Origin of the sequence: Microbacterium sp. 69-7 (genome assembly GCF_001897985.1) — a bacterium.
Classification (GTDB): Bacteria; Actinomycetota; Actinomycetes; order Actinomycetales; family Microbacteriaceae; genus Microbacterium; species Microbacterium laevaniformans.
The window spans coordinates 1-51,006 of record NZ_MKRU01000113.1; the positions used below are offsets into that span (position 1 = coordinate 1).

Genomic DNA, 51,006 nt, shown 5'->3' on the forward strand with positions numbered 1-51,006 from the left:
CGGCATCAACGGCTCCATCACGGCCCACACCTCGTCAGAGATCTCCTGTCGCGTCACCGTTCAAGACTCACCCACCGAGGAGCGGAACCTCTTGATCAACACGCCCTAGGCGACGAGCGCACTGCCGATCGTGGTGCAGGCTCCGCCGGATAGGCTGGAGCGCATGCCCGTGACCCTGCTCGGAGCCGCCGAGATCCGCGCGCTCGCCGCCGACCTCGACGTGACACCGACGAAGAAGCTCGGTCAGAACTTCGTCGTCGATGCCAACACCGTGCGAAAGATCGTGCACGTCGCGGAGGTGACGGCCGCCGACCGGGTCGTCGAGGTGGGCCCCGGGCTGGGCTCTCTCACACTCGCGATTCTGGAGACCGGCGCTGCGGTCACCGCCGTGGAGATCGATCATCGCCTCGCCGAGCGTCTGCCGGCCACGGCCGCGTCGCACGGCGTCGCCTCCGGTGCGCTGACGGTCGTGGATGCCGACGCCCTTCGCGTCACCGCGCTTCCGGGTGATCCGAACGTGCTCGTCGCCAACCTGCCGTACAACGTCAGCGTGCCGGTGCTGCTGCACTTCATGGAGACCTTCCCGGGCCTTGAGCGCGGTGTCGTGATGGTGCAGGCGGAGGTGGGGGAGCGGCTCGCCGCTCCGCCGGGATCCAAGGTCTACGGAGCGCCCAGCGTCAAGGCCGCCTGGTACGGCCCGTGGCGGCTGGCCGGCACCGTCTCTCGGCAGGTCTTCTGGCCGGTGCCCAACGTCGACAGCGTGCTCGTCGGGTTCCGTCGCGACCTCGAGCCGCGCGGCGACGAGGCGCTTCGTCGCGCGACGTTCCAGGTGGTGGATGCCGCCTTCCAGCAGCGCCGCAAGATGCTGCGGCAGGCGCTGGCACCGGTGCTCGGCGGATCGTCGAGCACCGCGTCGGCGGTGTTGGAGGCTGCAGGCGTCGACCCGACGGCGCGTGGCGAGCAGCTCACGATCGCGGACTTCGTCGCGATCGCCCGCACGCTTCGGTAAGCGCCGGTGCGCGCGCCGCGCCTCGCCGTGACCCGCTGACCGTCGGTCGGCGACATGTCGCATCCTGTTCACCGCGCGGTCACGAAACATGCTTGTAACATTGCGCCCATGCGTATGGCCGAGCATCCTGCTCCCGAACGGGTCCTGCTCCATCTCAGCGACACCCATCTGCGCGCCGCCGGCTCGCGCATCTGGGACCGCGTCTCGGGGGAAGAACACCTCGCTCGTGCGTTGTCCGGAATCGAAGCGTCGGGCGTGCGTCCCGACGCGATCGTGGTGACGGGTGACCTCGTCGACCTCGGCGAACGTGCCGCCTATGCCACGCTGCGCGCGATGGTGGAACCCGTGGCCGCACGCCTCGAGGCGCCGGTGGTGTGGGTGATGGGAAACCACGACGATCGCGCCGCGTTCCGCAGCGAGCTCTGGGACGACGAGGATGCGGACCTTCGCCCCGTCGATCGCGTCGACGAGTTCGACGGCCTGCGCATCGTCACGCTAGACACCTCCGTGCCGGGGCATCACTACGGCGAGATCAGCGACGCGCAGCTGGCCTGGCTCGCCGCCGTGCTCGTCACGCCCGCGCCGCTGGGCACGATCCTCGCCATGCATCACCCGCCCGTGCCGAGCGTGCTCGCGCTCGCGGCGAGCGTGGAGCTGCGCGATCAGGCGCGGCTCGCCCGAGTGGTGCGCGGCACCGACGTCCGCGCGATCATCGCCGGGCATCTCCACTACTCGACGTTCGCGACGTTTGCCGGCATCCCCGTCTCGGTCGCCTCATCGACCTGCTACGCGCAGGATCTCACCGTGCCGGTCGGCGGCACCCGTCCGCAGGACGGCGCGCAGTCCTACAACCTCGTCCACGTGTACGACGACACCGTCGTCCACTCCGTGGTCCCGGTCGACGTATCGCGCGTCATGGAGTACACCGACCCCGAGGCGGCTCAGCGACTCCTCGCCGACGCGGGGATCACCGGCGTCGGCGTGCAGCGGCCGTCGGCGCCGCCGACACGCCCGGTGTCCGTGCTGCACTGACCGGCGTCTCCCACGGGGCACGCACCGGGAACATCCGCTCGAGCGTCTCGCGGAGCATCCGCACGCGCAGCTCCTCCGGCACCTCCGTCTCGCCGCCGTCGTTCAGGCAGAACATGTCGGCGTCGCGGCGTTGCTCCAAACGGCGCATCTTCTTCAGTGACGAGGCCATCGTGGTCTGCACGTACTGCACGCGCGGCTCGTTCGTCGCGATCGCGCGTCCGGTCATCAGTGCGTAGTAGTGATAGAGGCTGTTGGTCACCGAGACGTCGGTCGCGCTGCGGAAGCGGGATGCCGCCGTGCGCGCGATGTCGTCGGCGAACTCGCGCTCCACCTCCGCGGCCACGCTTCGCCGCATCGGGGCCGCGCAGTGCTCGAGGTCGCGCAGGATCACCCGCCCGAAGCGCTCCCGCAGGAGCTCTCGATTGACGCGCAGCGCGTTGTCGTGGCCGGATCGTTCCGTGCGTGTGGGGCCGGCCCCGATGCGGACGTCGCACTCGACGAACTTGGTGAGACCGCCCGCGGTGAAGAACATCTCCGCCGTCACGGGGCGGCCGAAGAACATGTCGTCGTTCGAGTAGAGGAAGTGCTCGGCCAGCCCGTCGATGCGGTGCAGTTGCGCCTCGACGGCGTGGGAGTTGTGCGTGGGGAGTACGGACGGGTCGGCGAAGAACTCCTCGCTGCGCACGACCGTCACCCGCGGGTGCTCCGCCAGCCAGGCGGGATGCGGCGAGTCGGTGGCGATGAAGATGCGTCGCACCCAGGGTGCGTACATGTGGACGCTGCGCAGCGCATACCGCAGCTCGTCGACGTGACGGTAGCGGGCGGGCCCGTCGTCGCCCTTGCCGACGACGTACTCCTCTTGCTGCGCGGCGCGCTGTCGCTGGAACTCGCTGGCCGATCCGTCGACCCAGGAGAAGACCATGTCGATGTCGACGCTGACCTGGTGGGGGCGTGCGTCGAACATGCCCACCACGGTGCGCCACGACCTGCCGTAGCGCCAGACCGTCGTGGGAACGAGGTCGGATGCCGGGAAGACCCGCCGCGTGAGCGCGTTCGGTCGTGGCGTGTGGACCAGCTCGCCGGCCGTCCGCCACGTCTCCAGACGCACCCCCTGCGCGCTGCCGTAGCGCAGTGATCCGCTCTGCGTGATCCGCGGGCGAAACAGCCGCAGAGCCCACACGGCGTCGGCGTCGGGGAGGGGTAGATCGACGGCGAGGCGGGCGGGACCGCCCGGCGTCTTCGCGTACAGCGGCTCTTGCGCTCCGGCGGCGGCGAGGGCGCGCAGGGCCGCGCGTCCCTCCGCGGCATCGACCACGATCACCACGGCGCCGTGGTCGTCTTGGGCGAGCAGCGGATCGATGCCGGCGGCGACCAGGGCGTCGGCGACCAGTCCGATGTCCGCGATGCGCGCCATCTCGGGCGTGAGGTCGTCGTGGACGACGTGGAGGATGCCGTCCACCCAGCGCAGGTCGTCGCGGGCGAGCAGGCTCGACCAGGGATGCGGGTGCGGCGAGAGTGCCTCCAGTGCTGCCATTACGCGGACCGCCCTTCATCGTCGGAGAGCCTCAGCGTACGTTGCCGGCGTTTCCCGCGCGTTTCGGGAGCGACAGGCCCGGTGAGCGGTCGCGGTCGATAGCCTGGACGGGTGACCGACACCTCCGAGCGTTTCCCCGCCTCGCGCGGCGGCGACCTGCACCGTCCGTACGCCGCGGCATCCGACCGCTACTCCGCCTCCACGTTTCGTCAGGTGGGCTCGAGCGGGCTGTATCTGCCGGCGATCTCGCTGGGGCTGTGGTGGAACTTCGGCGACAACGTGCCCTTCGACAACCAGCGCGCGCTGCTGCGCCACGCCTTCGACCGCGGCATCACCCATTTCGATCTCGCGAACAACTACGGTCCGCCCTACGGCAGCGCCGAGACGAACTTCGGGCGCATGATGCGAGAGGACTTCCGGCCCTACCGGGACGAGCTGATCATCTCGTCGAAGGCCGGGTACGACATGTGGGACGGGCCCTACGGCCAGTGGGGTTCGCGCAAGTACCTGCTCGCCAGCGCCGAGCAGTCGCTGACGCGCATGTCGCTCGACTACGTCGACATCTTCTACTCACACCGCTTCGATCCGGTCACCCCGATCGAGGAGACGGTCGCGGCGCTGGACACTCTCGTGCGTCAGGGCAAGGCGCTCTACGTCGGCATCTCGTCGTACGAGCCCGAGCAGACGGCGAAGGCGGCTGCGGTGGCGCGTGAGCTCGGCACACCGCTGATCATCCATCAGCCGTCCTACTCGATCCTCGGGCGATGGATCGAAGACGGCTTGACCGGCGTGCTCCGGGAGGAGGGGATGGGGGCGATCGCCTTCGTGCCGCTCGCGCAGGGCCTGCTCACCGATCGCTATCTCGGCGACGGCACCTCGACCCGGTCGCAGGAGCGCTCGTCGCTGCCCGGGCGCCGTCTGACCGATACGGCGCTGGAGGGCCTGCGCGCGCTGAACGTGATCGCCCGTGAGCGCGGACAGAGCCTCGCGCAGCTCGCGCTGCAGTGGGTGCTGCGCGACGGCGTGGTGGCCTCGGCGCTCATCGGCGCTTCGCGCCCGCAGCAGCTCGACGAGAACCTCGCGGCCGTGCACGGTCCCGCCTTCGACGCGGAAGAGCTCGAGCGCATCGACGTCATCTCCGCCGGTATCGGCGAGGTGTGGGCGGACGCTTCGTGACGACCGCTGCGGCGGCCGGTCGCCGGGTGCACGTGCGTGCGCCCGGCAAGATCAACATCGCCTTCGACGTCGGTGACGTCCAGCCCGACGGCTACCACGACGTGGCCTCGGTGTATCAGGCGGTGTCCGCGTACGAAGACGTGTGGGCGCGGGTCGCGGACGACTTCACGCTCACGGTGACCGGCGATCTGGACGTGTCTGGTGTGCCGCTCGACGAGTCCAATCTCGCCGTGCGCGCCGCGCGGCGCGTCGCGGAGCGGCTGGGGTGGCGCGGCGGCATCCACCTCGACATCCACAAGGGCGTACCCGTCGCCGGCGGCATGGGCGGCGGCTCGGCGGATGCCGCGGCGGCTCTCGTGGCCGTCAACGAGCTGCTCGGCGGAGCTCTCACGACTCTCGAACTGCAAGAACTCGCGGCGCCCCTGGGCGCGGACGTGCCGTTCGCGGTGCTCGGGGGGACGGCCATCGGCACGGGGCGCGGCGACGAGCTCGCTCCGGCGCTGGCACGGGGCCGCTTCGACTGGGTGCTCGTGACGAGTGAGGACGGACTGTCGACCCCCGCCGTGTACCGGGAACTGGACCGGTTGAGAGAGCTGCCCGACATCGCGCCCGCCCACGGTGTACCCGCCGCCGACCCTGTCGTGATGCAGGCGCTGCGTGCGGGCGATCCCGCCGCACTCGCCGTGGCCGTGCGCAACGACCTGCAGGACGCCGCCCTCTCGCTGCGGCCGTCGCTGGCCGAGACGCTGCGCGCAGGTCATCGCGCGGGCGCGCTGGCCGGGCTCGTCTCGGGGTCCGGACCGACCGTCGCCTTCCTCGCCGCCGATGAGCGCGGGGCGTCGGCGCTGGCGTCCGAACTCGCCGCTTCGGCGGCGCCGGGATCGCGTGTGCTGCACGTGCACGGACCCGTCCCCGGCGCGCGCGTGATCACCTCCTGACCATTGCGCGTCTGCCGCATCGGGCAGACACCGACCGAAGAGCGTCCTCACGAACGGAGACCGCATGTCCGATCGCCACCCTCACCACGATGCGTCGCTGGATCGCACCATGACAGACGATCTCGCCGGCCGCGGGCTCGTCGTGCGTCGGGTCGACGATGCGCTGCGCACCGAGACCGACCCCTGGTTGGAGGCCGTCTCCCGCGGCTTCCTGGGCGGTGAGCGCAACGACGTGCAGCGTGATGCGTTCTTCGCGCACACGGCGTACCGGCGCAAGATCGGCGTGTTCGATGAGACCGCGCCCCAGCCGGACGTGCCGGTGGCGACCTTCGCCTCGTGGGCGGCGGAGCTGACCCTTCCCGGAGGGACCGTTGCGGCCTGTGCGATCAGCTCGGTGACCGTCGCCCCCACCCATCGCCGCCGCGGCATCCTGCGCTCGGTGATGACGGGGGAGCTGCGTACCGCCGTGGAGCGCGGGCTTCCCGTCGCGATCCTCACCGTGAGCGAGTCGAAGATCTACGGCCGCTTCGGCTTCGCGCCGGCCGCGCTCGCCGCGCAGTGGACGATCGACGCCCGTCGGGCGCGGTGGGTGGGCCCCGACGCGCCGGGACGCATCGACTTCGTCACTCGCGCGCAGGGGCGTGAGGTCGCCGCGGCGCTGCACGAGCGCGTGCGCGCGCAGACGCCGGGTGAGATCGACATGCCCGGTGGGCACTGGGACCGCTTCTTCGGCACCCGAGCCGACGTCGAGAAAGCCGAGGAGCTGCGGGTGGTCCAGTACCGCTCCGCAACGGGAGACGTCGACGGCGTCGCCCTGTACAAGGTCACGGAGAACGAGCACGACTTCGCGGCGTCCACTGTCGATGTCCTGCTGCTGGTCGCGGCGACCGACGAGGCGTACGCGGGGCTGTGGCGCTTCCTGCTGACGATGGACCTCATCGCCACGGTGCGCGCCGGCGAACTGTCGGTCGACGAGCCGCTGTGGTGGATGATCGCCGACCAGCGGGCCGCGACCGTCACCGTGCGCGACCACCACTACACGCGGATCCTCGATGTACCGGCCGCCCTGTCGGCGCGCACCTACGACGTCGCCGACACGGTCGTGCTCGACGTCGCCGATCCGCTGGGCATCGCCTCCGGGGTGTTCCTGCTGACGACGGATGCCGACGGCACCGCCGCGGTGGAGCTGGTCGACGAGCCGCCGGTCGGCGTGCCGACGGTCACGCTCGGGGTGGCCGAGCTGTCCGCGCTGCTGCTGGGCGGCGTGTCGCCCGTGACGCTGGCGCGCGCGGGCCGTCTGGTCGCCGACGACGCCCCCGCGCTCGCACGGCTGTTCGCCTCCACGGTGCCGCCGCGGCTGAGCTTCTGGTACTGAGCGCCGGGACCTCTCGCGTAGCCTGGAGCGGATATGGCGCATCTGCTCGGGGCTGAAGGCCTCCACCTGGAATTCCCCACGAAGGTCGTGTTCGACCGCGTCTCGCTCGGCGTCGACGAGGGCGACCGCATCGGCATCGTCGGTCGTAACGGCGACGGCAAGTCATCCCTCATGGCCATGCTGGCCGGCCGCCTCGCGCCGGATGCCGGGCGCGTGACGGTGCGCGGCGGCGTGCGCGTGGGCGTGCTCGACCAGGGCGACACGCTCGATGACACGTTGACCATCGCGCAGAGCGTCGTCGGCGACCGTGCCGAGCACGACTGGGCCGGGGATGCCGGGGTGCGCGACGTGATCGCGGGCCTCGTGGGTGATCTCGACTGGGACGGCCCGGTCGCCGGACTCTCCGGAGGGCAGCGGCGACGGGTCGCGCTCGCGCACCTGCTCGTCGGAGACTGGGACGTGCTGGCGCTCGACGAGCCCACGAACCACCTCGATGTCGAAGCGGTGGCCTGGCTCGCCGCGCACCTCACGCGGCGCTGGTCGGCATCCCAGGGTGCGCTCCTGGTCGTCACCCACGATCGATGGTTCCTGGACGAGGTCTGCACCAAGACGTGGGAGGTGCACGACCGCATCGTCGAGCCGTTCGAGGGCGGCTACGCGGCCTACGTGCTGCAGCGCGTCGAGCGCGACCGCCAGTCGGCCGTGATCGAGCAGCGTCGACAGAACCTCGCTCGCACAGAGCTCGCGTGGCTGCGCCGCGGCGCGCCGGCGCGCACCAGCAAGCCGCGGTTCCGCATCGAGGCGGCCAATGAACTCATCGCTGACGTCCCCGAGATCCGCGACAAGGTGCAGTTGCAGTCGCTCGCCGTGTCCCGGTTGGGCAAGGACGTCGTCGACCTGCTCGACGCCGGCGTGACTTACGGCGATCGACTGGTGCTGCAAGACGTCGAGTGGCGCATCGCGCCGGGGGAGCGCACCGGCATCCTCGGCGTCAACGGCGCCGGCAAGTCCACGCTCCTCGGTCTCATCGCCGGCACGGTCGAGCCCACCCACGGTCGGGTCAAGCGCGGAAAGACCGTGAAGGTCGCGACGCTCACGCAGCGGATGGACGAGCTCGACCAATACCTGGACGATCCGGTGCGCGTGGTCATCTCGGGGCTGCGCACGAGCTACACCATCGGAACGGGCTCCAAGGCATCCGAGCTCACGCCGGGCCAGCTGCTGGAGCGCATGGGCTTCAGCTCGGCGCAGCTGTCGACGCCCGTGAAGGATCTGTCCGGTGGCCAGCAGCGTCGCCTGCAGCTGCTGCTGATCCTGCTCGATCAGCCCAACGTGCTGATCCTCGACGAGCCGACCAACGACCTCGACACCGACATGCTCGCTGCCATCGAGGACCTCCTCGACTCGTGGGCCGGAACGCTGCTGGTCGTCTCCCACGATCGCTACTTCCTCGAGCGTGTCACGGACCAGCAGTACGCGGTCATGGGCGGACGGCTACGGCACTTGCCGGGAGGCATCGACGAATACCTGAGGCTCCGCGCCGTTCAGCGCGACCAGCCGGCTGCGCCCGTCGTGGCCGGCTCGGAGGGCGACACTGCTCCGGCGCTGGCCGGCGCCGACCTCCGCGCCGCGCAGAAGGAGCTCGCCGCGGCGGAGCGGCGCATCCAGAAACTGACGGCCCAGGTGGATGCCGCCCGCACCGCCCTTGCCGACCACGACCAGTCCGACTATGCGGGGCTGGGCGAGAAGATGCGCGCGATCGGCGAGCTCGAGGCAGAGATCGCTGCGCTGGAGGAGCGCTGGTTCGAGCTCTCCGAGCTCATCGGCTGAGCCGGCTGTCAGGAGTCGAAGCCCAGCGACAGCTTTCGCAGCAGGCCCGCGAGTCGCTCGCGATCGGAGCGTGACAGCACGCTGAGCAGCAGGGCTTCGGCGTCGACGAGGCGTGTGATCGCGGCATCCACGCGGGTCTTGCCCTCGTCGGTGATCGTCACCAGAACGCTGCGTCCGTCACCGGGATCGGCCTCGCGGCGCACCAGGCGGCGTCCGACGAGGCGATCGATGCGGTTCGTCATCGTGCCGCTGGAGACCAGCGTCTGCTGCAGCAGCTGCTTGGGACTGAGCTGGTAGGGCTCGCCGGCCCGTCGCAGTGCCGACAGCACGTCCCACTCCCAGGGTTCGAGGTCGCTGCGACGAAACGCCTCGCGTCGCGCCCGGTCGAGATGACGCGACAGGCGATCCACCCGCGAGAGCACCTCCAGCGGCGAGAAGTCGAGATCCGGTCGCTGGGCGCCCCACGCGCCGACGATGCGGTCGACTTCGTCGTGCTCGGTGGACATGCCTCCATTATCGTCACGGCGGCGCTCGGAGTTGCGTCAAAATACCCCTAGGGGTATCGTGTGAATACGCGTTCGAGAAGGAGAACAGATGCGCATCGTGATCGTCGGGGGAGTGGCCGGAGGCATGAGCTGTGCCGCGCGTGCGCGCAGGCTCGATGAGGCGGCCGAGATCATCGTCCTCGAGCGGGGCGCGCACGTCTCGTTCGCGAACTGCGGCCTGCCCTACTACGTCGGCGGAGAGATCGCCGATGAGTCCGCTCTGCTCGTGCAGACCCCGGCCTCGCTGAAAGCGTCTCTCGCGCTCGACGTGCGCCCCGGTCACGAGGTGACGGCGGTGGATGCCGCGGCCAAGACCGTGACCGTGATGAGCGCAGACGGTGTCGACACCCTGCACTACGACGCCCTCGTGCTGGCTCCGGGCGCCGCCGCGGCGACGCCGCCCATCACCGGACTGGACTCGCCGCGGGTGCGGACGCTGCGCAGCGTCGAAGACGCGGTCGCGTTGCGTGATCGCGTCCAGGCCGGTGCGCGCCGTGCCGTCGTGCTCGGAGCGGGCTTCATCGGCATCGAGGCCGCCGAAGCGCTCGCCCAGCGTGGGCTGCACACCACCGTCGTCGAGTTCGCGCCGCACGTGCTGCCCCCGCTCGAGGACGAGCTGGCCGCCCTCGTGACCGCGGAACTGCGGACGCTCGGCATCGAGGTGCGCGCCGGCACCGCGGCCACCGCGGTCGAATCCGGTGAGGACGGCGACGTCGTCGTCCTCGACGACGGCACCCGCCTGGACGCCGACATCGTCGTGCTCTCGGTGGGTGTTCGTCCCGACACGGCGGTCTTCGAGGCCGCGGGCGTCGCATGCGTGCGTGGGGCGATGATCATCGACGAGCACGGACGTACCTCGCTGCCCGACGTCTACGCGGTCGGTGATGCGACGGCATCCGTCGACGCCGTCACCGGGGCCGTGCGTCCCGTCGCGCTCGCCGGACCCGCCAACCGCGCCGGACGGCTCGTCGCCGACGCGATTCTCCGTCCGGAGCACGCTCGTCCGCTTCCGCGCCCCGTCGGGACGGCGATCGTCCGTGTCGGTGCGCAGACGGTGGCGATGACCGGCGCGAACCGCGCCGCGCTCGCCGCCGCCGGGATCGACGCGGACACGCTGCACCTTCATCCGGGCCAGCACGCCGGCTACTTTCCCGGCGCTTCGCAGATCCATCTGGTCGTCCACATCCGTCGGAGTGACGGGTTGCTGCTGGGAGCGCAGGCCGTCGGCGCCGACGGGGTCGACAAGAGGATCGACGTGCTCGCGACGGCCATCCGTGCGGGCTGGGCGGTGGATGAGCTGATCGACCTCGACCTGGCCTACGCACCGCCGTACGGCTCTGCGAAGGACCCCGTCAACATGGTGGGGATGGTCGGCGAGAACGTCCGGGGCGGGGCCCTCCGCCTCTGGTACGCGCAGGACGTCGACGCGGTCGCCGAGACCGCGCTGATCCTCGACGTGCGTACACCCGCAGAACTGTCCACCGGGCACCTTCCCGGCGTGCTCGCCATCCCGCACACCGCGCTGCGCGGCCGGCTCGACGAGGTGCGAGAGGCTGCCGCCGGGCGACCCGTGCGCGTCATGTGCCAGTCGGGCGTGCGCTCCGCGATCGCGCACCGCGTGCTCGCGCAGGCCGGGTTCGACTCGGCGTCCCTGTCCGGCGGCATGCTGACGCTGCGCGCCGTTCTCGGTGAGCGGGCGGATGCCGTGCTCGTCTCCGACCGCACACGCGTCTGAGGCGCGCGGACTCTTCCCCTCCCTGGCACGACCGACGAACAACGAACAGGAGAACTCCCATGTGCTCAGCAGTGACCTGCCGAACCTGCGGCAAGACGACGTGGGCCGGCTGCGGCCAGCACGTCGACCAGGTGATGAAGAACGTGCCGGCATCCCAGCGCTGCCCCGGCCACGAGCAGGCAGCCGGCGGCGGCTTCCTCGCCCGCGTGTTCGGGCGGTGACGACGAACGTGTCCGCATCCGACGCGGCGACGGCGCACGACGGCGCCGCGCAGCGCAAGATCGCCAACCGTCTGCGCCGTGCGCGGGGCCAGCTCGATGCGGTCATCGCCGCCGTTGAGGAGGGAAAGCCCTGTCGCGACGTCGTGACGCAGTTGGCTGCCGTCTCCAGCGCGCTGGACCGCGCCGGCTTCGCCATCGTGTCCACGGCGCTGCGGGAGTGTCTTTCCGATCCGGAGGGTGCAGCCGCGGAAGACGGCGTCACCGCCGACGAGCTGGAGAAGCTCTTCCTCATGCTCGCCTGAGCACGGCGATGCGGTCATCCGGGGTCGGGACTGGCAGACTGGAGCGGCACACCCGCCGTCTCGTGGGGTGCGGTCCGCCGTAGTGTAACGGCAGCACGACAGCCTTTGGAGCTGTGAGGTTCAGGTTCGAATCCTGGCGGCGGAGCATGACAGAGAACAGGTTGGATGCGTCCCTCGCCGTCGTGATCCTCGCCGCGGGGCAGGGTACGCGCATGCGCTCGTCGCTGCCGAAGGTGCTGCACCGCATCGGGGGCCGCCCCCTCGTCGGGCACGTTCTCGACACGGCGCGCGACCTGTCGCCCGCCCACGTTCTCGTCGTCGTCCGGCACGAAAGGGATCTCGTCGCCGATGCGGTGACCGGTATCTCGCCCGAGGTCGTCGTGGTCGACCAGGACGAGATCCCGGGCACGGGTCGCGCCGTCGAAGTCGCCCTGGACGCCGTCCCCGATTTCGACGGCGACGTGCTGGTGCTTTCCGGTGACGTCCCCCTGCTCGATGCCGAGACGCTGAGCGCCCTCATCCGAGACCACCGCTCGTCCCGGGCTGCGATCACACTGCTGTCGGCCGTGCTCGACGACGCGACCGGCTACGGCCGTGTCGTGCGCGCCACCAACGGCGGCGTGGAGCGCATCGTCGAGCAGAAGGACGCCACGGCCGCGGAAGCGGCGATCACCGAGATCAACGCGGGCGTCTACGTCTTCCAGGCGGAGATGTTGCGTTCGCAGCTGGCGCGTGTGGGCACCCAGAACGCGCAGGGCGAGAAGTATCTGACCGACGTCGTGGGCCTGGCCCGCACCGCGGGGCTCGCCGTCACGGCATCCGTCGTCTCCGACGTCTCGCTGACGCTCGGCGTCAACGATCGCGCGCAGCTCGCCGAGGCCGGGCGCCTGCTCAACGCGCGCACCGTGCGCCGGTGGCAACTCGACGGCGTCACGATTCAGGATCCGGCGACGACCTGGATCGATGTCACCGCGACCCTCGCGCCCGACGTGACGGTGTTGCCCAACACTCACATCCTGCGCGCCACCGCCGTGGCTGCCGGCGCCACGATCGGACCCGACACGACGCTGGAGGACTGCGAGGTGGGCGAGAACGCCGTCGTCCGCCGCACTGATGCGACTCTCGCCGTCATCGGGGCGGGCGCCTCGGTCGGACCGTTCGCCTATCTGCGGCCGGGTACCGTGCTGGCCGACGGAGGCAAGATCGGAACGTTCGTGGAGACGAAGAACTCCACCATCGGCGCAGGCAGCAAGGTTCCCCACCTGTCCTACATCGGCGACACGACGATCGGACGCGGCGTCAACCTCGGCGCCGGCGCGATCACCGCGAACTACGACGACATCGCCAAGCATCGCACCGAGATCGGTGACGAGGTGCACTCCGGCTCGCACAACGTCTTCGTCGCGCCCGTTAGGATCGGAGATGGCGCCAAGACCGGTGCCGGTGCGGTGATCCGGAAGGACGTCCCGCCCGGAGCTCTCGCCTTGAGCGTTGCCCCCCAGCGCAACGTCGAGGGGTGGGTCGAGAACCACCGACCGGGAACGGCCGCGGCCGCGGCCGCGGCACGTTCCCGCACTGCACAGGAAGCGGACCATGGCGCGCAAGAAGCACACGGTTGACCTGGACGTCGAGCGCGGGATCGCCCCCGGACTCGTCGCCAAGACCAAGAAGCGTCTGGTCGTCGCCAGCGGCAGCTCGCATCCGACCCTGTCGCATGACGTCGCCCAGGCGCTCGGCACCGAGCTGGTACCGACCGAGCATCGTACGTTCGCCTCCGGCGAGATCCTGACCCGCTTCGAGGTGTCGATCCGCGGCTGCGATGCCTTCATCATCCAGTCCTTCGGCCCCCCGGTGAACGAGTGGCTCATGGAGCTGCTGATCATGCTGGATGCCGCCAAGCGCGCCTCCGCGAAGCGGATCACCGTCGTCGCGCCGTATTACCCGTACTCGCGTCAGGACAAGAAGGGTCGCGGTCGCGAGCCGATCAGCGCGCGTCTCGTCGCCGATCTGCTGAAGACGGCGGGTGCCGACCGCGTGATGAGCGTGGACCTGCACGCCGCTCAGATCCAGGGGTTCTTCGATGGACCGGTCGATCACCTGTTCGCCAAGCCCGTGCTGCTCGAGTACTTCCAGAACAGCCTTTCGACCGACGACCGTGCCAAGCTCACCGTCGTCTCGCCCGACACCGGGCGCGTGCGCGTGGCCGACCAGTGGTCCGACTCGCTCGGAGCGCCTCTCGCGATCATCCACAAACGCCGCGACCCGAACGTCGCCAACCAGGTGACCGTCAACGAGATCGTGGGACACGTCGAGGGTCGCGTCTGCCTGCTCGTCGACGACATGATCGACACCGGCGGCACCATCGTCAAGGCGGCGCAGGCGCTGAAGACCAACGGGGCCGAACGGGTCATCGTGGCGGCCACGCACGCGGTGTTCAGCGCTCCGGCGACCGAGCGCCTGCAGGATGCCGCGATCGACGAAGTCGTCGTGACCGACACGATTCCCCTTGCGGACGAGAAGCGCTTCCCGGGGCTGACGATTCTGCCCATCGCTCCGCTGCTCGCGCGCGCGATCAAAGAGGTCTTCGAGGACGGGTCGGTCACAAGCATGTTCGACGGCGCCGCCTGAGACAGGGAAACGCCGAGGACGGGCCGGAGATATTACCGGTCATCCGGCCTGCGGGTGGATCCGCATCGTGCCTAGGATCGCGGTATGACCCCTCCGATGCTCGAGGCGGACCTGACTGTCGCCGCACCTCATGCTCGACCGATCGATGACCTGCGCAGCGCGCTGCGGGTCGACGGCGATGGCTTGAGCGCGGCCGACGTCGCGGAACGGCTCGAGATCGCCGGTCCCAACCTGCTGCCGGAGCCGAAACGCACGCCGGGGTGGCTGCGGTTCCTCTCCCACTTCAACGACACTCTGATCTACATCCTGCTGGCCGCCGCCGCCATCAAGGCCGTGATGGGCGACTGGCTCGATTTCTGGGTCATCATGGCCGTCGCCATCATCAACGCGGTGATCGGGTATGTCCAGGAAGGGCAGGCGGAAAAGGCTCTCGCGGGCATCCGCGGCATGCTCTCCCCCGAAGCCACCGTGCTCCGCGACGGTCGCTGGGCCACGGTGCCTGCCGCCGACCTTGTACCGGGTGACATCGTCCGGCTCATGCCCGGCGACAAGGTCCCCGCCGACGTCCGCCTCGTCGAGGCGACGCAGTTGCGCATCGACGAAGCCGCGCTGACGGGGGAGTCGGTGCCGTCGTCCAAGGATCCGGCGCCCGTTGCCCACGGAGCCGGCGTGGGAGACCGTGCGTCGATGGCATTCTCCGGCACGATCGTCACCGGCGGTCAGGGCGCGGGCATCGTCACCGGAACGGGCGCGGCGACCGAGATCGGGAAGATCCAGGCCCTCGTCGGGGAGGCGGGCTCGCTCGATACACCGCTCACGATCCAGCTGGCATCTTTCGGCAAGAAGCTCACCCTCGTCATCCTCGGGATGGCGCTGGCCATGATGGTCATCGGCCGATACCTGCACGACGTGCCCCTGCCCGACCTCGTCTCGGCGACGATCGGTTTCGCCGTGGCGGCGATCCCGGAGGGGCTTCCCGCGCTGGTGACGATCACTCTGGCGATCGGCGTGCAGCAGATGGCCCGACGTCACGCGATCACCCGTAAGCTGCCCGCCGTCGAGGCGCTCGGCTCGGTCACCACCGTCTGCTCCGACAAGACGGGCACGCTGACCAAGAACGAGATGACGGTGCGCACGATGCTCACCCCGGTCGGACGCTATGAGGTTTCCGGCCTCGGCTACGACCCGACGGGCGAGATCACGCCGGCCGGCGGCTCAGACCTGGCGGCGCTGCTGGCCGTGGCCGACCTCTGCAACGACGCCTCGCTCGAGCGCGTGTCGGCGGGGGCCGATGTCGACAGCGCCCGGACGCTCGGCTGGGCGCTCGTCGGCGAGCCGACCGAGGGGGCGTTGAAGGTCGTCGCCATGAAGGGGGGATCGGATGCCGGGGGAGCGCGTCGCATCGGTGTCGTGCCGTTCGATTCCGCCCACAAGTTCATGGCGACCCTGAACGAGAGCCCCGACGGCTCCCGGGCAATCCTTGTGAAGGGCGCCCCCGACCGTCTGCTCGATCGCGCGCTCACCCAGCGCGGTGCCGACGGGTCCGAGCCGCTGGACCGCGCGTTCTGGGAGAACGCGGTGGACGAACTCAGCGGACAGGGGCTGCGAGTGCTGGCCGCGGCGCGCAAGCCGACGCGCGCCGACACCGTGAGCGCTGATGAGCTCATCGACCTCGAACTCCTCGGGCTGTGGGGCATCGTGGATCCGCCGCGCCCGGAGGCCATCGAAGCGATCGCGGACTGCCACGCCGCCGGCATCCGCGTGAAGATGATCACGGGCGACCACGCCGGCACCGCCATGGCGATCAGTCGCGAGATGGGTCTGGTCAGCAGCGACGACGCTCCCGTGCTCACCGGTGCCGAGCTCGAAGCGCTGAGCCAGGAGCAGCTGAAGGGCGTCGTGCAGGGGGTCGACGTCTTCGCGCGAACGAGCCCCGAGCACAAGATCCGGATCGTACGTGCACTGCAGTCCCACGGCGAGGTCGTCGCGATGACCGGCGACGGCGTCAACGACGCACCGGCGCTGACCCGGGCCGATATCGGCATCGCAATGGGCATCAAGGGAACCGAGGCCACGAAGGAGGCCGCCGAGATCGTCCTCACCGACGACAACTTCGCCACGATCCGCAGCGCGATCGCCGAGGGACGGCGGATCTACGACAATCTCCGCAAGTCGGTCGTCTTCCTGCTGCCGACCAACGGTGCGCAGTCGCTCGTGATCCTGGTGGCGGTCGTCTTCGGCCTCACCCTGCCGCTCACACCCGTGCAGGTGCTGTGGGTCAACATGGTCACGGCCATCACCCTCTCGCTTGCGCTGGCCTACGAGCCCGCCGAACGGGGCATCATGAACCGACCACCGCGGCCGACCGGCGGATCCATCGTCTCGATGCGTGAGCTCGGCTTCATCCTGGCGGTCTCGGTGCTCATCGGCGGCGCGACCCTCGGTGTGTTCGCCCTCGCGCTCGCCCGCGGGGTCGATCTCGATGTCGCGCGCACCGAGGCTGTCGCCATGCTCGCTTTCGGTCAGCTCGCCTTCCTGCTCAACTGTCGCTTCCTCGGCCGCTCGAGCCTGACGCTCGACGTGCTGCGCGGAAACCGTGTGATCTGGTGGTCGGCGGCGGCCCTGCTCGTGCTCCAGGCGCTCTACACCTACGTCCCCTTCCTCAACGACCTGTTCGGCTCCGAGCCCCTGGATGCTGTGGGCTGGCTGATGCCGATCGCCGCCTCTGTGGGCGTCTTCTTCGCGGTCGAGGGCCTGAAAGCGCTTCGCCGCGAGCGCGAAGCGCGCGTGTGAGGCCGGCCCGACGGGCGATTCGTGCCCGCGCGGTGAGGACGGTTCTCAATGCGAATGCATAGGTGATACGCGGGGGTGGCGCAGAAGGGCCCCAGTAGCGTGGAGGGGCGCCACCGCGATGCGCCCCCCCGCATCTGAAGCGGCAGGGCACGACAGAAGGAGGACCATCATGATCCGCACCACCGCCGTACCCCGTTCCGTCCGCACCGGCGCTGCTGCCGCCTCGGTGTTCGGAATGATCGCCCTCGCGGGCTGCTCGGCCACCACGACGAGCACCGCGTCGCCGTCGGCCGCCCCCGCCGACGAGTCCACCCCCTCGACGGCGTCCTCGGCTCCTGCCACCGGCAGCACCGGGGCCGCCGCCTCCGGCAGCGTGTACAAGGACGGCACCTACTCGGCCGACGGTTCGTACGCGACCCCCGAGTCGGTCGAGACCATCTCGGTGACGGTCACGCTCGCCGGCGACGTCATCACCGACGTGCAGGTCAGCGGAAATCCGACCAAGAGCGAGTCGAAGCAGTATCAGAGCCAGTTCATCGGCGGAATCAGCTCCGAGGTCGTCGGCAAGAAGATCGAGGACATCTCGGTGTCGCGCGTCGCCGGTTCGTCGCTGACCAGCGGTGGATTCAACAAGGCGATCGAAGAGATCAAGACCGAAGCGAAGGCGTGACCGCGCCCGACGCGCCCGACTCGTCCACGCCCCCCGCTTTCCGCTGGGAGTTCGAGGCGATCGGCACGCGCTGGCGCATCGACACGGCCGTGGAGTTGTCCGCCACGGTGCGCTCCGAGGTCGGTGTTCTGATCGACGCGTTCGACCGCGCGTGGTCGCGATTTCGGCCCGATGCCGAGATCGCCGCGCTCGCGACGGCGGCAGGATCCATCCCGGCGCCCGTCGACGCGGCGCCGATGCTGGATCTGTTCCTCGCGCTGAGCGAGGCCACGGCCGAAGCCGTCAACCCGCTCATCGGCGACGCGCTCGCGCGCCGTGGCTACGACGCCCAGTACGGGCTCGTGGACCACGGCGCGCAAGCCGCTCCGGCGGGATGGTCGCAGCTGCTGACATGGGGCGGCGATCGGCTCACCCTGCGCACGCCGGCGACGATCGATGTCGGAGCGCTCGGCAAAGGGCGCCTCGTCGACCGCGTGCTGCGTCGCGTCGCGGCGCACGTGGAGGGTGCGGTGACGGTCGACGCCGGCGGCGACATCGCTCTGCGCGGCAGCGAGACGATCGCACTCGAGCACCCCTTCGACCCGACGCGCGCGATCGGGGTGTGGCGGGTGACGGATGCCGCGCTCTGCGCGTCCGCGATCCAGCGCCGCGCCTGGCCGGCCGCGGACGGCGGGGGACTGCATCACGTGCTGGACGCGCGCACCGGAGAGCCGGTGCGCACGATCGCCGCGACGTGGGTGGTCGCTGCCGACGCCATGACCGCCGATGCCGCCGCCACCGCGCTCTTCTTCGACGGCGGACCCGCGTTCGCCGACGCTCACGCCGCGGCGTGGGTGCGTATGATCACCGACGGCCGCGTGGAGTGGTCGCCTGACAGTAAGGCAGAGTTGTTCCTGTGATGAGCTCACTCACCGCGGCATGGAGTCGCACCCTGGCGGTGCTCGGTCGCGTATCGATGTACCGCCTGGTCGTTCTCGCGCTCGTCGTCCTGGCCGCGATCGCTCTCGTGCTGTCCTTCGCGGGAGCGGTCGGACCCTCGCCGTGGGAGCTGCTGGTTACCCTCCTCGTGCTCGCGTTGGTCTGTGCCGCGACCGATGCGATCGCGCACCGCGTGCTCGGCAAGGACTGGCGGTGGGAGTCGTCGCTCGTCACCGTGCTGATCCTGCTGTTCGTCCTGCGCCCCACGGTGGAGCCGGCGGCGCTCGTGGGCATCGCCGTCGCGGGACTGGTGGCCTCGGCATCCAAGTACCTGCTGGTCTGGCAGGGACGCCACATCTTCAATCCCGCTGCGGTCGGCGCGACGGTGCTCACGGTGTTGAGCGTGTGGCTGCCGGACCTGGGCTCGTCCGCATGGTGGGTGGGTTCCCCCTTCCTCGCCGGACCCGTCATCCTGCTCGGCCTCGTCGTGCTCGTTCGCACCGAGAAGGTGCGCATCATCGCGCTCTTCCTCGTCGTCGCGGTGGCGGTCGCCTTCGTGCGCACCACGCTGCAGTACCAGCAGGCGGGGCTCGCACTCGATGCGGGGACGGTGTTCTGGAACATCCTCTGGTCGTCGCCGTTCCTGTTCCTCGGCGCTTTCATGCTCTCCGAGCCGCTGACGCTGCCCCCGCGCCGGTGGCAGCAGTTCGTGGTCGCGGCGGTGGTCGGCGTCCTCGCCGGCTGGCCCGTCGACGTCGGCGACGTCAGTCTCGGTCAGGAGCGCGCGCTGCTGGTCGGCAACCTCATCGCCTTCGTCTTCGCCCTACGTACGGCGGTGCGCCTCACCTTCCAGGAACGTGTCGCCCTCACGCCCACCGTGCGCGAGCTGTCGTTCCGGGCGGAACGGCGCTTCCGTTTCGTCGCGGGGCAGTATCTCGAGCTCGAGGTGCCGCACCCCCGCCCCGATGCGCGTGGCACGCGCCGGGAGTTCAGCATCGTCTCGGCCCCGGAGGAGCTGCCGGAGGTGCGCATCGCGCTGCGCGAAGGATCGCAGTCCAGCTACAAGAAGGCGCTCGCGCTCGTCGAGCCGGGCCAGCAGCTCGCGGTGACCGGCGTGTGGGGCGACTTCGTCCTGCCGGCGCGCGCGTCGGCGCCGGTGCTCATGGTCGCCGCCGGCATCGGCGTCACGCCCTTCGTCTCGCAGCTGCGCCACCTGCGCCTGTCGGGGGAGCAGCGTGACGTGGTGTTCGTCTACGTCGCCGCGGATGCCGAAGAGCTCGCGTTTCGCGACGAGCTCGAACACGCCCGCATTCCGGTGATCGTCTTCACTCGCACCGAGCCCGACACGCTTCCCGGGCACTGGACGTGGGCGCAGGGCGTCCGTCTGGATGCCGCGGGACTGCTGCAGATGGTGCCCGATCTCGCGTCGCGGCATGCCTACGTGTCGGGTCCGCCGCGTCTCATCGCGGACCTCGCCCCCGCCCTCGAGAAGGCTCGGACACTCACGACGGACGCCTTCTCGGGTTACTGATCGGCACCGCACCCGTGGTGCGGGGGCCGCGTGCGCCCGGTCGTCGGGGCGGTCTCGGCCCCGGTCGCGCGCAGCCCGGGTCAGGCCGGCGCGTCGGCCGCGTGCGGGGCCGCCGGGCGCGCCGGCAGTCGTACCTCGAACTCGGTGTGTCCCGGTTCGCTGTTGACGGAGATCGTGCCGTGGTGCGCGGTGACGATCGCCTTCGCGATCGACAGGCCCAGGCCGGTTCCTCCGGTCTGGCGTGCGCGGGAGGTGTCGCCGCGCGCAAACCTCTCGAACAGCTCGCCGGCGACCACCGGATCGATGCCGGGACCGTTGTCGGTGACGCGCACGACGGCGTCGCCCCCCTCGACGGCGACGCTCGCGGTGACCGTCGTTCCTGCCGGCGTGTGCACGCGGGCGTTGGTGAGCAGGTTCGCCACGACCTGATGCAGACGCATCGTATCTCCGGCGACGACGACCGGTTCTTCGGCGGCATCCAGCTGCCATTCGTGTCCTGAGCCGGCGACCTGTGCGTCGGCGACACTGTCGACGACCACTCGCGTGAGGTCGACGGCGCCGTACACGAGTTCCTTGCCCTCGTCGAGTCGAGCCAGCAGCAGCAGGTCTTCGACGAGCGCCGTCATCCGCAGGGAGGCGGACTGGATGCGCTCCAGGCTCTGCTCCGACTGCTCGGCGCTGATCGCGACCTGGGCCGGTGTGGCCGCGTCGCCGGCGGCGTTCACGGTTCGCAGCGACCGCAGGGAAAGCTCGGAGTAGCCGCGGATCGCCGCCAGGGGAGTGCGCAGCTCGTGGCTGGCGTCGGCCACGAACGAGCGCATGCGTTCCTCGTTGCGTTGCCGGGCGGCCAGTGACACGTCGATGTGGTCGAGCAGAGTGTTCAGTGCCGCACCGACACGCCCGATCTCATCGCTCGCATCGGCTTCGGATGCCGGGACGCGCTCGGAGATGGTGACGTCGCCCGAGTCCAGCGGCTGCGCAGCGACGCGTGTCGCCGTGGCGGCGACGGCCCGAAGCGGCCGAAGGGAGTAGCGGATCACCACGGCGATGACGGCCGCCAGCAGCAGCAGCCCTCCGGTGGTGACGAGGGCGACGGTCGTCAGGATCTGCGCAATGGTCGTGTTCACGGTCGACACCGGCAGCCCGACCGCGATCGCGTAGGGACCGGCGCCGGTGGTGAACAGCCGGTAGGTGCCGATGTCGTCCACCGTCCCCGTCGCGGAGGGACCGGAGCCGAATGCGTTGGCGATCTCGAGTACCTGTGCGTCCGTCAGCGGCTTCACGCTGTTGCCGTCGAGGTACGCCCCGTCGAAGCCGCTCGCGGACCTCACGATCAGCAGCACTCCGGGAGTTCGCACGCGCGCCTCCTGCAGCACGGTGTACGCGGACTGCACGGTGCCGAAGTCCACCTTCTGCGAGAGCAGTTGCGCGCTGACACTGGCTGCCGCATCGCGCACTTGTGTGTCGAGCTGGCCGGACAGGATGTTGCCGAGAAGCGCGCTGGTGGCGACGCCGATCATCGCCAGAATCAGCGTGACCATGCCGACGACGGCCGCGATCAGTCGCGTCTGCAGGCTCCATTGCGGTCGCCGTCGGACCTTTTTCGGCGCAGGCGCTGCGCTCACTGCGGAGCTTTGATCATGTAGCCCACGCCGCGCACCGTGTGGATGAGCGGGTCACGGCCCGCGTCGATCTTCTTCCGCAGGTAGGAGATGTACAGCTCGACCACCGAGGAGCGCCCGCCGAAGTCGTAGTTCCAGACGCGGTCCAGGATCTGGGCCTTCGACACGACGCGACGCTGGTTGCGCATGAGGAAGCGCAACAGCTCGAACTCCGTCGCCGTCAGCTCGATCTCGGTGTCGCCGCGCATGACCTCATGGGAGTCCTCGTTCAGCGTCAGCTCACCGACGCGCAGGACGGGGTCGGCGCCGCCCGCTGTCGCGGTGCCGGCGCGGCGCATCAGACCGCGCAGACGCGCGACGACCTCTTCCAGGCTGAACGGTTTGGTGACGTAGTCGTCGCCGCCGGCGGTGAGGCCCGCGACGCGGTCGGCGACGGCATCCTTCGCCGTGAGGAAGAGCACCGGCACATCGTTGCCGGCGTGACGCAGTCGCTGCAGCACCGACATGCCGTCGAGGTCGGGCATCATGATGTCGAGCACCATGGCGTCGGGATCGAACTCGCGCGCCTGCGCGAGCGCGTCGAATCCCGACCCCGCAGTGCGGACCTCCCAGCCCTCCATGCGCAGCGCCATCGAGAGCAGGTCCGTGAGCATCTGCTCGTCGTCGACGACGAGGACGCGAAGGGCCGACCCGTCTGGGCGGTGCAGGACAGGGGAGGCGGCGAGAGCGGTCATGGCTCCATTGTGCTGCCGGTGCTGTGAAGAACCTATGCGCCGCGCTATGAGCCCGCTGTGGATTGCAGCAGGCTCTGCCGAGTGGCTCATAGCCACTTCTTCAGTCGCCCTTCGATCGCGCATCGAAACCGCTCGTACGTTCGTCGCGTCGGCGCACCGAGCACCCGGGCTTGCTCGCCAGAAGGAGACGCGATGTATTGGACGTATCTGCGCCGTGAGCTGTCCGGCCGAAAGAAGCAGACCACGATCGTGGCGATCGGCCTGGCCGTCGCGGTCGCGCTGGTCATCATGGTCAACGCGCTGTCCGCGGGCGTGCGCGACGCCCAGTCGGAGGCCCTGGCCTCGGTATACGGCGTCGGCACCGACCTCACCGTCACCGGCGCGCAGGCCCAGCCCGGCTCGAACACGCGCGGTGGTCGCTTCGACTTCGAAGGCGGCGGCGGCCAGACCGGCGCGGACGGGACGACCACCCTCAACCAGTCGCGCCTGGTCACCGGGTTCGGTCGCAGCACGCTGGACGCGTCGGTGCTCGATACGGTGCGCGCCGTCGACGGGGTGTCCGAGGCGACCGCTGCTCTCAGCCTCACGAACATGACCTTCACCGGTTCGCTGCCGCAGCGCCAGTCCGGCACCGCGGAGGGCGGCACGCAGACCGCGCCGCAAGAGGGCGAGGGCAGCCGCGGTCAGGGCGGCGAGGGCGGTGGCGGGGGATTCCAGGGGGCTCCTTCGGCGTGAATTCCTTCAGCGTGCTCGGCGTCGACCCGGGCGCCACCGCCGCGGGGCCGTTGACGGCTGCCACCGTCAGCGGTGGACGCGCGCTCACCTCTTCTGACGCGGGTACGGATGTCGCCGTGGTCGACGCGACCTACGCGGCCAGTGCCTCTCTCGCCGTGGGCGGCACCATCGATGTGGCGGGGACGCCGTTCCAGATCGTCGGGATCGTCGCGTCCGGGTCCTCGTCCGCCGACACCGCCGCCAACGTCTACATTCCGCTCGATGTCGCACAGAAGCTCTCCGGCGCGGGCGACGTCGTCTCCACGGTGTACGTGCAGGCCAGCTCGAGCGATCGCATCGCCGCGATCCAGTCCGCGCTCACGGCCGCCCTCCCCACGGCGACCGTCAGCTCGCAGTCGGACCTTGCCTCGACCGTCTCGGGCTCGCTCGCCAGCGCGAGCTCGCTGATCACGAACCTGGGCACGTGGCTGTCGATCATCGTCCTCGTGGTGGCCGTCGCTCTCGCGGTCCTGTTCACGATCTCGGGTATCTCCCGACGCACCCGTGAGCTGGGCACGCTGAAGGCCATCGGGTGGTCCAACGCGCGTGTGGTCGGCCAGGTGGCGGGGGAATCCGTGGTCCAGGCCCTCATCGGCGGTGTCATCGGCGTGGCGCTCGGCCTCATCGGCGCGCTGATCATCAACATCATCGCCCCCACGGTGTCGGCCTCCGCGGGCGCGACCGCCGGCCGAGGTCCGGGCGGGGGTGGTCGCGGCGGGGGAAGCGGGTTCGGCGGTCAGCTGGCGCAGACGACAACCGAGATCGCCCTTCACGCGCCGCTGTCGCTCTGGATCGTCGGGCTCGCTCTCGTGCTCGCCGTCCTCGGCGGACTGATCGCCGGCGTGTTCGGTGGCTGGCGTGCCGCCCGTCTCAGCCCCGCAGAAGCACTACGGGCGGTCTCGTGAGCGCCCCGGCCCCCACTGACGTCCACCATCTCGAAGGAATGACCGACATGACCGTGATCGATGACACCATCGCTACCCCTGCGCCGACCGCGGCGGGAGCGGCCTATCGCTTGACGTCCGTGACGAAGACCTACCGTCAGAAGGGCAGGGAGGTGAAGGCCTTGACGGGGGTCGACCTGCAGATCGAGGCAGGAGAGTTCGCGACGATCCAGGGTCCCACGGGTGGGGGCAAGTCGACCCTGCTTCAGATGCTCGGCGCGCTCGACGTCCCGACCAGCGGAACGGTGCTGCTCGGCGACACCGATCTCGCGGCGGCATCCGCGACGGACCTGCAGAAGGTGCGCGCGCACGAGATCGGCTTCGTGTTCCAGGCCTTCAATCTCATTCCCACGCTCACCGCGGCGGAGAACGTCGCCATGGGGTTGGAACCGCTGCGTCTGGACGGTGCCGACCGTCACACCCGTGTCGAGGAGGCGCTCGCGCACGTCGGCCTCTCCGATCGCGGCAGCCACCGTCCGGGGGAGCTCTCCGGCGGGCAGCAGCAGCGGGTGGCGATCGCGCGGGCCATCGCCAAGCGCCCGCGCGTGCTGCTGGCGGATGAGCCGACGGGGAATCTGGATGAGTCGATGCGCGACGAGATCCTCGTGGTGCTCGAACGTCTCTCCGCCGAGGGGCTGACCCTCGTCGTCGTCACCCATGACTCGGCCGTCGCGCGCCGCGCCCGTCGCCGGCTGCGGCTCGACAAGGGCACCGTCACCGACATCACGGCATGAGAGCGATGAGGAGCGGGGCCGCCCGGCGGGCCTAGGGTTGCTCTCATGGCTCAGCCCCAGTGCGTCGTCTACGACGACGGCATCGCCCACCCCACCGACGCGGCACCGGCCGACGCGCTCGCCGAGGCGCGTCGGCGGGGCGGGATGCTCTGGGTCGGGCTGACCTCCCCGAGCGACGAGGAGGTGAGCGCGCTCGCCGAGGTGCTCCAGCTGGAGCGGCTCGGCGTCGCGACGGCGCTGCGCACCCATCAGCGTTCGAAGCTCGAGCGTTTCGGCGACCACCTGTTCGTGGTCGTCCAGCCCTCCCAGTACGACGAGCCGACCGAGACGGTGCAGTGCCGCGAAGTCGACCTCTTCGTCGGCCCCGACTTCTTCGTCGCCATCTCCGGCGACGGCACGGTCGACATCGATCGCCTGCGAACGCTGCTCGACGAGCATCCCGACATCGCGGCGCGCGGGCCCCTGGGTGTGCTCTGGGGAACCTTCGAGTACGTCACGCGGGCGTACCGGGCCGTCATGGACGAGATCGAGCACGACATCGACGAGATCGAGGAGCAGCTCTTCGCCGAAGACGAGGGCGTCTCCCGTCGCATCTTCGCGCTGCAGCGCGAAGTCATCGACCTGCGCCATGCGACGGCTCCGCTGCCGGCGATGATGGACCGCCTGGAGCACTATGTGAGTACCCGGATGCCGAGTGGTGAGGCCCCCGGATATCGGGAGATCGCCGATCGCGCCCGCTACATCGATGCGCGAGTGGCGGCGTTTCGCGAAACCCTCGACAATGCGCTGACGATCCACGCGACGATCGTCGACCAGCGACGCAACGACCAGATGAGCGAGATGACGCGCACGAGCATCGAGCAGAACGATCAGGTCAAGAAGATCTCGTCCTGGGCCGCCATCGGCTTCGCGCCGACGCTCGTCGCCGGCATCTACGGCATGAACTTCCACGACATGCCAGAACTGTCATGGCCGTGGGGGTACCCCTTCGCCATCGCGCTCATGGCGGCCGTCAGCACGGGGCTGTATCTGGTCTTCAAGAAGAAGGACTGGATCTAGGCCTTTCGACTCGCGGCTGAGCAGAGCGCGTCGAAACGCCCCTGCTCAGCCGCGCCGCGGGCGGTCAGTGGGTGTCTTCGGCCTCGACCTCGGTGCGGTCGCCCGACCACAGCGTGTGGAAGGTGCCGTCCTTGTCGATGCGCTTGTAGGTGTGCGCACCGAAGAAGTCGCGCTGGCCCTGGATCAGGGCGGCGGGCAGGCGCCGCGCGCGCAGTCCGTCGTAGTACGCCAGCGACGACGAGAAGGCGGGAGCGGGGATGCCGGCGGCGGCAGCCAGCGCGACGATGTTGCGCCACGCGTCCTGTGCGCGCGTCAGCGCGTCGACGAAGTACGGCGCCGTCAGCAGAACGGCAAGGTCCGGCTCGGCTTCGTACGCGTCGGCGATCCGGTTGAGGAACTGGGCGCGGATGATGCAGCCGGCGCGCCAGATCTTGCTGACCGCGCCGAGGTCGATCGACCAATCGTAGTGCGCGGCGCCGGCGCGGATCTCGTCGAATCCCTGCGAGTACGCGACGATCTTCGACGCGTAGAGGGCCAGCCGCACCTGCTCGATGAAGGCGTCCGCGTCGGCGCCGGTGAGGTGCTCGCCGGTCGAGTCGTCGGGACCCGGCAGTGCGCCGGAGATGGAACGCTGTTCGGGGTGGCTCGACAGCGATCGGGCGAAAACGGCCTCGGCGATGCCCGAGACGGGAACTCCCAGGTCGATCGCGGTCTGCACGGTCCACCCTCCGGTGCCCTTCGCGCCGGCCTGGTCGAGGATGACATCGACCAGCGGCGTGCCGGTCTCGGCGTCGACCTGGCGCAGCACCTCGGCGGTGATCTCGATCAGATAGCTCTCCAGCTCGCCCGTGTTCCACTCGGCGAAGACATCGGCGATCTCGGCGGGCGACGTGCCCGTGGCGCGACGGATGAGGTCGTAAGCCTCCGCGATCAGCTGCATGTCGGCGTACTCGATGCCGTTGTGCACCATCTTCACGAAGTGGCCGGCACCGTCGTGTCCGATGTGGGTGACGCAGGGCTCGCCTTCGGCGACCGCTGCGATCGAGCGCAGGATGGGACCGAGCGTGACCCAGGCCTCGTCGGGGCCGCCGGGCATGAGCGACGGGCCGAGGAGCGCGCCCTCCTCACCGCCGGAGACACCCATTCCCACGAAATTGAAGCCGCGCTCTCGCACGGCCTTCTCGCGACGGATGGTGTCCGTGAACAGCGCGTTTCCGCCGTCGATGATGATGTCGCCGGGCTCGAAGACGTTCATGAGCTCATCGATGACGGCGTCGGTGGGGCCGCCGGCCTTGACCATGATGAGTGCCGTGCGCGGCTTCTGCAGGCTGGCGGCGAACTCCTCGTAGGAGAAGGCGGGGACGAAGCCGGCCTCGGGGTGCTCCGCGACGAGCTCGTCGGTCTTCGAGCGCGAACGGTTGTACACCGCGACGGTGTTGCCCTCGCGCGACGCCAGATTGCGGGCCAGGTTCGAGCCCATCACCGCGAGTCCGACGACTCCGATGTTGGCCGTGGGCGACACGGGCGTTGTGGTCTCGGCAGCGGTCTGTTCGGGCACGTCGAACTCCTCAGGGTCGGTCGGGGATTCCGTTCTCAGCGTAGTCCGCCCCGGGTGTGGCGGGCGTCGGATGACGCCGCGCCGTCAGTCGCCGTGTGACCGAGATGTCACGGTCGCCGAGACCCGCAGTGAGGATCTCGTCGAAGACCGTGCGCAACGCGGGCAACAGGGCGGTCGTGGTGTGTGTGGATGCCGCGACGTCGGCGGCGAAGCCCAGATCCTTCACCATGTAGGCGGCGGCCCCCGACGGGCTGTCGTCACCGGCGACGAGGCGGTCCTTGCGGCTGGACAGCAGGTTCGAGCCCGCATAGCCGCCCGCCAGCAGTAACCACAGGGCGTCGAGGTCGAGCCCCGAGCGTGTGGCCAGTTCGGTGGCCTCCCCGAGGGCGACGATGGTCGCGGCCACGACGAGCTGATTGCAGGCCTTCGCCACCTCTCCGGCACCGAGCGGGCCGAGGTGGACGGCAGTGCCGCAGGGGGAGAGGATTTGCGCGGCCAGCGCGGCGTCGGCATCCGCTCCGCCAAGCATGATCGACAGCGTCCCCGCGCTCGCCCCGTCGACGCCCCCGAAACCGGGCAGTCCACGACCCGCACACGACCGCTGCTCTGCCGGCCGAGTCGTTCGGCCATCGCGCGCACGCCCGTGGGTGACGAGGTCGACCCGATCAGCAGGAGCAGGTCCTCGGCGCCGGCGAGCAGGCCGTCATCGCCGTCGAGGATCCTCTCGAGGTCGGGGAGGTCGGGGAGCATGACGAGCACGGCGTCGCTGTGCGCAGCCAGTTCGCCGGGGGTGTCCACGGGACTCGCGCCGAGCTCGACGAGATCGGGCCGCGGCATCCGCGACCAGATCGCGAGACGCCCGCGGGCGCGGATGAGATGGTGAGCCATCGCCGTGCCCATGGCGCCGGTGCCGATCATTCCGAGGCGGACGTCCTCGGCCGCAAGAGGCGATGTCATGACGACACTGTAGATAGAATTCAACAGGATGAACAGAGTTCAGTAAAGTGGACGTGCGGTAGAGTAGTCGCCGACCACGTCCACCCGATGGAGGGAAACGAATGTCGGATCACGCCGTCCGCACACTGCGGGCCGTCGCTGCCGTACCGCTGCGGGAGGACCTGTGCCGACTGATCGAGCAGCTGGAGCCGCGCGTCCAGATGGTTCGGGAGCCCGAGCTGCTTCCGCCCATGCGCGGCGCCGCCGACTGGTCCGGCGACCCCGCGTTCCGGCGCACGCCCGCCCAGCAGCGCCGCTTCGACGAACTGGTCGACTCGGCCGACGCCTTGTTCGGCATCCCGGATGTCGATCCGGCGGCGCTCGCACGCACGGTCGCGGCCAATCCGCGGCTGCGGTGGGTCATGACCACGGCGGCCGGTGGCGGCGCGCAGGTGCGGGAAGCGGCGCTTGCGCCCGAGGCGCTGCGGCGCATCGTCTTCTCGACCACCGCCGGCGTCCACGGGGGAGCGCTCGCCGAGTTCGCGGTGTTCGGCGTGCTCGCCGGTGCAAAGGACCTGCCGCGTCTGCGCGCCGACCAGGACTCCCGCACGTGGCCCCTGCGGTGGCAGATGCGCCAGCTCGACGAGATGACGGTGCTGATCGTCGGGCTCGGCGGCATCGGGTCGGCATGCGCGCGGCGGTTCGCCGCTCTCGGCGCGACGGTGTGGGGCACGACGCGTTCGGGGGAACCGGTCGAGGCCGTGGACCGCCTCGTCCCTCTCGAGGAACTGCCGTCCGTGATCGCCGAGGTGGATGCGGTCGTGGTGACGCTGCCGGGCACGACGCAGACGCACCACCTCATCGGCGCGGCCCTGCTGTCGAGGGCGCGTCCGGGCCTGATCCTCGCCAGCGTCGGACGCGGCAGCGTCATCGACGAGGCGGCACTGCTGCGGGCTCTCGACGACGGCACCGTCTCCTTCGCCGCGCTGGACGTCTTCGAGGTGGAGCCGCTCGCGCAGGACTCGCCGCTGTGGTCGCATCCCCGCGTCCTGGTGAGTCCGCACACGGCAGCCCTCGACGGCCGGGAGGAAGAGCGGATCGCGCGGCGGTTCGCCGCCGACGCGACGCGACTGCTCGATGGCGCCGCGTTGCACGCTGTTGTCGATACGGTCGAGTTCTACTGACATCGGCGCACGGCCGCGTGCGTCGTGAAGGAGGATCATGACCGACGACCTCGACGACCGCGCCACACGCGACCCGGCCCCCGCCGTCACTCGCGGCATCCGACTGCTCGAACTCCTCGCGGAGGCGAGGCGGCCGCTCACGCTGACCGAGATCGCGGCGGCGCTGGGTCTGGCCAAGTCCTCGACCGCGAACCTGTGCCTGGCGCTGGAGGCGGCTCGCATGATCGAGCGGGGTGCGCAGGGCTATCGCCTCGGCCTGCGCACGGCAGAGCTCGGGGGAGCCTTCGCCGCGCAGTTCAACCAGGTGCGCGAGTTCTACGGCGTGTGCGATGCGTCGCCGATCCTCGCGGGCGAGCTCGTGCAGGTGGCGATCCTCGACGGGGCCGATGCGCTCTACATCGCCCGGCACGAGGGGTCGCGTGCGGTGCGGATCGGCACGCCGCTCGGCTCCCGCCTTCCGGCGGCGTTGAGTGCGACCGGGCGGGCGATGCTGTCCACGCTCTCGGATGCCGAGGTCACCGCGCTCGTGGGCACCGATGCCGCCTCGCCGTCCGCCGCCGACACGGCGGGTCGTGAGCTCAGCGGGCTGCTGCGGCGCCTCGCGGACGTGCGCGAGCGCGGCTGGGCTCTGGATGCCGAGGAGTCGCTGCCCGGAATCGTCGGGGTGGCCGTGCCGTTGGAGGGCTGGGCGCCCGGCGATCCGCAGCTGGCCCTGGGAGTGGGGCTGCCCGCGGGTGAGGCCGACGAGCGCCGGATCGCGGAGGTGGCGGCCGCGCTCAACGACGCTGCGCGCCAGCTCACGAATCCGTTCAGCGCGGCCGCCCGTCGGGAGTGAGTGTCGCGACCGATCGCCGACGGCGTGAGGTGTCGCAGCCGGGTTCGGAACGCCCGAATCCAATATATTGAACATAGTTCACTGGGTTGATACTGTGATCGCACATGCGGCCGTGCCGTGCCGATCAAAGGAGATGGCAGTGACAGACCTTCTACCCCCGGTGGACACCACCTCGGACGACCCCGAATACGCGGCGAACCTGCGTCGGGCAACCCTCGCCTCCAGCATCGGCAGTGCTTTGGAGTACTTCGATTTCGCGCTGTACGGACTGTCCACGGCGCTCATCTTCAACGTGCTGTTCTTCTCGCAGGACGATCCGGCGATGGCGACCGTCGCGGCCTTCGCCACGTTCGGCGTGGGCTTCGTGGCCCGCCCGTTCGGCGGCCTGTTCTTCGGGGTGCTCGGCGACCGTCTCGGACGCAAGTGGGTGCTCGTCATCACGATCCTCCTCATGGGTGGCGCGTCGACCGCGATCGGGTTGCTGCCCACCTACGCTCAGATCGGGCTCTGGGCACCCGCGCTGCTGGTGCTCATGCGCCTGCTGCAGGGCTTCGGCGCCGGAGCCGAGCAGGCGGGCGCCACGGTGCTGATGGCGGAATACGCCCCCGTGCGCCGACGCGGCTTCTTCTCCGCACTGCCGTTCATCGGCATCCAGGCGGGCACTCTCCTCGCCGCCGTGGTCTTCAGCCTGATCACGCTCCTGCCGGAGGATCAGCTGCTCTCCTGGGGATGGCGCGTTCCGTTCCTGTGCTCGTTCGCCCTCATCCTGGTCGCGCTGTTCATCCGCATGCGCCTGCGCGAGACGCCGACGTTCGTGGAACTCGAGAAGCACGAGCAGATCAGTGATCGACCGGTTCGCGAGATCTTCGGTCATGGACTGCCGGGTGTCATCGTCGGCATCGGTCTGCGCATGGCCGAGAACGGCGGCTCTTACATGCTGAACACGCTCGCGCTGACCTTCTTCGTCGCCGTTGCCGGATCCGGCGCCGACAAGAGCCTGCTCACGTGGGGCGTCACCCTCGGCTCGCTGCTGGGAATCTTCACGGTGCCCCTGTCGGGTGCCCTGTCGGATCGCTGGGGGCGTCGCACGGTCTACCAGATGGGCGCGCTGTTCCTGCTGGTGTACTCGTTCCCCGCGTGGTGGCTGCTGACGCTCGGCGACTACGCGATCGCCATCGCGGTGATCGCGATCGGCATCGGGTTCGGGGTGAACGTGATGCTCGGACCGCAGTGCGCCCTGCTGCCGGAGATGTTCGGCAACCGCCATCGCTACCTCGGGGTGGCCATGGCCCGCGAGCTGTCGGCGGTGCTGGCGGGTGGGCTGGCGGGCGTGCTCGGGGCGTACCTCATCGCCGTGAGCGGCGGCAACTGGGTGCTGCTCGGCATCTACATGGCCACGCTCGCCCTGATCACGACGGCGGCCACCTTCCTTGTGCCGGAGACTCTCCGGCGCGACCTCACGCGCACCGATGACGCGGTGAAGGTGTCGCGAGACGAGGCCGGCGAGGGCGTGGCGTCGACGACGGTGACCATCCGGACGGTGCGCTGGTGATGCGCGCCGACGAAGGCGGAGCGCTGTCGTGCTGATCGGGCGGGCGTTCGTCGACGGGATGGCTGTGGACGTGCGGTGGAGCCCCGACGGGCCGGTGCCGATCTCGTTGCCCGATGACGGCGACGATATCGCGTGTGGTGGGCACGACATCGCCGGCCCGCGTCCCGACGCCGAGCTGATCGCCCCGGTGGCGCCTGTCGTGCTCATCGGCATCGCACAGAACGGGCCGCGTCATCCGACTCCGGTTCAAGCCTGGTTGAAGAGCCCGCGCACGATCGTTCCGTCCGGGCGCACCGTGCGGCTGCGACGCGATGCCGGGCAGAGCGTCGCCGAGGGCGAGATCGCCGTCGTGATCGGCCGCGACTGCGCCGAGCTGACGGCGGCGACGGCCGACCGGTTCGTGCGCGGCGTGACCGCGGTCAACGATCTCTCCAGTCCCGATCGCACCGTCATCGACGTCCGCAACTTCGAATCGAAGTCGGGGGTGGGATACACACCCCTCGGGCCGTGGATCGACACGGCCGCGGACATCGATCGCGTCGAGCTGGGCCTTGAGATCGACGGTGCGGTGGTGGCGCAGACGGATGCCGCGGCCCTGCCGGTGTCGATCCGCGACTGTCTCGCCTACGTCGCGTCATGGACGCCGCTCGGGCCCGGTGACGTCGTGATGATGGGAGCGCCGTTCAGCGCCGCTCCGATCGAGCCGGGTCACCGCGTCGAGGTGATCGTCGGTGATGTGAGGCTGACCACGCCCACATCCTGATGATGCTGCCCGCGCCTCAGAGGTGGGCGACTTCGCCGGACACGAGCGTCAGGTGCTCGCGTGCCGAGGCCTCGGCGCCCGCGCCGTCGCGCTCGACGATCGCCTGCGCGGTCGCGACGTGCGCTTCCAGGGTGCCCACGCGCGGCAGGCTCGGCGTGAGGCCGCGCACCGCCCGACCGCGGAGGATCTCGGCGATCGGCTCGCTGAGCTTGCCGAAGAGGGGATTGCCGCCGGCGCGCAGCAGAAGCGAGTGGTAGGCGATATCCGCCTCGAGGTACTCCTCGGAGTCGCCGAGCCCCTGTGCGCCGAGCTCGTTGAGGCGGGTCGCATGCGCGAGGAGGTGCTCACGTTGGGCGTCGTCGGCGCGCTCGGCCGCGAGACGGGCGGCGATCGGCTCCACGGCGGCGCGCAGCTCGGTCAGCTCCCGGAGGACGTCGTTGCGCCGGGGGCTGTCCAGAGTCCACTCGATGACGGTGGCGTCGAGGCTGTCCCATTCCTCGCGCGGTCGCACCACGAGTCCCACACGGCGCCGGGAACGCAGCAGGCCGTGGGCTTCGAGCACGCGCACCGCTTCGCGTACGACGGTGCGGGAGGCGGAGAACTCCTGCTCGAGTGCGGCGACCGTCATTCCGGCCCCGGGTGCGAGCGTGCCGCCGGCGATCCGGCGGCCGAGGGTCTCGACGATGTGCGCGTGCGACGCGGTCGGGGCGGTGGTGGGCATCGGCGTCCTTCTGTCACGGGACACGCTACCGGGACATGGCGTCCGGTGACCCGAGGCAAGGGAAAAAGTACGACGATTCGCTTGCGATAAGTAGTACTTTTGTGAAACGGTGGTCCCGCTGCCGGGAACGACCCCGGCGCATGGACGATTCATCGGAGAAGCCCCCATGCAAGATTGGACGCAGACGCTCGGCGCCGTCCCGCTGCTGCTCATCGCAGCAGGCGCCATCGCGCTCATCCTCATCCTCATCATCTGGGCGCGCATGCACGCGTTCCTCGTGCTCGTGCTCGTTTCGCTCCTCACGGCGCTGGCGACCGGCATTCCGATCGACGGAGTCGGCAAGGTCCTCATCGACAGCTTCAGCGGCACTGTCGGCGCCGTCGCCCTGCTGGTCGGATTGGGCGCGATGCTGGGAGCTCTGGTGGAGACCTCCGGCGGTGCACGCGTGCTCGCGGAGAAGATGGTGTCCGTCTTCGGTGAGAAGCGGGCCGCATTCGCACTCGGTGTGGCCTCGCTCATCATGGGATTCCCGATGTTCTTCGACGCGGGACTCATCGTGATGCTCCCGGTGATCTTCGCCGTCGGACGACGCATCGGCGGCAAGCACATGCTCCTGTACGGCATCAGTGCCGCCGCCGCGTTCTCGGTCATGCACGTCTTCGTGCCGCCGCACCCCGGGCCCATCACGGCCAGCGAGACGTACGGGGCCAATCTCGGGCTCGTCCTCCTCATCGGTATCGTCGTCGCGCTGCCGACGTGGTACCTCACCGGCTACCTGTGGGCGACGTTCACCGACAAGCGCATCCCGCTTGCGATCGTCGACCTCTTCGGCGGCCGCGACGTCGAGCCCACCAACCCGCCGAAGGCCGGCACCGTCATCGGGGTGCTCGCGATCCCGCTCGTGCTGATCCTGCTCAACACGGGCATGTCCGCGCTCGTGTCCGCCGGGGCCGTGGACGGCGCGCTCGTCTGGGTGCAGGCGCTGCGCCTGATCGGCACCAGTCAGATCGCACTGCTCATCTCCGTGCTCGTCGCCCTGTTCGTGCTGGGCACCCGCCGCGGCGTGCACGGCACGGCGCTGGAGAAGATCGTCGACTCCGCCCTCGGGCCGATCTGCTCCGTCGTGCTCATCACGGGCGCCGGTGGCATGTTCGGCGGCGTGCTGCGGGCGTCGGGCATCGGCTCGGCGCTCTCGGACTCGCTGTCCTCGATCGGCATTCCGGTGATCTTCGCCGCCTACCTCATCGCGGTCGTCCTGCGCGTCGCACAGGGCTCGGCCACGGTGGCCCTGGTCACGGCGGCGGGCTTGGTCTCGCCCGCGGTGCTCGCAGCCGGCTTCAGCCCCCTGCAGGTGGCGTGCGTCGTTCTCGCCACCGCCGCCGGCTCCGTGTTCGCCGGGCATGTCAACGACTCCGGCTTCTGGCTGGTCGGTCGCCTCATGGGCATGGACGTGAAGACCACGCTGAAGACATGGACGGTTCAGCAGGCCCTCGAGTCGGTCGTCGGCTTCGCCTTCGTGCTCATCATCTTCGGGGCGGTGTCCCTTGTCTGATCTGTTCGACCTCAGCGGGCGTACCGCCCTCGTCACCGGATCTTCGCGGGGGCTCGGACAGAGCCTGGCGGCGGGCCTGGTCGATGCGGGCGCGCGCGTGATCGTCCATGGGCGCAGCCGGGAGGGTGTCGCCGACAGCGCCGCCCTGCTGGCCGATCGGACGGGCGCGCGCGTCGAGACCGTCGTCTTCGACGTGACGGATGCCGCGGCCGTCGACGCCGCGATCACAGAGCTCGTCGCGCGCGTGGGCGTTCCCGACATCCTCGTCAACAACGCCGGCATCCAGCGTCGAGCGCCGTTCGCCGAGTTCTCGGTCGCGGACTGGGACCAGGTGATCGCCACCAACCTGTCCAGCGCGTTCTACGTGTCGCGCTTCGTCGTGCCGGGGATGATCGCACGCCGCTCGGGGAAGATCATCAACATCGCGTCGGTGCAGTCCGCGCTCGCGCGGCAGACGATCGCCCCCTACTCGGCGAGCAAGGGCGGCATCGCGCAGCTGTCGCGGGGGATGGCCGCCGATCTGGCGCGCCACGGCATCCAGGTCAACACCCTGTCGCCGGGCTACTTCGCCACCGAGATGAACGCTGCCCTCGTCGCCGACGAGGACTTCACCGCCTGGGTCGCCCAGCGCACCCCGGCTGGTCGGTGGGGGCGGGTCGAGGAGCTGCGCGGCCCCCTGACCTTCCTCGCCTCGGCGGCGAGCGACTTCGTGAGCGGACAGAACCTGTTCGTCGACGGCGGCATGACCGCGGTCGTGTGATCGAGAGGAGCAACCATGGATGCGGTCGTGATCAGAGGGCGCCAGGACGTGGCGGTCGGACAGGTCGACGTGCCGCCGTGCGCCCCCGGACAGGTGCGCCTGCGAGTCGGCTACGTCGGCATCTGCGGCTCTGACCTGCACTACTACTTCGACGGCGCGAACGGGGCGTTCGTGGTCACCGAGCCTCTCATCCCGGGGCACGAACTCGCCGGCTGGATCGACGACGATCCCTCCGGCACCTGGGCGCCGGGCACGCCCGTCACGGTGCACCCGGCGCGCTTCGGGAGCTGCGTGCCCGCCATCGCCGAGGCGCCGCACCTGTGGCCCGGGGGTTCGTACCTCGGCAGCGCCTCGACGACCCCGCATACGCAGGGGGCGATGGCAGATCGCCTCGTCGTCGACGCGGCGATGGTGCGGGTACTGCCCGACTCCCTGTCGGTGCGGCGTGCGACGCTGGCGGAGCCGCTGGCCGTGGCCCTGCATGGCGTCGGTCGCTCCGGGAGTATCGATGGCGCGCGGGTGCTGGTGTGCGGCGCCGGTCCGATCGGGCTTCTCGCCGTCGTCGCCGCGCAGGCCCGTGGCGCTGCGGTCGTCGACGTCAGCGATCTGCTGCCCGAGGCGTTGGAGCGCGCGGCTGCGCTCGGCGCCGATCGCACGTGGCGCGCGGGAAGCGATGAGGTGCCCGGCGAGGCCTACGACGTGGTGCTGGAGTGCTCGGGCGCGGCGGCCGCCGTCAGCACCGCCGTGGCCGCGGTGCGTCGGCGCGGCGTCGTCGTGCAGATCGGCATGCTGCCGAACGAGCCCCGTCCGATCAACCTCGCCCCCTTGGTCGCCAAGGAGGCGACGCTCACCGGCGCCTTCCGCTTCCTCGACGAGATGGAGGAGGCGATCGCTCTCCTGGACGCGCAGCCCGCGGTGGAGAGCGTCATCACCCACGAGTTCACGCCCGCCGACGCCGTCGCGGCGTTCGAGACCGCTCGTGACTCGGCATCCAGCGCCAAGGTGATCGTGGCCATGGCGTCCGCGCGAGAGGCGGGGCAGTGAGCATGCCCTCCCGTGCGCCGCGCATCGTCGTGATGGGCCCGAGCGGCTCGGGCAAGACCGCCGTCGGGGCCGCGCTCGCCGTCGACTTCGGCGTCGACTTCGTGGATGCCGACGACCTGCACCCCGCGCAGAACGTCGCCAAGATGGAGTCGGGCGTGCCGCTGGACGATGACGACCGACGGCCCTGGCTCGACGTCGTCGGGCGGCGCCTGGCGTCTTCGCCGGGGCTGGTCATGGCCTGTTCCGCTCTCGCCCGTCGCTATCGCGATCGCATCCGCGAGGCCGCACCCGACACGCGGTTCGTCGAACTCGTCGTCTCGCGTGCCGAGCTCGACCGTCGGATGCGTTCGCGCCAGCATTTCATGCCGGTCGCCCTCTTGGAGTCGCAGTTGGCGACGCTCGAGCATCTCGGTGCCGACGAGGACGGGGTCGCCGTCGAGAACATCGGGGGCATCATCGAGGTCGCCGCCCGCGCGCGCGCCGCTCTGGATCAGGCCGAGCGCCGATAGGCAGACGGGCGGCGACGAGAAGGCGGGGTACGCTCGCATCGCGGGGCGCAGTGGCCGGTCCCCGCGGCAGCGGAGGTGAAGATGGCGCGGGTCGTGTTGATGGGGTCGTCGGATGCCGCGGTCGAGCTCACCGGAGCGGCGCTCGCTGCGCGACTGCGCGCCCGCTACATCGACGGCGACGAGTTGCGCCCGCCCGCCCGCCGGCGTCGACGCCGCGCTGAGACGACGCCCGCAGCGTCCGATGCCGAGATCTGGTTGGACGCGCTGCGCCTCGTTCTCGTGGAGGCGGCGGCCGTCGTGGTGACCACGGGACCGCTCACGCGCGCGGCGCGTGATGCCGTCCGTGCGCGCGTGCGCGACGTCGTCTTCGTCGAGCTGGTCGGCCGCGAGAGTGTCGGCGAGCCGCTCACGCAGGACGAGGCGGGATTCCGCGTGGCCGCGGGGGCCGATCTGCAGATCGTCGTCGATCGGGTCGCCGATCTGCTGACGGGGCGCTGACATCCACGACACTCGCGGATGCGGGCGACGGGATCAGTCCTTGCGGTAGCCCGAGCGCCCGAGCGTGAAGAGGGCGCCGACGACGGCGACGGTCGCTCCCACCGACATCAGTCCGATGATCCACAGGAGTGCGTGCGACATCCAGCCGTAGTCCATGGGTTCCTCCGGAGTGAGAGACGGGTGGGCGCGGCCTCGGCCGCGCGAGGGCACCCGTGCGGGCACCGTCTCCATCGTAGCGGCGTCGCTGGTAGAGTGGAGTCCTCCCTCGGCGAGGGATGCCGTGTGTTCGCGTATCGGCATCCGTGATCGACGCGGTGATGCGGGCCCACGCGGCGCGGACGGACAGTCCGGGCGGGCTCTCCTCACGTGACCACGTTCGAGTCGAGACCCAGACCCAGACCAGGGCGAGAAGCCCGCAAGGAGAATCATCATGTCGACCGAGACCGACACCAAGGTCATCGCCGAGGTTCGCGAGAACTTTGGCAAGGGCTTCGCCCGCCGTCTGCGCGCCGCAGGCAAGATCCCCGCCGTCATCTACGGCCACGGCACCGACCCGGTGCACGTCGCGCTGCCCGGCCACCAGGTCGCGCTGCTCGTGCGTCGTGCCAACGCCGTCCTCGAGCTCGAGATCTCCGGTGCGCAGCAGCTCACCCTCGTGAAGGACGTCCAGAAGGACCCGGTGCGCCAGATCATCGAGCACATCGACCTCCTCGTCGTGAAGAAGGGTGAGAAGGTCCAGGTCGACGTTCCCGTCGTCGTCGTCGGCGAGCCCTTCGCGGGCACCATCGCCAACCTCGACAACGCGACCGTGTCGCTCGAGGTCGAGGCCACGCACATCCCCGAGAACGTCGAGGTCGACGTCGAGGGCCTCGAGGACGGCACGCACATCACCGCGGCCGACCTGAAGCTCCCGCGCGGCGCCGCGCTGGTCACCGACGCCGAGACGCTCATCGTGGCGATCTCGGTGCCGGCGGCGACGCTCGCCGAGGTCGACGAGATCGAGGCGGCCGACGAGGCCGTCGCCGAGGAGCAGTCGGAAGAGGCTGCCGAGTAATCGACGCATCATGAACGAAGCCCGTCGCCGCCGATACTGGTGGGGCGGGCTTCGTCGTGGATCGACCGGTGAGGACATGAGCATGGCCGAGACATGGCTGGTGGTGGGGCTGGGAAACCCCGGCGTCCGTTACGAGAACACGCGTCACAACGTGGGGCAGATGGTGATCGGCGAGCTCGCGTCACGGCGGGGGGAGACGTTGCGTGCGCACAAGGCGAACGCGCGTGTCGCGGAGAGCTGGTTGCGTCCGGGGGGTGCGAAGCTCGTGCTGGCGACCCCCAACTCCTACATGAACGTGTCGGGCGGGCCCGTGTCGCAGCTCGCGCGTTTCTACGACGTGCCCGCCGAACGCATCGTGCTCGTCCACGACGAGCTCGACATCCCGTTCGACACCATCAAGCTCAAGACCGGCGGCGGCCACGGCGGCCACAACGGCATCCGCGATGTCGCCAAGGCCCTCGGCACCCCGGACTTCCCGCGCGTGCGGGTGGGTATCGGCCGCCCCCCGGGACGGCAGGATCCTGCGGACTGGGTTCTCGATCCGTTCTCATCGACCGAGCGGACCTCGCTGGCGCTGCTGATCTCGGACGCTGCCGATGCGGTCGAGCTGCTCGTCGGGGAGGGGTTGCTCGCGGCGCAGCAGAAGCATCACGCGCCGCGCGCCTGAGGTCGCGGACGGTTCCGCCTGCCGACGCGTGCGGAGGGGTCAGGAGTACGTCGGGATTGCCGCGACCACGCCGGCGAGAACGGCGAGCGTGACCGCGACGGCGTAGACGATCGGCCCCGTCGCCGCGACGATGACGGCGCCGACGCCCTGCCCCCGTCCCCGACGGCTCGCGATCGCGACGATTCCCTGTATCAGGGCCCAGACACCGAGGGCGGTTCCCGCCCAGAACCCGATCTCGGCCCACAGCACGAGACCGCGCACGGGACTCAGCAGGGCGAGGGTCTGATCGTCCGAGAGATGTTCGAGGGACCGGGTGGATGTCAGGTCAGCGCGGGCGACGGCGCCCGTCGCGGCGGCGAAGCTCGTGGTCGCGCTGAGCGCCGACGCCACAGCGACGGCGCAGACGGCGGCGATCAACGCGATCGTGCCCAGAGCCTTCGAGGGGGCGGGCGGGGGCGTCGTCGCGGACGGCGGCAGATAGACCGGAGGAGCACCTGGCACGGACTGGACGTAGCCGCCGGCGTGCCAGGCGCCCGGTCCCGGCGCTCCCGCCACGGCGGGCGGTACGGGGGCGTGCTGCGGGTTCTCGCTCACCAGCTCATCCTAGGGACAACCCCGGTGAGAGCAGGAGCCTCATCGTCGCGTACCCCTCACGCGGGGCCGGCGGGCGAAGCGCGTGTCGGTGGGGCGCCGTAGACTCGTTCGGTGACAGTTTCCGGGATCGTTCGCGCCCTCCTTCAGGCGGACGTGGTCCGCGAATCCGTCGAGTCCGCGCTGTCAGACGCCGATTTCTCGATGATTCCGGGGCTGGACGCACCGCTGCTGGCCGCGCTGCTGGATCGTCGGCGCGCCGCGGGTCTGCCGGGCGTGCTGTTGGCCGTGGCTCCCACAGGCCGCCGGGCGGAGGCGCTCGGGGCGGCGTTGTCCGACGTCATCCCGGATGCCGAGGTGCTGCACTTTCCCGCCTGGGAGACGCTTCCGCACGAGCGGCTGAGCCCCTCGCCCGAGACGGTCGGACGCCGTCTGGCTCTGCTGCGCGCCGTCGCGAGCTGGGACGGACGACGCCCGCTTGTCGTGACCGCCTCCGTGCGCAGCGCCCTTCAGCCCCTCGCGGCCGGACTGACCGATGCGGGTGTCATCGCGCTGTCGGTGGGCGGACGCGGATACGACCTCGATGGCGTCACGCACCGTCTCGTGGATCTTGCCTACCACCGGGTCGACATGGTCTCCCGCCGCGGCGAGTTCGCCGTTCGCGGCGGCATCCTCGACGTCTTCCCGCCGGCGGCCGACCACCCGTATCGGGTCGAGTTCTTCGGCGACGAGATCGATCAGATCCGCGCGTTCTCCGTCGCCGACCAGCGCTCTCTGCCCGGAGAGATGACAGACATCACTCTCCTGCCCAGCCGCGAGCTGCTGTTGACGCCCGCGGTCCGCGAGCGCGCGGCGGCGCTGCGCGAGCGCTTCCCCGGTCTGCGAAGCATGCTGGAGAAGATGAGCGAGGGGATCCCCGTGGAGGGGATGGAATCCCTCCTGCCCGTGCTCGCCGACGCGGTGGTGCCACTCACCGACTACCTGCCGTCCGGTGCGGCGGTCGCACTCGTCGATCCGGAGCGTGCCGTCGGCCGCGCCATGACCCTGGGCGAGACCAACCGCGAGTTCCTCGAGGCGGCGTGGAGCGCCGCCGTCGCCGGCGCCGACACCCCGATCGACCTGGGCTCCGGAGACTTCCTCACCCTGCCCGAGCTGCAAGCGGCGGCATCGGCCCGCTCCGGCGTGTGGTGGAACCTCAGCGGCTTCGACTCGGGTGAGGCGGATGCCGCGGCCGACCTCGCCGGCCTGGCCTCCGCGCCGCGCAGCGATGTCGTCCGCGTGCCCGGATCGGCGGTGCCGTCATTCCAGGGCAACGTCGACGGCGCGACCGCGCACGTCGCACAGCTGCTCGCCGAGGGGTGGCGTGTCGTGGTCGCCGCCTCGGGTGTCGGACTGGTCGATCGCGCCCGCGACGTGCTCGCCGAGCGGGGCATCGCCGCACGCAGCGTCGACGAGCTCCACGATGCTCCGGAACCGGGCGTCGCCGTCACGGTCGTCGGAGCGTTGGAGAGCGGCTTCGAGCAGCCCGAGGCGCGACTGGCCGTGCTCACCGAGGCGGAGTTCTACGGCCGCACGATCGGCGCCGACAGCCGGGTCGTGAAGAAGCTCGCCTCCCGTCGCCGCAACGTCGTCGACCCGCTGCAGCTGAAGGCGGGCGACATCGTCGTGCACGCCACCCACGGCATCGGCCGCTTCGTCGAGCTCGTGCAGCGCGAGGTCTCCAGCGGCGGCCGCAACGCGGTCAAGACCACACGCGAGTACCTCGTGCTCGAGTACGCCCCCTCCAAGCGCGGGCACCCCGGCGACAAGCTCTTCGTCCCCACCGACCAGCTCGATCTGCTGAGCAAGTACGTCGGCGGCGAAGCGCCCACACTGTCGAAGATGGGCGGCAGCGACTGGGCCGCGGCCAAGGGCAAGGCACGAAAGGCCGTCCGCGACATCGCCGTCGAACTCGTCAAGCTCTACTCCGCGCGCATGGCCGCCAAGGGCTACGCGTTCGGTCCGGACACGCCGTGGCAGCGTGAGCTGGAAGAGGCGTTCCCCTTCGCCGAGACTCCCGACCAGCTGCAGACCATCGAGGAGATCAAGGCCGACATGGAGCGGCCGATCCCGATGGACCGCCTGCTCTCGGGCGATGTCGGCTTCGGCAAGACCGAGGTCGCGGTGCGTGCCGCCTTCAAGGCGATTCAGGACGGCAAGCAGGTCGCCATGCTCGTGCCCACGACGCTTCTGGTCAAACAGCACCTCGACACGTTCACCGAGCGGTTCGCAGGCTTTCCCGTGAAGGTGCGTCCGCTTTCGCGGTTCCAGTCCGACAAGGAAGCGCGCGAGATCGTCGCGGGCCTTCTGGAGGGCAGCGTCGACATGGTCATCGGGACCCACCGCATCCTCACCGAGAAGGTCGCCTTCAAAGATCTCGGACTCATGATCATCGACGAGGAGCAGCGGTTCGGCGTCGAGCACAAGGATGCGCTGAAGAAGCTCAAGACGAATGTCGACATCCTCGCGATGAGCGCGACCCCGATCCCGCGAACACTCGAGATGGCCGTCACCGGCATCCGCGAGATGTCGACGCTGCAGACGCCGCCCGAGGACCGGCATCCGATCCTCTCCTACGTCGGTCCGCGCAGCGACAAGCAGATCGCCGCGGCGATCCGTCGGGAGCTCCTGCGCGAGGGTCAGATCTTCTACGTCCACAACCGCGTGCAGTCGATTCAACGCGTCGCCGCCCAGCTTGCCGAGCTGGTGCCCGAGGCGCGGGTCGCCGTCGCCCACGGTCAGATGGGCGAGCATGCGCTCGAGGAGGTCGTGGACGGCTTCTGGGAACGGCGCTTCGACGTGCTGGTGTCGACGACCATCATCGAGACCGGCCTGGACATCTCCAACGCCAACACGATCATCATCGACCGTGCCGACAAGTACGGCCTCAGCCAGCTCCACCAGCTGCGCGGGCGTGTCGGTCGCGGGCGGGAGCGCGCCTACGCCTACTTCCTCTACGACGAGATGAAGCCGCTGTCGGAAACCGCCGCCGATCGCCTGGAGACCATCGCCGTCAACAACGACCTCGGCAGCGGTATGCAGGTCGCCCTGAAGGACCTCGAGCTGCGCGGTGCCGGAAATCTCCTGGGCGCCGAGCAGGCCGGCCACATCGCCGGCGTCGGCTTCGACCTCTACCTGCGCATGATCGGCGAAGCGGTCGCGACGTTCCGCGGCGACGAGGTGGACGGGCCGACCGAGCTGCGCCTGGAGCTGCCGATCGACGCGCGCCTGCCCGAGAGCTACATCGACAGTGAGCGGCTGCGTCTGGAGGCCTACCAGAAGCTCTCCGCAGCGGCCTCGCCCGATGCGCGCACGCGCGGCGGGGATGCCGGGTCCTCCACCGACCCGATCGACCTCGTGATCGAGGAGCTCACAGACCGCTACGGCACGCCGCCGCGCGAAGTCGACGGGCTCGTCGCCATCGCGCGCCTGCGCCGCCGCGCCGCTGTCGCGGGCCTCAGCGACGTCGTCGCGATGGGGCCGAACCTGCGGGTCGTGCCGGCACCGGCATCCGATTCTCTGCGCGTGCGGCTGCAGCGGCTCTATCCGAAGTCGAAGGTGCTCGCGGGGGGCGAGGCGATGGTCGTTCCGCTGCCGACCGCGGCGGGGGAGCCGCTCGGAGACGGCGATCTCATCGCCTGGGTCGCTCAGCTCATCGACCAGCTCTACCCGCTCCCGGTCGCGGAGGCCGTCGAAGCCTGAGCGCGCTCTCCGGCCATCCGCCGGTGGCCCGCGCTCAGACGGTGATCGTCCCGAGCGCCAGCAACACGGCCGTGGCGATCGCCGCCGCGCCCGCGACGGCGAAGACGACCACCTCCCACGGGGTGAACACGCGCTCGCCGTTCCGACGTCGGGCGAGGGCGAACAGCAGGGTCCCGGGGACGAGCACGAGCGTCGCGAGCAGCAGGTACTGGCCGCCCGCCGCTGACAGGAGGAAGATCGTGTACCCCGTGGCGCAGACGGCGACCACAACCGCGCCGGCGACGCGCAGTGACGGCGCCGACCGGACATCGGCGAGCGCGACGCACAGGCCGTAGCCCGCCGTCAGCACGTAGGGGATGAGCGCGAACGCGCTCGTCAGGCTGAGGGCGACGTCGAACGCGTTCGTCGAGAAGAGCACCACGATCAGGAGCACCTGCACGAGCAGCGTGGACATCGTGAGCGCGCCGACGGGGACGTCTCGGTCGTTGGTGCGGGCGAACACCGGGGGCAGGTCGCCGTCGCGTGCGGCGACGAGCAGGACCTCCGCCGCCATCAGCGTCCAGGAGAGGTACGCCCCGAGCACCGCGACGATCAGGGAGACACCGACGAACCCGGCTCCCCACGGCCCGACGACCTCGGCCAGCACCCCGGCCATGGAGGGCTGCGCAAGCGCCGCGATGCGCTCGCGCGGCAGGATGCCGAACGACACGATCGTGACCGACAGGAAGATCGCCAGGACGCTGACGAATCCCAGCACCGTCGCCCGTCCCACATCGCGCCGACGGCGGGCATGCCGGGAGTAGGCGCTGGCGCCCTCCACCCCGATGAAGGCGAACACCGTCACGAGGAGGGTCCCGCGCACCTGGTCGTACAGCGGCAGGTCGGAGGGGCCGGAGATGTTCGCTGCGAAGACGGCGGGGTCGAACGCGAACAGGCAGAGGAAGACGAACGCGACGATCGGCAGCACCTTGGCGACGCTCACGATGCGGTTCACGGCGGCGGCCTCGCGCGTGCCGCGGCGCACGAGGAGGAAGAACACCCAGAGGCCGGCCGACGAGACCGCGACGGCCACGGGCGTGTCGCCCCCGGCGACGGCGGGGACGACCGCGCCCACCGTCGACATGATGAACACCCAGTAGAAGACATTGCCCGCGCACGCGCTCGCCCAGTAGCCGAACGCGGAGAGGAACCCCAGATAGCGCCCGAAACCGGCGCGCGCGTAGGAGTAGACCCCGGCATCCAGCTCAGGGCGCCGGGCGGCGAGGCGCTGGAAGACGAGCGCCAGCATGAACATCCCCGTGCCCGCCACGGCCCACGCGACGAGGGAGCCGACGACGCCGGTCTGCGCCGAGAACGTGCCGGGAAGCGAGAAGACACCCGCGCCCACCATCGAGCCGACGACGAACGTCGACAGGGTGAGGGTCGAGACGGTCGCGGGTGCGGGCGCGGACCGGGCGACGACGGAATCTGACACAGCGGAACTCTCCGGCCGCGGACACGGTCGGTGCGGCCTGTAACACCCTAACGGCGGTGCGTCGGGCCTCGACGTCGCCCCTCGGGCGTCCTAGGGTGAGGGCGGGAGGACGATCATGCAGTTCGAACACCTCGGGGGGCGCCCCCGCATCCATCCCGACGCGGTGATCGCGCCGACCGCGGTGATCTCGGGGGACGTCGAGATCGGCGCCGGATGCCAGATCCTGCACGGCGCGGTGCTGACGGCCGAGGGTGGGCCGATCACGCTCGGGGCGCACGTCATCGTGATGGAGAACGCCCTTCTCCGGGCGAGCGCCGCGCATCCCGTGCACGTCGGCTCGCACGTCCTCGTCGGGCCCACCGCGAGCATCTCGGGTGCGACGGTGGGCGACGAGGTCTTCCTCGCCACCGGGGTCCGCGTCTTCAACGGCGCCCGCATCGGCGATCGCGCCGAGGTGCGCATCGGTGCGATCGTGCACCTGCGCACGGTCGTGCCGCCCGATGCCGTGGTGCCGATCGGATGGGTCGCCGTGGGCGATCCCGCTCAGATGCTCTCGCCCGATCGTCACGAGGAGATCTGGGCGCTGCAGAAGGATCTGGACTTCCCCGGGTTCGTGTTCGGTCTGGATCGCGAGACGCCCGATCTCATGGTCCAGCTCACCGAGCGCTATGGCGCGGCGCTCGCGCGCCACGCCGAAGACCGCCGCGTGGACTGAGCCCCCGCGGCGGTCGTCATCGGGGTGCGATCACCCCGTGTTCTGCAGTCCGGCCGAAACGCCGGAGACGCTCAGCAGCAGCAGGCGTTGCCACTGCGGGAGGTCGGCCTCGTCGTGCTCGCCCGTGCGGAGCGTCCGCAGGGCACGCAGCTGGAGCAGCGAGAGCGCATCGACGTACGGGCTGCGCATCTTGACGGCGCGCTGCAGGACGGGCTTGTTCGACAGGAGCTCGTCACCCCCGACGATGCGGACGACCCAGTCGCCGGTGAGCTGCAGCTCCTCCACGACGAGGTCGGCCAGATCCGCGCGGTCACCGAGGTCGAGGTAGCGGCGCGCGATGCGACCGTCGGCCTTCGCGAGGCTCATGCCGACGTTGTCGATGACGGTGCGAAACAGCGGCCACTCGGCGTACGCCCGACGCAGCAGGTCGACATCTCCGACGGCCTCCAGCGCGGAGCCCAGACCGAACCAACCGGCCAGGTTGATGCGGGCCTGCGACCATGCGAAGACCCAGGGGATGGCGCGAAGGTCTTCGAGGGACTCGACCGACAGGCCGCGTCGAGCGGGACGTGAGCCCAGCGCCAGCAGACCGATCTCCTCCATCGGCGTCACGGTCGCGAACCACGACGCGAATCCGTCGGCCTTGACCAGCGAGAAGAACCGCGTACGCGAAGCGGCATCCATCGTCGCCGCGACCTCGGCGTAGCGCTCGGCTGCGGCGCTGTTGCGCTTTTCGATCGACGGAGCGGAAGCGAGCAGGACGGCGGCGGCGACCTGGTCGATGTGACGCATCGCGATGTTGGGGTCGCCGTAGCGCGCGAAGATCACCTCGCCCTGTTCGGTGAGCTTGAATCGTCCGTCGACCGAGTGCGGAGGCTGCGCCAGGATGGCCGAGTTGGCCGGTCCGCCGCCGCGACCGAGCGCGCCGCCGCGTCCGTGGAAGAGGGTGAGGTGGATGCCGGACTCCTTGGCCCACGCGGCGATCTTCGCCTGTGCCTCGTAGAGCGCGAGGTTGGCGGCGACGGGGCCGACGTCCTTCGAGGAGTCCGAGTATCCGAGCATGACCTCGAGGCGCCGGTCGGTGGCTTCCAGTCGTGCGGCGAACTGCGGGTGATGGACGATCTCGGCCATGATGCCGGGCGCGGCCTGCAGATCGGCGAAGGTCTCGAACAGCGGAATCACGTCCAGGACCGGAACGGTGCCCCCGGGCCCGACCGCCAGGCGCGCGAGCTCGTGCACGGCGGCGAGGTCGGCGGCGGACTGCGTGAACGAGACGATGTAGCGGCCGGCGGCGCGCGGTCCGTAGCGGTTCTGGATCTGCGCGATCGTGCGGAAGACCTCGAGGACCTCCTCCGCCTGCGTGCTCAGCGGCTCACCGCTGGCAGCTTCGGCGAGCACCTTGGCGTGGACGGCGGAGTGCTGACGCACCTCGAGTTCGGCGAGGTGGAAGCCGAACGTCTCCACCTGCCACAGCAGCTGCTGGAGGTGTCCGTACGCCTGGCGTGGGGCACCCGCATCGACGAGGGACTGCTGCACGGTGCGCAGATCGGCCAGCAGCGCGTCGGGGTCGCGATACGCGAGATCGGCGTCGCGCTTGCGTGTGGCGGTGATCCGGCGGGCGATCAGCAGCATCGTGCGCTTGTGCGGCTCGACCTTGGCGCGCTTGGCGGCATCCGCGGCACCGTCCTCGTCGGCGTCCGCCAGACGCTGCAGCAGGCCGAGCAGCTCCGCGGTGGGCGGGGTCGTGTCCTCGGACAGCGTGAGCGTCTTGGCGATCCGCACGGCGGAGCGCTCCAGGCCCAGCAGGATGTGCTCCGCACCGATCGACGCGGCCTTCTTCGTGACGGCGGCGGTCACGAACGGGTTGCCGTCGCGGTCGCCGCCCACCCACGTGCCGAGGCGGACGAAGGGACGGATGACGGGTGCCCGGCCGCCGGCAGCGGGTCCCTGCAGCGCATCGTCGACGCGCCGGTAGACGTGAGGGACGGCCGTGTAGAGAGTCTCGTCGAAGACTGCCATGATGGCACGCACCTCGTCGACCGGCGTCGGCTTCTCCGCCCGCAGCGGCGCCGTGCGCCAGAGCGTGTCGATCTCCTCCAGCATGCGCCGCTCCGCACGCCGCTCGTCCGCGCCGCCGTCGAGCGAGGCATCGCGCTCGGTGAGCAGAGTCACCAGACGTCGGATGCTGGTGGACACCGCGCGACGGCGCGCCTCGGTGGGATGAGCCGTGAACACGGGGTGAAAGCGCATCGCCTGCAGACGGGCGAGGGCGGTGTCGTCGCCGACCTCCGCCGCCAGGCGCACGAAGGCCGCGGCCACCGAGTCGGCCGCGTCCTCTCGCTCAGGGCGCCCGTCGCGCTCGCGCAGGACACGCACACGCTGGTGTTCTTCGGCGAGGTTGACGAGATGGAAGTAGACCGTGAACGCACGGGCGACCTCGTCGGCGCGCTCCACGGAGAAGGACTCGGCGATCTGCGCCGCCCGCTCGAAGGCCTCCGCTGACTCATCGCTGTATGCGGCGATGGTGGCCAGGCGCAGTCGCTCGACGTCCTCGTAGAGCCCGGGGGAGCCGCTTTCGCGCAGGACACGACCGAGCAGAGCGCCGAGCATCCGCACGTCGGCACGTAGGCGCTCCGGCAGTTCGTTCTCGGCCTCATCGCGGCCGACGAGGTCGATCGCTTCGGTTCGGGTGAGTTCGCGCATGAGACCACGGTAATGGCACGGTGTTTCACATTTGTCACGGGGTAGGCTGACAGGGCGGGGTGACGACGTTTTATGACACCCCGACTGCGACGCGACGGCTCCGTATGCTCTGCGCGTCGTCGGACGGTGTGCCGGGAAGCCTGGTCGGCAAGTCCCGTTCGTCGACCCTCCGGAGTGACCGTGTCCTTGTTGCGATCTGCCCGCTTTCCCGCCGTTCTGCTTCTCGTCGCCGCCTCGATCGGCCTGGTGCTGGCCAATAGTGCGGCTGCGCCGATCGCCTTCGCCGTCGCCGACGACGTGCACATCGGCATTCCGGGTGTCATCGATCTGTCCGTGCGCCACTGGATCTCCGACGGCCTGCTCGCCGTCTTCTTCTTCGTCGCCGCGGTCGAACTGCAGTTCGAGCTGACGAGCGGTCAGCTGGCGTCCCCGCGACGCGCCGTGCTGCCCGCCATCGCCGCGGCCGGTGGCGTGCTCGTGCCCGTGGCGCTGTATCTGCTCATCGCCGGCGGGGAGGCGACCGGTGCCGGATGGCCGATTCCCACAGCCACCGACATCGCCTTCGCGCTGGGGGTGCTCGCCGTCTTCGGTCGAGGTCTGCCCTCCGGAGTGCGCATTTTCCTCCTTGCGCTGGCCATCTTGGACGACATCGTCGGGATCGTCTTCATCGCGGTGCTGTTCACGGCGGATGTCGACTTCGCCATGATGCTGCTCGCGCTGGTGTTCGTCGTCGTGTTCGCGGCCTGCAGTCGGCTCCTCGACACCCGTGCCCGGCCGGTCGCCGTCGTCGGTCTCGTGGTGAGCGCGATCGGCACCTGGTACGCGGTGCACGAGTCGGGCGTGCATGCGACCATCGCGGGCGTCGTGCTCGGGCTGACGATGGCCCAGCAGCCCGCTCTGCGGGCTCGTCACGCCATCGAACCGTGGGTCAACGCGATCGTGCTGCCGCTGTTCGCGCTGTGCGCAGCCCTGGTCGCGATTCCCGCTGTGTCTGCCGGAGAGCTCTCGCCGGCCTTCTGGGGAGTCTTGGTCGCCTTGCCGGTCGGCAAGATCATCGGCATCGCCGTGGCGGGTGCCCTGGCGCAGCACCTCCTGCGGGTTCCGAAGACCGACCGGCTCGCCGGCGGCGACCTTCTCGCGGCGGGCGCCCTCGGCGGTATCGGCTTCACCGTGTCGCTGCTGCTCAGCGAGCTGGCGTTCTCCGGGGCGCCGGACATCCGCGATCAGGCCACTCTCGGGGTGCTTGCCGGATCGGCGATCTCGCTCGTGATCGCCGGGATCCTCGTATCGTGGCGGGCATGGCATCATCGACGCCGGAGCACGGCGACCGTCTGAGTCCGATCGATCCGGCGTCGACCTCCACCGGCGACGCCCTGCGACGCGCCGCCGACGTCATGGCAGCAGTGCGGGCGCGATGTGTCTGGTCGGCGCGGATCACGCATGAGGATCTCGTGCCGTACCTCGTGGAAGAGTCGGCCGAACTGATCGACGCGGTCGAGGCGGGAACGCGCGCGGACCTTCGCGAAGAGCTCGGCGATCTGCTCTGGCAAGTGCTGTTCCACGCCGCGGTGGCCGCGGACGCGACGGAGGATCCGTTCGACATCGACGACGTCGCCGACGCGCTTGCCGAGAAGATGATCCGGCGGCATCCGCACGTGTTCGGGGATGCCGTCGCCACCACTCCCGAAGAGGTGCTCGTCCACTGGAATGCCGCGAAGTCCGCCGAGAAGCGCGACCGGCGATCCGTGCTCGACGGAGTCTCGGCCCACATGCCCTCCCTCGCGCTGGCGCAGAAGCTGCTGGGCCGCGCCGCCGCGCTCCCGTTGTCGTCGTCTCGCACGCCCGGTGGGCAGGACCGGGGGCCCGTGGGCGCCCAGAGCGAGGAGGAGCTGGGGGAGGCGCTGCTCGGGCTCGTGTCGCTCGCGCAGGAGCGTGGGTGGGATGCCGAGCGGGCGCTTCGGGTCAGGATCCGAGGTCTGGAGGACGAGGTGAGGGCCGTCGAGGCCTCGTCGGCATCCGACGACCTGGAAGAATGATCGCGTGGC

44 protein-coding genes, 1 tRNA gene and 1 pseudogene are annotated in these 51,006 nt (G+C 70.2%); 35 read left to right on the plus strand and 11 right to left on the minus strand.

The annotated features are described in order from the left end of the window. Positions 1–163: 163 nt before the first annotated feature. Together rsmA and BGN98_RS14095 are read left to right on the plus strand one after the other, a co-directional pair. Positions 164–1,009 carry a 16S rRNA (adenine(1518)-N(6)/adenine(1519)-N(6))-dimethyltransferase RsmA gene (rsmA, locus tag BGN98_RS14090; RefSeq protein ID WP_288121736.1) on the plus strand — a complete coding sequence of 282 codons (846 nt, stop codon included), beginning with the start codon at positions 164–166 and terminating at the stop codon, positions 1,007–1,009. Positions 1,010–1,117: 108 nt separating this feature from the next. Continuing rightward, the gene (locus BGN98_RS14095) at positions 1,118–2,041 is read left to right on the plus strand and encodes a phosphodiesterase (protein ID WP_288121737.1); all 924 of its coding nucleotides are present in this window, start codon (positions 1,118–1,120) and stop codon (positions 2,039–2,041) included. Here the strand turns inward: BGN98_RS14095 and BGN98_RS14100 are convergent. Continuing rightward, complete coding sequence (locus tag BGN98_RS14100; protein ID WP_288121738.1) at positions 1,977–3,575, minus strand: stealth family protein; 1,599 nt, start codon at positions 3,573–3,575, stop codon at positions 1,977–1,979. The genes BGN98_RS14095 and BGN98_RS14100 overlap by 65 nt on opposite strands. Positions 3,576–3,686: 111 nt before the next feature. Here BGN98_RS14100 and BGN98_RS14105 point away from each other — a divergent pair, with 111 nt between their 5' ends. The 4 genes from BGN98_RS14105 (at position 3,687) to BGN98_RS14120 (ending at position 8,894) form a co-directional block, all read left to right on the plus strand. Next, a complete protein-coding gene (locus BGN98_RS14105) occupies positions 3,687–4,751 on the plus strand; it encodes an aldo/keto reductase (RefSeq protein ID WP_036284731.1) in 1,065 nt (354 codons plus the stop codon). Beyond that, a complete protein-coding gene (locus BGN98_RS14110) occupies positions 4,748–5,689 on the plus strand; it encodes a 4-(cytidine 5'-diphospho)-2-C-methyl-D-erythritol kinase (protein ID WP_061683030.1) in 942 nt (313 codons plus the stop codon). The genes BGN98_RS14105 and BGN98_RS14110 overlap by 4 nt, the downstream gene beginning before the upstream one ends. A 109-nt stretch (positions 5,690–5,798) precedes the next feature. Beyond that, on the plus strand, positions 5,799–7,064 hold the full coding sequence (locus BGN98_RS14115) for a GNAT family N-acetyltransferase (RefSeq protein ID WP_288121739.1): 1,266 nt from the start codon (positions 5,799–5,801) through the stop codon (positions 7,062–7,064). A gap of 33 nt (positions 7,065–7,097) precedes the next feature. Then, positions 7,098–8,894, plus strand: coding sequence for an ABC-F family ATP-binding cassette domain-containing protein (locus tag BGN98_RS14120; protein WP_288121740.1), 1,797 nt, complete (start codon positions 7,098–7,100; stop codon positions 8,892–8,894). An 8-nt stretch (positions 8,895–8,902) separates the two neighbouring features. Here BGN98_RS14120 and BGN98_RS14125 read toward each other — a convergent pair whose 3' ends face one another. Then, complete coding sequence (locus tag BGN98_RS14125) at positions 8,903–9,400, minus strand: MarR family winged helix-turn-helix transcriptional regulator (RefSeq protein ID WP_016464639.1); 498 nt, start codon at positions 9,398–9,400, stop codon at positions 8,903–8,905. A gap of 88 nt (positions 9,401–9,488) precedes the next feature. Here BGN98_RS14125 and BGN98_RS14130 point away from each other — a divergent pair, with 88 nt between their 5' ends. The 10 genes from BGN98_RS14130 (at position 9,489) to BGN98_RS14175 (ending at position 20,237) form a co-directional block, all read left to right on the plus strand. After that, positions 9,489–11,174, plus strand: a complete 1,686-nt coding sequence (locus BGN98_RS14130; protein WP_036284743.1) for an FAD-dependent oxidoreductase — start codon at positions 9,489–9,491, stop codon at positions 11,172–11,174. 59 nt (positions 11,175–11,233) lie between these two features. Further along, entirely contained in the window at positions 11,234–11,395 is a 162-nt protein-coding gene (locus BGN98_RS14135) for a DUF8730 family Cys-rich protein (protein WP_005052456.1), read from the plus strand. Beyond that, positions 11,392–11,697, plus strand: coding sequence for a metal-sensitive transcriptional regulator (locus BGN98_RS14140; protein ID WP_016464641.1), 306 nt, complete (start codon positions 11,392–11,394; stop codon positions 11,695–11,697). Before BGN98_RS14135 ends, BGN98_RS14140 begins: the two co-directional genes overlap by 4 nt. A gap of 73 nt (positions 11,698–11,770) precedes the next feature. Next, positions 11,771–11,842 (plus strand) — tRNA-Gln (locus BGN98_RS14145). A 1-nt stretch (position 11,843) separates the two neighbouring features. Further along, the gene (gene glmU / locus BGN98_RS14150) at positions 11,844–13,316 is read left to right on the plus strand and encodes a bifunctional UDP-N-acetylglucosamine diphosphorylase/glucosamine-1-phosphate N-acetyltransferase GlmU (protein ID WP_016464642.1); all 1,473 of its coding nucleotides are present in this window, start codon (positions 11,844–11,846) and stop codon (positions 13,314–13,316) included. Beyond that, positions 13,291–14,325 (plus strand): ribose-phosphate diphosphokinase, encoded by a 1,035-nt coding sequence (locus BGN98_RS14155; protein ID WP_036284745.1) that lies wholly within the window; start codon positions 13,291–13,293, stop codon positions 14,323–14,325. The genes glmU and BGN98_RS14155 overlap by 26 nt, the downstream gene beginning before the upstream one ends. Positions 14,326–14,409: 84 nt before the next feature. After that, positions 14,410–17,118: an HAD-IC family P-type ATPase gene (locus tag BGN98_RS14160; protein WP_288121741.1), complete on the plus strand. Its 2,709-nt coding sequence runs from the start codon at positions 14,410–14,412 to the stop codon at positions 17,116–17,118. A 169-nt stretch (positions 17,119–17,287) separates the two neighbouring features. Next, positions 17,288–17,788 (plus strand): FMN-binding protein, encoded by a 501-nt coding sequence (locus tag BGN98_RS14165; protein ID WP_036284750.1) that lies wholly within the window; start codon positions 17,288–17,290, stop codon positions 17,786–17,788. Continuing rightward, positions 17,785–18,687, plus strand: coding sequence for an FAD:protein FMN transferase (locus BGN98_RS14170; protein WP_288121742.1), 903 nt, complete (start codon positions 17,785–17,787; stop codon positions 18,685–18,687). Before BGN98_RS14165 ends, BGN98_RS14170 begins: the two co-directional genes overlap by 4 nt. Continuing rightward, entirely contained in the window at positions 18,687–20,237 is a 1,551-nt protein-coding gene (locus tag BGN98_RS14175; protein WP_036284754.1) for an FAD-dependent oxidoreductase, read from the plus strand. The genes BGN98_RS14170 and BGN98_RS14175 overlap by 1 nt, the downstream gene beginning before the upstream one ends. An 80-nt stretch (positions 20,238–20,317) precedes the next feature. On the opposite strand, the gene BGN98_RS14180 is transcribed toward BGN98_RS14175, so the two are convergent. Continuing rightward, entirely contained in the window at positions 20,318–21,862 is a 1,545-nt protein-coding gene (locus BGN98_RS14180; RefSeq protein WP_036284756.1) for a sensor histidine kinase, read from the minus strand. After that, positions 21,859–22,593 (minus strand): response regulator transcription factor, encoded by a 735-nt coding sequence (locus BGN98_RS14185; protein ID WP_016464648.1) that lies wholly within the window; start codon positions 22,591–22,593, stop codon positions 21,859–21,861. The genes BGN98_RS14180 and BGN98_RS14185 overlap by 4 nt, the downstream gene beginning before the upstream one ends. Before the next feature lie 192 nt (positions 22,594–22,785). Here BGN98_RS14185 and BGN98_RS14785 point away from each other — a divergent pair, with 192 nt between their 5' ends. From BGN98_RS14785 to BGN98_RS14200, 4 genes are read left to right on the plus strand one after another with little or no spacing between them, the layout of a single operon-like run. Beyond that, positions 22,786–23,328 (plus strand): hypothetical protein, encoded by a 543-nt coding sequence (locus tag BGN98_RS14785; protein ID WP_331280292.1) that lies wholly within the window; start codon positions 22,786–22,788, stop codon positions 23,326–23,328. Continuing rightward, a complete protein-coding gene (locus BGN98_RS14790; protein WP_353681715.1) occupies positions 23,325–24,272 on the plus strand; it encodes an ABC transporter permease in 948 nt (315 codons plus the stop codon). The genes BGN98_RS14785 and BGN98_RS14790 overlap by 4 nt, the downstream gene beginning before the upstream one ends. Before the next feature lie 47 nt (positions 24,273–24,319). Then, positions 24,320–25,045: an ABC transporter ATP-binding protein gene (locus tag BGN98_RS14195; protein ID WP_288121743.1), complete on the plus strand. Its 726-nt coding sequence runs from the start codon at positions 24,320–24,322 to the stop codon at positions 25,043–25,045. Between the two features lie 45 nt (positions 25,046–25,090). Beyond that, on the plus strand, positions 25,091–26,104 hold the full coding sequence (locus tag BGN98_RS14200) for a magnesium and cobalt transport protein CorA (RefSeq protein ID WP_288121744.1): 1,014 nt from the start codon (positions 25,091–25,093) through the stop codon (positions 26,102–26,104). A 64-nt stretch (positions 26,105–26,168) separates the two neighbouring features. Here BGN98_RS14200 and gnd read toward each other — a convergent pair whose 3' ends face one another. The 3 genes and pseudogenes from gnd to BGN98_RS14215 all read right to left on the minus strand — a co-directional run. Next, positions 26,169–27,662, minus strand: coding sequence for an NADP-dependent phosphogluconate dehydrogenase (gene gnd / locus BGN98_RS14205; RefSeq protein ID WP_036284767.1), 1,494 nt, complete (start codon positions 27,660–27,662; stop codon positions 26,169–26,171). A 10-nt stretch (positions 27,663–27,672) separates the two neighbouring features. Next, positions 27,673–28,191 carry an NAD-binding protein gene (locus tag BGN98_RS14210; protein WP_353681716.1) on the minus strand — a complete coding sequence of 173 codons (519 nt, stop codon included), beginning with the start codon at positions 28,189–28,191 and terminating at the stop codon, positions 27,673–27,675. Then, positions 28,180–28,619: pseudogene (locus BGN98_RS14215) on the minus strand (NAD(P)-binding domain-containing protein); the annotation flags it as partial. The pseudogene BGN98_RS14215 and the gene BGN98_RS14210, both read right to left, overlap by 12 nt. 101 nt (positions 28,620–28,720) lie before the next feature. On the opposite strand from BGN98_RS14215, the gene BGN98_RS14220 reads away from it, so the two are divergent. The 4 genes from BGN98_RS14220 (at position 28,721) to BGN98_RS14235 (ending at position 32,932) form a co-directional block, all read left to right on the plus strand. Next, positions 28,721–29,782, plus strand: coding sequence for a D-2-hydroxyacid dehydrogenase (locus tag BGN98_RS14220; RefSeq protein WP_036284769.1), 1,062 nt, complete (start codon positions 28,721–28,723; stop codon positions 29,780–29,782). A gap of 37 nt (positions 29,783–29,819) precedes the next feature. Next, positions 29,820–30,617 (plus strand): IclR family transcriptional regulator, encoded by a 798-nt coding sequence (locus tag BGN98_RS14225; protein ID WP_036284772.1) that lies wholly within the window; start codon positions 29,820–29,822, stop codon positions 30,615–30,617. 133 nt (positions 30,618–30,750) lie between these two features. Continuing rightward, positions 30,751–32,169, plus strand: coding sequence for an MFS transporter (locus BGN98_RS14230; protein ID WP_288121745.1), 1,419 nt, complete (start codon positions 30,751–30,753; stop codon positions 32,167–32,169). Between the two features lie 28 nt (positions 32,170–32,197). Next, the gene (locus BGN98_RS14235) at positions 32,198–32,932 is read left to right on the plus strand and encodes a fumarylacetoacetate hydrolase family protein (RefSeq protein WP_288121746.1); all 735 of its coding nucleotides are present in this window, start codon (positions 32,198–32,200) and stop codon (positions 32,930–32,932) included. Between the two features lie 16 nt (positions 32,933–32,948). Here BGN98_RS14235 and BGN98_RS14240 read toward each other — a convergent pair whose 3' ends face one another. Next, on the minus strand, positions 32,949–33,653 hold the full coding sequence (locus BGN98_RS14240; RefSeq protein ID WP_288121747.1) for a FadR/GntR family transcriptional regulator: 705 nt from the start codon (positions 33,651–33,653) through the stop codon (positions 32,949–32,951). Positions 33,654–33,819: 166 nt separating this feature from the next. Between BGN98_RS14240 and BGN98_RS14245 the strand changes: the two genes are divergently transcribed. From BGN98_RS14245 to pth, 7 genes are all read left to right on the plus strand, one after another. Then, entirely contained in the window at positions 33,820–35,205 is a 1,386-nt protein-coding gene (locus BGN98_RS14245; protein ID WP_204947391.1) for a GntP family permease, read from the plus strand. Next, positions 35,198–35,965, plus strand: a complete 768-nt coding sequence (locus BGN98_RS14250; protein ID WP_288121748.1) for an SDR family oxidoreductase — start codon at positions 35,198–35,200, stop codon at positions 35,963–35,965. The genes BGN98_RS14245 and BGN98_RS14250 overlap by 8 nt, the downstream gene beginning before the upstream one ends. Positions 35,966–35,980: 15 nt before the next feature. Then, a complete protein-coding gene (locus BGN98_RS14255) occupies positions 35,981–37,009 on the plus strand; it encodes a zinc-binding dehydrogenase (RefSeq protein ID WP_288121749.1) in 1,029 nt (342 codons plus the stop codon). A 2-nt stretch (positions 37,010–37,011) separates the two neighbouring features. Further along, on the plus strand, positions 37,012–37,518 hold the full coding sequence (locus tag BGN98_RS14260) for a gluconokinase (RefSeq protein ID WP_036315212.1): 507 nt from the start codon (positions 37,012–37,014) through the stop codon (positions 37,516–37,518). Between the two features lie 81 nt (positions 37,519–37,599). Continuing rightward, a complete protein-coding gene (locus tag BGN98_RS14265) occupies positions 37,600–38,016 on the plus strand; it encodes a hypothetical protein (protein ID WP_036315215.1) in 417 nt (138 codons plus the stop codon). 430 nt (positions 38,017–38,446) lie between these two features. Next, on the plus strand, positions 38,447–39,070 hold the full coding sequence (locus BGN98_RS14270) for a 50S ribosomal protein L25/general stress protein Ctc (RefSeq protein WP_288121750.1): 624 nt from the start codon (positions 38,447–38,449) through the stop codon (positions 39,068–39,070). An 82-nt stretch (positions 39,071–39,152) separates the two neighbouring features. Continuing rightward, positions 39,153–39,737 (plus strand): aminoacyl-tRNA hydrolase, encoded by a 585-nt coding sequence (gene pth, locus BGN98_RS14275; protein ID WP_016464663.1) that lies wholly within the window; start codon positions 39,153–39,155, stop codon positions 39,735–39,737. Between the two features lie 39 nt (positions 39,738–39,776). Here the strand turns inward: pth and BGN98_RS14280 are convergent, their stop codons facing one another. Next, positions 39,777–40,331, minus strand: a complete 555-nt coding sequence (locus tag BGN98_RS14280) for a hypothetical protein (protein ID WP_016464664.1) — start codon at positions 40,329–40,331, stop codon at positions 39,777–39,779. Between the two features lie 111 nt (positions 40,332–40,442). On the opposite strand from BGN98_RS14280, the gene mfd reads away from it, so the two are divergent. Further along, on the plus strand, positions 40,443–44,069 hold the full coding sequence (gene mfd / locus BGN98_RS14285; protein ID WP_288121751.1) for a transcription-repair coupling factor: 3,627 nt from the start codon (positions 40,443–40,445) through the stop codon (positions 44,067–44,069). A gap of 34 nt (positions 44,070–44,103) precedes the next feature. Here the strand turns inward: mfd and BGN98_RS14290 are convergent, their stop codons facing one another. Next, positions 44,104–45,543 carry a basic amino acid/polyamine antiporter gene (locus BGN98_RS14290; RefSeq protein ID WP_016464666.1) on the minus strand — a complete coding sequence of 480 codons (1,440 nt, stop codon included), beginning with the start codon at positions 45,541–45,543 and terminating at the stop codon, positions 44,104–44,106. 115 nt (positions 45,544–45,658) lie between these two features. Between BGN98_RS14290 and BGN98_RS14295 the strand changes: the two genes are divergently transcribed. Further along, complete coding sequence (locus BGN98_RS14295; RefSeq protein ID WP_288121752.1) at positions 45,659–46,258, plus strand: gamma carbonic anhydrase family protein; 600 nt, start codon at positions 45,659–45,661, stop codon at positions 46,256–46,258. 30 nt (positions 46,259–46,288) lie between these two features. On the opposite strand, the gene BGN98_RS14300 is transcribed toward BGN98_RS14295, so the two are convergent. Next, positions 46,289–48,961 (minus strand): phosphoenolpyruvate carboxylase, encoded by a 2,673-nt coding sequence (locus BGN98_RS14300; protein ID WP_288121753.1) that lies wholly within the window; start codon positions 48,959–48,961, stop codon positions 46,289–46,291. Positions 48,962–49,141: 180 nt separating this feature from the next. Between BGN98_RS14300 and BGN98_RS14305 the strand changes: the two genes are divergently transcribed. Further along, positions 49,142–50,296, plus strand: a complete 1,155-nt coding sequence (locus BGN98_RS14305; RefSeq protein ID WP_288121771.1) for a Na+/H+ antiporter NhaA — start codon at positions 49,142–49,144, stop codon at positions 50,294–50,296. Continuing rightward, complete coding sequence (locus BGN98_RS14310; RefSeq protein ID WP_288121754.1) at positions 50,260–50,997, plus strand: nucleoside triphosphate pyrophosphohydrolase; 738 nt, start codon at positions 50,260–50,262, stop codon at positions 50,995–50,997. The genes BGN98_RS14305 and BGN98_RS14310 overlap by 37 nt, the downstream gene beginning before the upstream one ends. Positions 50,998–51,006: the final 9 nt, after the last annotated feature.

Bases quoted from the DNA above. Each gene is read 5' to 3' on its own strand.
- rsmA (WP_288121736.1), top strand. From the start codon at position 164: ATGCCCGTGACCCTGCTCGGAGCCGCCGAGATCCGCGCGCTCGCCGCC.
- BGN98_RS14095 (WP_288121737.1), top strand. From the start codon at position 1,118: ATGCGTATGGCCGAGCATCCTGCTCCCGAACGGGTCCTGCTCCATCTC.
- BGN98_RS14100 (WP_288121738.1), bottom strand. From the start codon at position 3,575: ATGGCAGCACTGGAGGCACTCTCGCCGCACCCGCATCCCTGGTCGAGC.
- BGN98_RS14115 (WP_288121739.1), top strand. From the start codon at position 5,799: ATGACAGACGATCTCGCCGGCCGCGGGCTCGTCGTGCGTCGGGTCGAC.
- BGN98_RS14120 (WP_288121740.1), top strand. From the start codon at position 7,098: ATGGCGCATCTGCTCGGGGCTGAAGGCCTCCACCTGGAATTCCCCACG.
- BGN98_RS14125 (WP_016464639.1), bottom strand. From the start codon at position 9,400: ATGTCCACCGAGCACGACGAAGTCGACCGCATCGTCGGCGCGTGGGGC.
- BGN98_RS14130 (WP_036284743.1), top strand. From the start codon at position 9,489: ATGCGCATCGTGATCGTCGGGGGAGTGGCCGGAGGCATGAGCTGTGCC.
- BGN98_RS14135 (WP_005052456.1), top strand. From the start codon at position 11,234: ATGTGCTCAGCAGTGACCTGCCGAACCTGCGGCAAGACGACGTGGGCC.
- glmU (WP_016464642.1), top strand. From the start codon at position 11,844: ATGACAGAGAACAGGTTGGATGCGTCCCTCGCCGTCGTGATCCTCGCC.
- BGN98_RS14155 (WP_036284745.1), top strand. From the start codon at position 13,291: ATGGCGCGCAAGAAGCACACGGTTGACCTGGACGTCGAGCGCGGGATC.
- BGN98_RS14160 (WP_288121741.1), top strand. From the start codon at position 14,410: ATGACCCCTCCGATGCTCGAGGCGGACCTGACTGTCGCCGCACCTCAT.
- BGN98_RS14165 (WP_036284750.1), top strand. From the start codon at position 17,288: ATGATCCGCACCACCGCCGTACCCCGTTCCGTCCGCACCGGCGCTGCT.
- BGN98_RS14175 (WP_036284754.1), top strand. From the start codon at position 18,687: ATGAGCTCACTCACCGCGGCATGGAGTCGCACCCTGGCGGTGCTCGGT.
- BGN98_RS14185 (WP_016464648.1), bottom strand. From the start codon at position 22,593: ATGACCGCTCTCGCCGCCTCCCCTGTCCTGCACCGCCCAGACGGGTCG.
- BGN98_RS14785 (WP_331280292.1), top strand. From the start codon at position 22,786: ATGTATTGGACGTATCTGCGCCGTGAGCTGTCCGGCCGAAAGAAGCAG.
- BGN98_RS14195 (WP_288121743.1), top strand. From the start codon at position 24,320: ATGACCGTGATCGATGACACCATCGCTACCCCTGCGCCGACCGCGGCG.
- BGN98_RS14200 (WP_288121744.1), top strand. From the start codon at position 25,091: ATGGCTCAGCCCCAGTGCGTCGTCTACGACGACGGCATCGCCCACCCC.
- BGN98_RS14210 (WP_353681716.1), bottom strand. From the start codon at position 28,191: ATGCTTGGCGGAGCGGATGCCGACGCCGCGCTGGCCGCGCAAATCCTC.
- BGN98_RS14220 (WP_036284769.1), top strand. From the start codon at position 28,721: ATGTCGGATCACGCCGTCCGCACACTGCGGGCCGTCGCTGCCGTACCG.
- BGN98_RS14225 (WP_036284772.1), top strand. From the start codon at position 29,820: ATGACCGACGACCTCGACGACCGCGCCACACGCGACCCGGCCCCCGCC.
- BGN98_RS14230 (WP_288121745.1), top strand. From the start codon at position 30,751: ATGGCAGTGACAGACCTTCTACCCCCGGTGGACACCACCTCGGACGAC.
- BGN98_RS14240 (WP_288121747.1), bottom strand. From the start codon at position 33,653: ATGCCCACCACCGCCCCGACCGCGTCGCACGCGCACATCGTCGAGACC.
- BGN98_RS14245 (WP_204947391.1), top strand. From the start codon at position 33,820: ATGCAAGATTGGACGCAGACGCTCGGCGCCGTCCCGCTGCTGCTCATC.
- BGN98_RS14255 (WP_288121749.1), top strand. From the start codon at position 35,981: ATGGATGCGGTCGTGATCAGAGGGCGCCAGGACGTGGCGGTCGGACAG.
- BGN98_RS14260 (WP_036315212.1), top strand. From the start codon at position 37,012: ATGCCCTCCCGTGCGCCGCGCATCGTCGTGATGGGCCCGAGCGGCTCG.
- BGN98_RS14265 (WP_036315215.1), top strand. From the start codon at position 37,600: ATGGCGCGGGTCGTGTTGATGGGGTCGTCGGATGCCGCGGTCGAGCTC.
- BGN98_RS14270 (WP_288121750.1), top strand. From the start codon at position 38,447: ATGTCGACCGAGACCGACACCAAGGTCATCGCCGAGGTTCGCGAGAAC.
- pth (WP_016464663.1), top strand. From the start codon at position 39,153: ATGGCCGAGACATGGCTGGTGGTGGGGCTGGGAAACCCCGGCGTCCGT.
- BGN98_RS14295 (WP_288121752.1), top strand. From the start codon at position 45,659: ATGCAGTTCGAACACCTCGGGGGGCGCCCCCGCATCCATCCCGACGCG.
- BGN98_RS14300 (WP_288121753.1), bottom strand. From the start codon at position 48,961: ATGCGCGAACTCACCCGAACCGAAGCGATCGACCTCGTCGGCCGCGAT.
- BGN98_RS14310 (WP_288121754.1), top strand. From the start codon at position 50,260: ATGGCATCATCGACGCCGGAGCACGGCGACCGTCTGAGTCCGATCGAT.